The sequence below is a fragment of the Tistrella bauzanensis genome (assembly GCF_014636235.1).
GTDB classification, from domain to species: domain Bacteria; phylum Pseudomonadota; class Alphaproteobacteria; order Tistrellales; family Tistrellaceae; genus Tistrella; species Tistrella bauzanensis.
Map to the genome: position 1 here is coordinate 1 of NZ_BMDZ01000041.1, position 51,080 is coordinate 51,080.

The window sequence follows — 51,080 nt, forward strand, 5'->3', positions numbered from 1 at the left end:
CTTCTCATCGCCTCCATCCGACGCACCGCACGGTTCATCGCAAGGGCTTGAAATCAATGGGTATTAGTTTTGAGTCCGACTCTAAGGGGTCTTCTTGACGATCGGGTTGTTGATCACCGACGAGGTATAGGCCAGCACGGTATAGCCATCGGCCTTGGCGCGGGCGACATAGCTCTGCCCGACCACGGCGCCGCCACCGGGCATGTTCTCAACGATGATCTTCTGGCCACCCAGATAATCGGAGCCCACCTCGGCGATCAGCCGGCTGGTGAAATCGACCGCACCGCCGGGCGAGAACGGCACCACGATGCGCACGTTCTTCTCGGGGAATTCGGCATGAGCGGCGCCAATGCCGCCCAGGGCCAGCACGCCGCCGAACACGGCGGTCGCCAGGAGTTTCATCATCTGTCGGGGCCTTCCCTTGAGTGTCATCCGCCCGGGCCGAACACCGTCCTCGTTTCCCCCTCGGACACGGCCGGCGGTTCGAGCTGATCCTAAGGCCGGCTCTCTTTCAAAAAAAATTCAAAAAAACATCCGACTCATAAACTTAACTAATGTATTGACCGCCAGATCGGCGGGGCAGCAGTGCTGACGCAAATTCGCCATCGAAACCATGCGGCCCCGGGCTCCGGGCCATGGCCGTCGTGGCGCACGGCACCAGGGCCGGTATCGCTGTCATTGTCGTGCCACGATTATCCGTGGGCCAACGATCCGCGACCAGCATCCGACTGAGACAATGCCGGCAGACGGGCGGGTGTGCGCCGCCTGCGCACCAGCCGCGGAATTATTTCACCTGATGCACCGGGCAGGCCATGGCTGTATTTCTGCACAGCGGTAATTCGATAGAGCACCGGTCGATCGGGTCACCGCCGACGCGACACAGAATGCGACTACTTCTTAGAATTATTCCTATGTGATTGCTTGAACACAGAGTGCGTTCAGCCGGCTGACGTGACGGATAACCCTCGCATCCGGCCACGCCAGCCAGGCATCGGCATACAATAAGATGCTAATCAGCCCAATGGTATTGGAATATCTGCGGATGCTAAAAGCCCCGATCTCCGCCCTATACAGTCGTTTTATACAACCATTAGTAAATTTTCTAAGCTTTTCACCATCCCTTACTTGACGCTCCGGACAACAGGCCGCATCCTCGGTCGGGACGGCAGGGAGGGATGACGACACGCCTTGTCCGTCGACTGGGTAACCGGCTTAAACTTTGCGGGCGCCGTTCATTGGACAGCGCCCGCTTTTTTCGGCCCGGCTGCGCTGCCGCATCGCCCTCCGCCACGTCGCAAATGCCATGGCCGATGCAATTTCGCACAGCAGCATAAACTGTTCCGGATGCCGGACCAGTTGCCCGGCGGTCAGGCCGTGCTGCCACCATGGGTGGCGGCGGCGGCGCTGCTTTCGCGCCCCTCGATCACCGCCACGGTCGCACGTCCGGTGGCGACCAGCCGGGGGGCCCTGCCCTGGGCCAGAACGTGCACGCGCGCTTCAACGGTGGTCAGGCGACGGCCGGCACGCACCACACGCGCATCGGCGACAAGCTGGCCACCGGTGGCGGCGGCCAGCAGCGACACGCCGTAATCGGCCGTCATCACGCCATGCCCCAGCGGCGCCATGGTGCCCGCCGCGGCGGCACAGGCATTGTCGATCAGAAAGCCGATCACGCCGCCATGGAAGACGCCGTGGTTCTGCATCAACTCAGGGCGCGCCGTCACCAACAACTGGCAGCGCCCGGCACCTATGCCGGTGATCGTGGCACCGACCAGGGCCATGAACCCCTGCGCTCCCAGTCCGGCGCGCACCCGCTTTTCCTGAACCGGATCCAGGACGGTGTCGGGCAGCGCCCCCCATGGATCGAAATCATCATGACTGTCGGCATTCCCGGCTGGCACGGCGGGGGCCGCCGCGGCAGGGGCCGGCGCGGCAGGGATGGTGGACGGTGCATTCTGAGCCACGGCGGCGCTCTCCCCGGCAGGTTTCGCGTAAAGGGCCAAACGCCCTGGTCGAAGATTAACCCACTGGCGATCCCCAAGGCGAATCCTGGTGCCAGACTGTGCGACAGAATGACGCCGCGACAGTCTGGCAATTGCGGGGCCCACCCTGCTTCCGCAATAGTCCGGCCATGGCGCGATGCAGCAAAATAGCCCAGAACAGGGCGCACCGTCGGTTCGGTAACAGACCCATCATGGCTTCGGTCATGGTGGCTTCTGGTGTTGCCCATATGTCCGGCATCACCGAAAACATGGCTGCCGGACTGCCGGATGTCGTTCTATCTCCGGGACTTGTACCGGCGTCACGCCCGCCGCCCTGAACCCGACCACCCACCCTGCCGATCACGCAGATCCGGATGGCCGCATATCGATGCGGCCGGACAGGATTTTGTCATGCCTATTGCGCCGCAACATAACACGCCGCCGGCGCGCCCGGCGATCTGGTCCATCACAACACACACTCCTAAGCCGTGGGTCGCGGAACGACAGAAACCGGCACGCCACGACCAGAACAACGGCGGCCAGGATCATCAGTGGGGTCACGAGATGCGGTCTCCCGTCACCATGTCACGGACTATCCGTGAACGTGTCGACATATGTTTCGCCAGGATAATCGTTCGTCAAGACAAACGGGCGCCGGCATCTCCGTCGTCAGTCTCTGACTGCCTCGCATTCCATCACCAGTCCGGATGCGCTGTACGGGAGATCACGGGATGACTGCAATCACCGCAACCGGCGCCATCGGAGCCACGGCATCATCGCCGGTCAGCAGCACCGCAATTGCCGGCTACAACGAAGCGATCGTGCGCCGCTTCACCATCGCCACGGTGTTCTGGGGCGTGTTCGGGTTTGCCGCCGGCACCTGGGTCGCCACCCTGCTGGCCTTCCCTGAGCTGAACATCGGCCTGGAGGGCAGTTTCGGCCGGTTGCGGCCGGTGCACACCTCGGCCGTCATCCTGGGTTTTGCCGGCAACGCCCTGTTCGCGACCTCGTTCTACGTCGTGCAGCGCACCTGCCGTACAGGGCTGTGGGGCGGTCCGCGTCTGGCCAATGCGGTGTTCTGGGGCTATCAGGCCTTCCTGATCATAGCACTCAGCGGCTATGTCATGGGCATCACCCAGAGCCGGGAATATGCCGAGCCGGAATGGTATGCCGATATCTGGCTGACCCTGGTCTGGGTCGGCTATCTGGCGATCTTCGTGGGCACGCTGGCCACCCGCCGCGAGCCCCATATCTATGTCGCGAACTGGTTCTTCCTCGCATACATCATCACCGTCGCGGTCCTGCACATCATCAATAACCTGGCGATGCCGGTGTCGTTCGTCGGCACCAAGAGCTATTCGGCGTTCTCAGGCGTCCAGGATGCGCTGATCCAGTGGTGGTACGGCCATAACATGGTCGGCTTCCTGCTCACCGCCGGCTTTATCGGCGTGATGTATTACTTCGTGCCCAAACAGGCCGAGCGGCCGATCTATTCCTATCGGCTGTCGATCGTCCATTTCTGGGCACTGATCTTCCTCTATATCTGGGCGGGGCCCCATCACCTGCACTACACCGCCCTGCCCGACTGGGCGCAGACGCTGGGCGCCGCCTTTTCGATCATGCTGTGGATGCCGTCCTGGGGCGGCATGATCAACGGCATCATGACGCTGTCCGGCGCCTGGGGCCGCCTGCGGACCGACCCGATCCTGCGCTTCCTGGTGGTCGCCGTCGCCTTCTATGGCATGGCCACCTTCGAAGGTCCGCTGATGGCGCTGAAGCCGGTCAACGCGCTCAGCCACTATACCGACTGGACCGTCGGTCACGTCCATTCCGGCGCGCTGGGCTGGGTGGCGTTCATGACCTTCGGCGCGCTCTATTACCTGGTGCCCCGGCTGTGGAACCGGCCGCTCTGGTCGCTGCGGCTGGTGGAATGGCACTTCTGGATCGCCTCGCTCGCCATCGTGCTCTACATCACCGCGATGTGGGTGTCGGGCATCGCCCAGGGGCTGATGTGGCGCGCCTATGACGAATTCGGCTTCCTGCGCTACAGCTTCGCCGACAGCGTCGCGATGCTGCATCCCTATTACGTCACCCGCGCGCTGGGCGGCCTGTTCTATCTGATCGGCGGCCTGCTGTTCGCCTTCAACATCATCATGACCATCCGCCAGCCGGCGCCGGTTGCAGCCGCGGAGGGCGCCGCGATTGCGGGCGCTGCCCCGGCACCGCTGCGCCACCCTGCCGGTTCGTGACGCGGAGAACGCAAAGCCGATGCCCCGGTTCAATCACGCCCGCATCGAACGCAGCACCTCGCTGCTGTTCATCCTCACCTTCATGATCATCTCGATCGGCGGACTGGTCGAGATCGTGCCGCTGTTCAAGGTGGAAAGCACGGTCACGCCGGTTGAAGGCGTGCGCCCCTATACGCCGCTGGAACAGCTTGGCCGCAATATCTACACCCGCGAAGGCTGCTATGCCTGCCACAGTCAGATGATCCGGCCGTTCCGCGACGAGGTGGAGCGCTATGGCCATTACTCGATCGCGGCCGAGAGCATGTACGACCATCCCTTCCTGTGGGGATCGAAGCGCACCGGCCCCGATCTCGCCCGGGTCGGCCTGAAATACTCGAACGAGTGGCAGGTGGCGCATCTGGTCGATCCACGCAGCGTGGTGCCGGTGTCGATCATGCCCGCCTATGGCGAACTGCTCGACCGCGACATCGACCCCACCGTCGCCGACGGCCATCTGAGCGCGCTGCGCAAGGTGGGCGTGCCCTACAGCCAGGAGATGATCGCCCGGGCCGAAGCGGATCTGCGCGCCCAGGCCACCGGCCAGGATGCCGATGCCCTGCGCGCCCGCTATCCCGGCGCCAAGATCGGCGATTATGACGGCCAGCCCGACCGGATCACCGAGATGGATGCGGTGGTCGCCTATCTCCAGGTTCTGGGCACGATGGTCGATTTCTCGGATGTGCGGCTGGAAACCGGCATCGGCGCCGGCATCGCCGGGTCGAGCGTGGAGGCCGGCAGATGATCGATGCCTTGAGCGCCCTGATCTACCAGTACTGGCTGGTCGCGGCCGTGTTGCTGTTCGCCGTGATCCTGGTCCGGACCTTCCGGCCGTCGGCGCGCGACCGGATGAAAGACCACGCCCGGATTCCGTTCGCCCTGAAGGATGACGACCATGGCCAGCCCTGATCATCACGAGCGGCCGGAACGCGACGACCTGACCGGACGCTATACCACCGGCCATGAATGGGACGGCATCAAGGAATTGTCGACGCCGATCCCCGGCTGGTGGGTGGGCGTGTTCCTGGTCTCGATCGCCGTGGCCCTGCTCTACATGTATCTCTACCCGTCCTTTGCCACGACCGAACGCTATTACGAAGGCGCGCTCGGCTATAGCAGCGCCGAGGAGCTGGTCAAGGACGTCACGGCGGCACGCGCCGCCCAGGCCGGTATGCGCAATGCCCTGGTCGCGGCACCGATCGAGAGCATCGAGGCCGACGACGCGCTCAGGCGCTTTGCCACCGCCGGCGGTCAGGCGGCGTTCAACGAGAACTGCGCCGCCTGCCATGGCGTGGGCGCCGGTGGACAGGCCGGGCAGTTCCCGGCGCTGGTCGATGACGACTGGATCTGGGGTGGCCAGATCACCGACATCCGCCAGACCATTCTCTATGGCATCCGCTCCGATCATCCCGACACCCGCCAGTCGATGATGCCGGGCTTCGGCGAGATCCTGCCGCCAGACCAGATCGATCAGGCGGCGGCCTATGTGAAGACCCTGGCCGATCCGGCGCAGGCCGGCAGCCGTGCGGCCATGCCGGGTGCCGCCGTCTTCGCGCAGAACTGCGCCGCCTGCCATGGCGAGACCGGCGGCGGGGGCCGCGATTTCGGCGCGCCACGCCTGGATGACGCGATCTGGCTGTATGGCGGCAGCACCGATGCTATCCGCCGCCAGATCGCCCATCCCCGCATGGGCGTGATGCCGGCCTTCGGCGAGCGGCTGGACGAAGCGACGGTGCGGATGATCGCGGTCTATGTCCACACGCTGGGCGGGGGTGAGAAATGACCGCAACCTCGGACCACGGCGTCTCGCCTGGCATCGCCGGCACACATGCCCCCAAGGCCGCGGCAGCACGGCGCCGCAACCGCCGGCGCCACCTGCCCCAGCCGGTGCGCGGCCATTTCCGGCGGCTGAAGACCCGGCTGATTCTGGGCTTTCTGGCGATCTTCTTCCTGGTGCCCTTCCTGCGCTGGGATCGGGGGCCGGGGCTGCCGGATCAGGCGGTGCTGTTCGACCTGCCCGGTCGGCGGCTGTTCGTCTTCGGTCTGGAATTCTGGCCGCAGGATCTGCCGATCGCGGTGGGGCTGATGGTGGCGGGCGCCTTCGGGCTGTTCTATGCCACCAGCCTGTCGGGCCGGGTCTGGTGCGGCTTCGCCTGCCCGCAGACGGTGTGGACCGATATCTTCGGCGGCATCGGGCGGCTGGCGCACCGGCTGGCCCGGGGCCATCAGGCGCGGGTCCGGCCGATCACGCTCGCGCTGTCGGCGATTGTGGCGGTTGCCACCGGTATCGGCTTCACTGCGTGGTTTGTCGACGCGCCAAGCCTTGCCGGCCGACTGCTGTCGGGCGATCTGCCGGGGGCTGCTTATGGCACCATTCTGGTCATCGCCGGCTTCACCTATGTTCTGGGCGCCCACGCCCAGGAACGGGTGTGCCTGCACATGTGCCCCTGGCCGCGCTTCCAGTCGGCCCTGCTCGACCGCGACAGCCTGGTGGTGACCTATCGTGCCGCACGGGGTGAGCCGCGCGCCCGCAAGCGGGTGGCGCTGCGCCCCGATCTGCTGGCCACACCCGCGGCGGCGGCGACCGCGCCGATGGCACAGGTGACAGCCTTCGCCGTCGCCGCCGATGGCCGCGTCGGGCTGGCGCCGGATGCCGTGGCCGGCCGCGGTGACTGCGTCGATTGCGGCCGCTGCGTTCAGGTCTGCCCCACCGGCATCGATATCCGCGACGGATTGCAGATGGGCTGCATTGGTTGCGGCCTGTGCATCGATGCCTGCGACGAGGTGATGACCCGCATCGACCGGCCGACCGGGCTGATCCGCTTCGATGCCGAACAGGCCGATCCGGCACCGATGGCGCCGCCGGCACGTATCGGGCTGTTTCAGCCCAAGGCGATGGTGTTCGGCGCGGCCATGGTCGCGGCCCTGCTTGCAGTCACCATCGGCGTCACCCGCATGACGGCGGTGCAGATCGATGTCGAGCCGCAGAGCACACCCCGCTATGTGCTGCTGTCGGATGGCAGCGTGCGCAACGACTATGTCGTGCGGCTGTCACATCGCCTGCCCCGGCTGGACGCGGTGACCGCCTCGGTCGACGGCATGCCGGCGGCGGAATTGCGCTTCGCGGCCGGAGATGGCGCCGACGCCGCCCTGATGATGGTCAGCGGTCAGCGCAGTGCCGCCAACCGGCTGCTGATCACCCGGCCCCCCTTGCGCGGACAGCCGGCACATGCCGGCGAACTGCACGAACAGCCGGCACATGCCGGCGAACTGCACGAACAGCCGGCACATGCCGGCGAACTGCACGAACAGCCGGCACATGCCGGCGGGCCGCGACCGGTGACGCTGGTCTTCAACGACACGGAAACCGGCGCCGAGCTTGCCCGCGTCGACACCCGTTTCTGGGAGCCGGAGCCATGACCGCGCGGATCGGACCACCCCCGCCGGTTCGGATGCCGGGCGATCCAGCCCCGCGCCCGTCGGATCGCTGGATTCCGCGCGCGATCATCGGCTTCTTTCTGGTGCTGGGATCGGTGCAGGCGGGGTTCGTGACCATCGCCTATGACAGCTTCACAGGCCTGGTCACCGACGACGCCTATGCGACCGGCCTCAGCTATGACCGGGTGCTGAAGGAACGGGCGGCCGAGGCGGCACTGGGCTGGCAGATCGATGCCCGCTATCTGCCCGATGCGACCGATCCACGGCGGGGCCGGCTGGTGATCGGTGTCGCCGATGCCGGCGGCGTGCCGCTGGATGGCGTCGTCGTGCAGGGCGAGGCCGAACATACCGGCCGGATTCCTCAGCTCCTGCCGATCAGCTTCGCGCCGCTGGCCGGAGACGGGACCGCCATGGCCGCGCTGGCCTTCCCCAATGGCGGGCACTGGTTCATCCGGCTGAAGCTGACCCGCGGCACCGACGAGATGCGACATCTGGTCGAATTGCCGGTCATCCGCTGACACGCCATTGTCCTGGCCACGGCGCCCCCTGCCTTGCCACTGCACTCATCTGTCCGGATCTGTTCTCATGTCGATGACGACCTCTTCCGCCGGCGGTGCTGCCGCGCCCCGCCGTCAACCTTCCATCTGGCCGCTGGCGATGGCGGTAATCGCCGCCGCAACCATCGGCGCCATGGTCGCCGGCCCCGAACTGGCGGTGGCCGCGGCCGGCGGCGCGCTGGTGGTGTCGCTGCTGCCACGGCTGATCCTGGTCGCGGGCCGTGGCGGGCTTGGCGCCATCGGCCTAGCGGCACAGGCGCTGCGCACGGCCGGGCGGCTGGGCGGCATGCTGATCGCCCTGCCCGGCCTGTTCATCGCCAGCCTGATCTGGCTGGCGATCGGCCTGCCGATGGCGCTGGTGGCGCGTGCCCATGCCCGTGCCGCGACCAGCGGCGTCGCACCCGCCGCCCTGCCGCGCCTGCCCGATCTCGGGGCCGTGGCGGCGATGGCCGGCCGGATTCGCACAGGCATCCGTCACATCCTGGCCGATATGGTCTCGCCACGCGGCCTGCCGCTGCTGCTGACCAATATTCTGCTGCTGCTGGTGATCGGCTGCGTCACGCTCGGCATGGGCGTGGCGCTCTATGCGGCCCTTCTGGCGGTGCCGGCAATGATCGCCACCATGATGCTGGTCGCCCTCGATGGCAGCGCCGAGCCCGAGGTGCCGGGCGACGACACGGCCGGTCACCCCTGACGCAGATGTGACACCCATGGCGGTTTCGGAACTCAGCTTCGCCGGCGGCTTTCTGATGGGCGCCGCCAGCAGCCTGCATTGTGCCGGCATGTGCGGCAGCATCGCCGCCGGGTTGATGTTCAGCTTCGATGGCGAAGGCGGCACGCGTGGCCGGCTGAAGGCGCTGGCGGCAGCCCATGCCGGGCGTGTCGTCGCCTATGCCACCGCCGGTCTGGTGGTCGGCGCCATCGGCACCTCGGTCTATGGCGGGCTCGACCGGGCCGGTGCCTATCAGATCGCCCGCCTGCTGGGGGCCGCCACACTGGTCTGGGTGGGATTGTCGGTCGCGGGGCTGGTGCCGTCGCTCGCCCGCCTCGACCGGCTCGCCATGCCGTTGACCGCCGGCATCGCCCGGGTGCTGCGCCCCGCTGGGATCGGCGGCGTCGGCGTCGCCGCAGGTCCCGGCGGCGCCTTCGTCTCAGGGCTCGCCTGGGGCTGCGTGCCCTGCGGCATGGTCTATGGCGCGCTGTTCTATGCCATGATGACCGGCAGCCCCGAAGGTGGACTGTCGGTGATGGCGGGCTTCGGCCTCGGCACCGTGCCCGCCGTCGCCGCAACCGCGCTGGGCTTCGCGGGGCTGCGCCGATCGGCCGCCCTGCCCGGCCTGCGCAAGGCGGCCGGCCTCGCCATCGCCGGGCTGGGCCTGCTCTCGGGCCTCATCCCCTCGGTCGGTGCCGCCGTGCTCTGCCTGCCCTGATCGCAAGGCCCGTCCATCCCGGCCGGCCTGTCGTGCTGACCACCGTCATCCCGGCCAGAACCAGCATCGCGCCGACGACAAAGCCCGGCTCCATCGGCTCGTCAAGCAGCCAGACGCCGAACAGCACGCCGAATAGCGGGGTCATGAACGACAGCACCCCCAGGCGCGACGCGACATAGCGGCGCAGCAGCCAGAACCAGATCAGAAAAGCCAGAAACGACACCACCACTGACTGAAAACCCAGATTGGCCAGGACCATGGCGGTCGGCCGAAAGGTCATCTGATCGAGCAGCACAGCCGCCAGCAACAGCAGCAGGCAGGCCGCCGCCAACTGATACAGCAGCGTCTGTGTCGCCGGAACGCGCGACAGGCGCGAGCCACGCACCACCACCGTCGTCAGGCCCCATGCGGCGCCGGCAAACAATGCCAGCAGATCACCAGCCAGCATGTCGGCCACGGCGCGATCAGACCCCGTGCGCTGCCCCAGAAAAGCCGCGACCACGCCCGCGAAGGCCATCAGGATGCCGACCCATTGCCGGGGCGACATCCGCTCGGCGGGCACCATTACGTGCAGGATCAGCGCGGCGAAGACCGGTGCCGTGTACAGAAAAACCACCGCATGCGCCGCCGATGTCAGCCGCAGGGCCTCGCCGAGCAGCAGATATTCCAACGTGAACAGGAAGCCGACCAGCAGGCCGGGTTTCCAGTTGCCATCGCCGGCATCGAACCGCAGGCGCATACCCGACCGCAGGCGCAACGCCAGCATATACAGCCCGACCAGCACGGCCGCGATGCCCGAGCGCATGGCGATCAGCAGCACCGGCGATACGTCCCCCGTCGTGGCTTTCAGGGCGACCTGTTGCAGCCCCAGGGACGCGCAGACGATCAGCATCAGGCCGAACGCCTGAAGATCCAGGGGTTTGCGCATGCCATCCACCTTGTCCGAAGCGCTCTCGACGCGGTATGGCATTGTGACTTTGTCGGGTTGAATGGATATAGTGAAGAACCGACAATCGATAGCGCCCCACCGACAGGAGAGACCCCATGTTCGTCGATGGCCGCAGGCGCGGTGATGCGATGCATCTGCACCAGCCGCCCTTCGTCGACGCCCTGCCCGCACCTGTGGTCTTTCGGACCGCCGACATGCCAGCGGATGCCACCTACCCGCTGCACAGCCACCCCTGGGGCGAATTCGTCTATGCCTTCAGCGGCGTGATGGAGGTGCGGGTCGCGGGTTGCCACTATCTGGCGCCGTCGCAATACGGCCTGTGGCTGCCGCCGGGGGTTGAGCATCGGGGGCTGAACCATCAGGCCGCCTGTCATTGCTCACTCTATGTCTCGACGCCGCTCGCCGATGCCCTGCCGGTGATGACCTGCGCTCTCAGCCTGACGCCGATGGTGATGGCCATGCTCGATCATCTCCGCCACAGCAGGATCACGCCGCCCTATGACGAGGCCGGTAGCCGGTTGTTGCGGGTGCTGGTCGACCAGTTGGCGGTGGCAGGCTGCGCCGGCAGCTATCTGCCGACATCGGATGATCCGCAACTCGGCCGGGTTCTGGCGATGCTGGATGCCGATCCCGGCTGCACGCTGTCGCTGGCCGAGCTGGCGCGGGTGGTCAACATCACGGAACGCACGCTGATGCGGCGATCCCAGCGCGACCTGGACATGTCGCTGGCCGAATGGCGGCAACGGTTGCGCGTCCTGAAGGCCATGCCCCGGTTGACTGCCGGAGAGAAGGTCGAGGCCGTGGCCCTGGATCTGGGTTACGGCAGCGCCTCGGCATTCATCGCCATGTTCCGTCGCCTGACAGGCGTCACCCCGGATGACTATCGCCGCGGCGTCCGCCAGGCCGGCGACTGAGCGATGATCTGACCTGGCGGCCCCGCCTGAGACGCGAAACGCCCCGCCGGAGATCCGGCGGGGCGTTTCGTGGTCGGGAGCCTGATGAAGCCCCTTCAGCCGATCAACGCGAGTAGTACTCGATGATCTGCTTCGGGTCCATCTGCACCGGGTAGGGCACTTCGGCAAGCTGCGGCATGCGGTTGTAGCTCGCAGTCAGCTTGTCGTAGTCGACGTCGATGTAATCGGGCACTTCACGCTCACGGCGCTGGGTGGCCTCGAGAACGATCGTCAGCTGACGCGACTTCTCGCGCACGCTGACCACGTCGCCCGGCTTCAGGCGGTAGGACGGGATGGTCACGCGGCGGCCGTTGACCGCAACATGACCGTGATTGACGAACTGACGGGCAGCAAAGACGCTGGCAACGAAGTTCGAGCGATAGACAACCGCGTCGAGACGGCTTTCCAGCAGGCCGATCAGGTTCTCGGTCGACTCGCCCTTGCGGCGGGTCGCCTCGTCCACGACGCGGCGGAACTGCTTCTCGGTCAGGTTACCGTAGTAACCCTTCAGCTGCTGCTTCGCAGCAAGCTGAAGACCGTAGTCCGACGGCTTACGGCGACGCTGGCCGTGCTGGCCGGGGCCATAGGCACGTGCGTTCACCGGGCTCTTGGCCGTGCCCCAAAGATTCACGCCGAGCCGCCGGCTGATCTTGTGCTTGGCCTGGATGCGCTTGGTCATCTTGTGTTTAAACCGTTCAGTAACGGGTAGGACCGCAGTAGAGGATCGGGTCTATTTATAGGCGGGAGCCGGTGTTGTCAAAGGGAATCACCCCCTTTTCGGCCGCTCTGCCCCATCTGCCACCGCCGCCCCCGCCGGCTCCGGCGCCACCGCCACCGGCCAGGTGCCGACGGCGGCCGCCACCGGCCTGAAGCTGAGACCGAAGGCGTCGTCGGCGGCCCCGGATGCCAGCACCGCGCGCGGCGTCCCCACCGCCCGCAGCCGGCCGCCATCCAGCACCGCCACCCGGTCGGCATGGGCCAGTGCCAGCCCCAGATCATGCACCACCACCACCACGGTCATGGCGCCGCGCAGGCTGGCCAGCAGCCGCATCACCGCCAGGGCATGGGCGATGTCCAGACTGGCTGTGGGCTCGTCGGCCAGCAACAGCCGGGCCGGTGCCGCCAGCGCCCAGGCCAGCGCCGCCCGCGCCCGCTCCCCCCCTGACAGGTCGTCGAGCCGCCGGGTGAGCAGCCGGTCGAGGTCGAGCGCTGCCGGCGGTGGCACCGGCCGCCCCCGGACACTGGCACCGCCGGCGACGCCGCCCGGCAGCCACCCTGCCCCGCGCTCGCGGCCAAGACGGATCAGCTCGGCCACGGTCAGGTTCCAGTGACTGCGGAAGCCCTGCGGCAGATAGGCAACGTCCCGCGCCCGCATCCGCCGCGCGCGGTCGGCCAGAAGGGCGCCGTCGAGCAGAACCCGGCCGGCCGCCGGCTCCAGAGCGCTGGCCATGACCCGTAAGGCGGTGGTCTTGCCGGACCCGTTCGGCCCGACCAGCGCCAGCATCTCGCCCGGCACCAGATCGAGCGACAGGTCGTGCAGCACCGGTCTTCCGCCCAGATGCACCGTCACATGCTCAAGACCAAGCGCCGCCGCCTCACTCATCCCGCGCGCCCTCATCTTACACCGCCACGGGCCTGACCCAGCACCAGCAGAAAGGCCGGCGTGCCGATCAGCGCCGTCAACAGACCAAGCGGCAGATCGGCCGGCGGCAGCAGCGACCGGGCAAGCCCGTCGAGCACCGCCACCAGCGCCCCGCCGGCCAGCGCCGAGGCCGGAATCAGGACACGATGGCCGGGACCGACCAGCCGCCGCGCCATATGCGGCACCATCAGCCCCACGAAACCGACCAGCCCGCCCCACCCCACGGCCACAGCCGTGATCGCGGCACCGGCCAGCACCGCCAGTTCGGTGAAGCGCCGGACGTTCAGGCCCATGGCGCCGGCGGCCTCATCCCCCAGCCCCAGCCGGTCGAGCCCCGGCGCCAGAACCATCGCGAGCGCGATGCCGGCAAGGCTGAGCCCCCACAGCAGAGCGAGCCCGCCTGCATCCGGCGTGTGGATGCCCCCCAGCGTCCAGCTCATCACCACCTGAAGGTTCACGGTATCGTCGGACAGGGCCAGCAGCAGCAGGCCGCGCACGGCACCCAGCGCCGCCGCCACCGCCACCCCCGCCAGCAGCACGCCGGTGACATCGGCGATCCGTGCGGCCCGCGCCGCCACGATCACGATCCAGGTCGCGCCCCAGGCACCGACGATCGCCAGCACCGGCAGGGCCAGCGCCGGGGCCACCGGCAGCGGCACCAGCAGGGCCACGGCGGCACCAAGTGCCGCCCCCGGCGCCGTGCCCAGCAGCCAGGGCTCCGCCAGCGGATTGCGGAACACGCCCTGGAACACCGCCCCGGCAACGCCCAGGCAGGCGCCGACGGCAAAGGCCGCCAGCACCCGCGGCAGCCGCCAGTACAGCAGCAGCCGCGCGAACGGGCCGTCCCGAACGCCTCCGTCGCGGCCGGCGATCAATCCGGCCAGATCGGCGCGCGTCGCGGTTTCGGTGCCAAGCCACAGCCCGGCCAGAACCGCCGCCACCGCAGCAATAGTCAGCAGGGTGAACGCCAGGGTCCGGGTCATCCGCCTGCCCCTTCCACAGACTGAGGCGCATCGGCACAGGCGCCCCCGGCGGCGAAAGCCGCAGGATGCAGCAACCGGGCCAGCATCCAGGCCCCGTCCACCACCCGTGGCCCGGGGATCAGCAACAGCGCCCGCGACACCGCCGCCACATCGCCACGCGCCACGGCGTTGATGCCGTCCCAGCCGGGACGTGTGGTCAGCGCCTGCGCCTGCTCTGGCGTGCCGGCGACCAGGATCATGTCGGGGTCCGCCTGCCACACCGCCTCTCCCGACACGCGGCCCAGCCGGTCCCGACCGGCAAAGACACTGACGCCGCCGGCGGCGCGCAGGATATCGCCGGTATAGGTGGCATCGCGCAGGGTGAACGCCGCACCGCGATCGTCGCTGCCGGTCTCAAGATACACCCGCACCGGCGGCCGGCCGGCCAGGCAGCGGCGCAGATGATCGATCCGCGCCGCCATCGCCGCCGCCACGGCATCGCCATCCGCGTCATGGCCGGTGGCGCGGCCCAGCAGGCGGATATTGCCAAGGATGTCGCCCAGGCGCCGATGGGTCAGCACGATCGCCGGAATGCCGATCCGCCCCAGCGGATCGACCATGCCGGCCGCCGCCTGTCGTGCCGGGGTCATCACCACCAGATCGGCATCCATCCGGGCGATCGCTTCCACCGAAAACCCCAGCCGTCCACCCACCCGCCCGGCCCGTGCCACGATCTCAGGCGGATAGCGGGTCCAGGCCTCGATCGCCACGATCTCAGGGCCGGCGCCGATCGCGGCCAGCATCTCGACATTGCTAGAGAAGATGGCGACGATCCGCCGGGGGGCGGCCGGGATCACCACCTCGCGCCCCAGCGCGTCGGTGACCCGACGCGGCCAGCCATCCGCCGCGCGGACAATACCGGATGGCATCACCGATACCGCCAGCACGATCAGCGCCAGCAACGCGCCCCCAAGATGACGAGGCCGGCGTGAATCAGAACCGCCAGGTCGCGCCGACATAGGCACTCCGTCCGGCCTGACTGTTGCCAAGGCCACCGTTCGATGACACCGGATCGCCCCGATAGGGCACGCTGTCGGTGGCGATGAACAGCGGGTGATCGTTCACATCCCACAGATTGTCGATGCCGCCGAACAGGGTCAGGGCGTCAGTCACATACCAGTCGCCACGCAGGTTCATCAGCCAGCTCGACCCCTTGCGATGCACATACCGGCTGTCGGACTCGGCACCGGCCACCAGCGACTCCTCGGTCTCGTAATAGAGCGGGCCACGGAAGACAGCCGTCGTCGTCATCGACCAGATGCCGCGCGCGCCGAAGCTCACCCCCAGCGCCGCCTGGGTTTCATGCATCCGTTGCAGCCGCGTGCGATCGGGGCCGGTCAGCGCCGGATCGGCGCCCTCGTCGCGCATTTCGAAATTCCACACCCCTGATCCCTGAACGGCCAGCGCCCAGTCCTGCCAGCCAAGCCGGCGGGCAAGGTCATAGCGGGCCTGAAGTTCCAGCCCGCGGATGATGGCATCGCCGCCGGCATTGGCATAAGTCCGCTGATCGGTGCCGGTGGTCACCGTGGTGATGCGGTCGGTGATCGTGTTCTGGAACAGGGCCGCATCCACGAACAGCGGCCCGTCGGCATGGGCGGCGCCCAGCTCGAATTGCAGACTGCGTTCGGGATCGAGATCCGGATTGCCGAAGGTGCGGCCGCCACCGACGGCGGTGAAATCCGAGGCAAGCTCGGTGCCGGTGGGCGCGCGGAAGCCGGTCGCCACCCCGGCCCTCAGCGTCACGGTCGGCCACGCGGCCCAGGCGGCACCGACACTCCAGGTCACGTCATCCCAGCTTTCGGTGCGCTTCACCAGCAGCGGCTGGTTCGGGGTCACGCGGGTCGACACCCGGCCATAGCTCCAGCGCGCCCCGCCACGCAGGGTCAAGGCATCGTCGAACGCCCGGTGCACGGCCTCGCCATAGACGCCGAGGCTGTCGGTATCCTCGTTGATGTCATAGGGCGGCACCTGGGCGGTCGTCCCGCCGGTCACCGATTGCCGGACACGGTCACTGCGCAGTTTCGCGGTTTCGGCATCGATGCCGAAGATCAGATCGGTGTCGTCATCGACCGCCAGACGCGGCGCCAGCTTCAGGCCCATCACGTCAAGCTGCCGGCGGTTGTCGTCGGACGAGAAGCCGTCGGCGCCGCTGCGCTGACGTTCGGCCCCCCAATGAAAGCTGTCGACATCGCGCACCACATAGGCCTGCGCGGCAACACCGATCCCGGCACCGAATTCCCGGTCCCAGCCCAGATCGATCGAGGCATTGCGCCGGTCATCGGTGTTGTTGGTGTCCCATTGCGAGCCCCGGAAGCCGGCATCATAGACGCCGTCGGTGCGCAGCGTCAGGTCGATGCGCCCCAACCGCTCATTCTGGAAGCCGAAGGCGCCCAGCCCGCCGCCACGCCGCCAGCCGGTGTTGTCGAGCCGGCCTTCGGGCGTGTCGTAATCGTCCTGCACGCCGCCGCCCAGGCCGACATAATGATCGAAGCCGCCGCTGGCGCCGGCGGTGGCGGCATGGCCGCGGGCAAGGCCGAACGATCCGACGCGCGCGGTGATCTCGCTGCCGGCCTCTTCGGTCGCCCCCGACCGGGTGATCAGATTGACCACGCCGCCGATAGCCTGAGCGCCATAGATCACCGAGGCCGGGCCACGGATGATCTCGATCCGGTCCAGATCATCGGGCGACAGCTTCGACAGATTGGCGGTGCCGGCGCGGCGGCCGTTCATCAGCACGGTCACCTGACTGCGCCAGTCGCGGCCCTGGCCGTCGGTGGCACCGCCACGGATGTTGAACGAGGTCTGACCGGGGCTCCAGTCGCTGAAGAACCCGACCGCGTTCTCGGCCAGAAGATCGGTGACCGAGCGGGCAGACGAGCGCCGGATGGTGTCGGTGTCGATCACCTGCACCGTGCCCGAGGCCCGCGCCCGCGGCTCCGGCCGGCCCTGGGCGGTGATGACCATACGGTCGAGTTCCGTGGCAGCGACGTCATCGGCCAGCACCGGCGCCGGTGACACTATGGTGCAGAGGGCCACCAGCGCCGATGGCCCGCGTCGGCGCGTGAAAGAGCTGCGCATGATCATGATGTCCGGTTTCTTGGTCTTGTGGGAAGAGATGCGGGCGTGCCCCGATCAGCCGTGCCAGAGCAGGATGGCGCTCACCTTCGGCGCCTCGGCAATGACGCCGCCGTCATCGGCCGGCATCAGCGCCTGGTCGAGATGCCGGTCCAGGCGGTGCGCCAGATCATCTGAAACCGGCCCATGACGCCGTGCCAGCCGGTCGATCATGTGGTCGCGGGCCGCGGCATGATCGGCAAACCGGGCACGGAAACGCCAGTCGACCAGATGCACCAGATCTGGCGCATGGTCCGGCCCAAGCTCATCGAGACACAAGCTGTGGCCGGGCGTTGTATCGTCGCCATGCAGGTCATCGGGGAGGAAACCAGACAGGCACCAGCTCCGCGGCCCCGCCTGCGCCGGCACGACCCAGGCGAGATTGCGGCCACGACCACGGGTGCGGGCATGGAGCGCCTGCGCAGCACCGATCGGCCCCGGAATATTGGCGCAGAGCACCAGATCGGCCGGGTCGGCCATGGGGGCGGTATCGAGCGCCTGCCAGCCATCGGCGCGGACATCCAGGGTGAGATCGGTCCTGCCGGCCACCACCGCCGCCAGCCGGCCGCGCATATGGGCGTTGGGCTCCCATGCGGTCCAGTGTCCGCCCCGGGCGATCAGGCCAAGGCCAAGCACCCCCGATCCGGCGCCGACATCGATCAGCGACCGGACACGCCCACCCATGAGCGCGCGCAAGCACTCTCCCAGATTGCGGGCATAATCGGATCGGTCCAGGTGCTCGGCGAAGAATGCCGCGTCGGCATCGCCCCAGGGCGCGGGGATCGGAACAGCGGAGCCGGAAAGCGACGGCGACGGGTGGTCGCCGGCAGTGCCGGATCTTGCCGGCAGAGACGGTGCGGGCAGCATGATGCCTCACTATGCGTGGCACATCACCGCAGGCAGGACGGTCGGCGGAAACCAACCATCGCCACCGGTACTCCCCGACCGGCAGGCACGCGCGTGACCACGATAGACGGCAGGTCTCCTGGCTCACGGGTCTTCACCGGACCGTCGCCTTCCCGGCCGCATCATCCGATGCCGCGCCAGTGGCGAGTGGACGGCCGGCTCGCCGTCTACAGTTGCGGGGACAGCCGGGGCATGGCACAGGCGCTGGCTCAAGCCAGACACACACACGCACCCCATTCCCTTTTGATCCCCGAAGGGAACCGTCTGAGCCGAGACTACAGGCGCGATTCATGACCGGTCAAGCATCTCGGCATCCGGTTTATGTTATGTTATAACATAACGTCGATTGCAATGCGAAAACACCGCGACATGGCAGTTGCCGTTCAGCCGGTGACGGCAGCCGTCAGTTCGGCGCTGCCGACCAGCCGCACGCCGGCCGCCTGCATCTGCTGGCGTGCCCGATCGAGCGATCCGTCGGTGTCGATGGCCCGGCAGGCATCCTCGACCACCACCGCCTCGAAACCGGCGGTGCGGGCGTCGAGGGCGGTCCAGGCCACGCAGAAATCGGTGGCAAGCCCGCAGATGAACACGCGGGTGATGCCGCGGCTGCGCAGATAGCCGTCAAGCCCGGTCGGACTGGTGCGGTCGGCGGCAAGAAAGGCCGAATAGCTGTCGACCGCCGGGTCGTCGCCCTTGCGGATCACCAGCCGTGCCTGCGGCAGATCCAGCCCGTCATGCAGATCGGCGCCACGGCTGCCCTGCACGCAATGGTCGGGCCACAGCACCTGGGCGCCATAGTCCAGATCCACGGTCTGGAATGGTGCATGCCCCGCATGGCTGCTGGCGAAGGAGGTATGGCCCGCCGCATGCCAGTCCTGGGTCAGCACCACTTCGGCGAACAGCCGGCCCAGCCGGTTGACCAGCGGCACCACCGCGTCGCCATCGGCCACCGCCAACGCACCACCGGGCATGAAATCATATTGCAGGTCCACCACCAGCAGCGCGTCATGGGCGCCGATGGTGATCCGCCCGGCGGCGGCATCGACGGCGGCCCGGCGGCGATCGGGGCCGCGGGCGCGGCCGGGTGCCTTTGGCGGAACGATGCCGGCCGCCGCTGTGGCCCCTGCGGCATCGGCCCGGTCCAACGCCGCGCGCCGGCGCCGATAGGACGGGAAATCGGCCAGTTCGCCCTCGCGGGCGCCACGGATCATCAATCCGTGCAGGAAGCCGCGCATCGAGCGGACCTCCTGCCCGGTCAGATCGGCGCGCTGAAACATGGCCTGGACGTTGCGCAGCATCGTCGGCCGCATCTCAGGATTCCGGATCACGCCCGACCAGTCCAGGGCCTGCGCCAGATGATCGAAGAACGAGGCCACCTCCTTCTTCGACGCCCGGCCATAGCGGCCCATCTCCATCTGCACCGGCACGGTCTCGTCGCGGGTGGTGAACCATTCATACGAGAACAGCGCCACGGCCTGCGCCAGATTGAGCGAGGCGAAGGCCGGGTTCAGCGGCACGGTCAGGATCAGGTCGGCAAGGGCGATGTCTTCATTCTCAAGCCCGGTGCGCTCCGGTCCGAACAGGATACCGATCCGGCCGCCGGCCTCGGCATGGCCGCGCATCCGCGCCGCCGCCGCCGCCGGGGTCGCGACCGGCTTCACCATGTCGCGCGGGCGCGCGGTCGATGCCGCCAGGAAATCCAGATCGGCCACGGCCTCGGCCACGGTATCGAAGACCCGTGCCCGCTCAAGCACCGCGTCGGCGCCGGAGGCCAGCACGCCCGCGCGATCATTGGGCCAGGGACAGCGCGGCGCCACCAGCCGCAGATCGGTCAGGCCGAAATTCAGCATCGACCGGGCGGCCGAGCCGATATTGTCGCCGATCTGGGTGTTCACAAGGATCACAGCCGGCTGAACGCCGCCAAGCCCGTCGAGGCCACGGGTGGCAGCGGCCTTGGCCGGCCGCTGCTCGGACTGGTCGGTCATCGGTCGATCAGGCTCCCACATCCAGGGCCGCGGCGGCGTCGGCCGCCGCCGGCACCGATACGCCGGCCTGAAACAGCCGGTAGGTGATACCATCGGCCAGCGCCTCATAGGACGCATTGACCACATTGGCCGACACGCCCACCGTCGACCAGTGATGGCCAGTGGTATCGGCGCTTTCGATCACCACCCGGGTGACCGCGTCGGTGCCGGTGCCGTCGGGCGCCGACATGATCCGCACCTTGTAATCCACCAGCCGGACATCACGCACGCCCTGATAGGTCTGGGCGATCGCCCGGCGCAGGGCCGTGTCCAACGCGTTGACCGGGCCGTTGCCCTCGGCCACCGCCATGATCGGCACACCACCCACAGTGATCTTGATCGTTGCTTCCGACAGGGTCACCAGCTCGCCACGCGCGTTGTAGCGGCGTTCATCGATCACCCGGAAGGATTGCAGGCGGAAGTATTCCGGCACCTCGCCCAACGCCCGGCGGGCCAGCAGTTCCAGACTGGCATCGGCGCCGTCATAGGCATAGCCGACATGCTCATTGGCCTTCACCTGCTCCAGCAGCCCCGGCAGGCGCCGGTCATCGGCCGCGACCTCGATGCCGATCTCGGCCAGCCGCACCAGAAGATTGGCCCGGCCCGACTGGTCCGACACCAGCACATGGCGCCGGTTACCCACCTGTTCCGGCACCACATGCTCATAGGCGCGCGGATCCTTCAGCACCGCGCTGGCATGCAACCCGCCCTTATGGGCGAAGGCGGCGGCGCCGACATAGGGCGCATGGATGTTGGGCGCGCGGTTCATCCGCTCATCGAAGGCGCGGCTGACCGTTGTCAGATGGGTCAGCCCTGCCTCATCGATGCCGGTGGTATAGCCCATCTTCAGCATCAGGGTCGGCAGCAGGGTCACCAGATCGGCATTGCCGCAGCGTTCGCCCAACCCGTTCAACGTACCCTGGATCTGCCGCACCCCGGCGCGCACCGCCGCCAGACTGTTGGCCACGGCGTTGCCGGTGTCGTTATGGCAGTGGATACCCAGGCGATCGCCGGGGATCAGGGTCGTGACATGACGGACGATCTCGTCGATCTCGTGGGGCAGCGTGCCGCCATTGGTGTCGCACAGCACCACCCAGCGCGCGCCGGCGGCATAGGCAGCCCCGACCGCCGCCAACGCATAGTCGGGGTTGGCCTTATAGCCGTCGAAGAAATGCTCGGCATCGAACATGGCCTCGGACTTGACCCGCGCCGCATGGCCGATGCTGTCGCCGATCATCCGCAGATTCTCGTCCAGCTCCACGCCCAGTGCCATGGTGACCTGAAAATCCCAGCTTTTGCCCACCAGACATGCGGCCGGCACATCGGCGCCAAGCACCGCGGCAAGCCCGGGATCGTTCTCGGCCGACCGCCCGAAGCGCCGGGTCATGCCGAAAGCTGAAAACCGCGCCCGGCTCAGCCGGGGCAGATCGGCGAAGAACGCGTCATCGGTCTGGTTCGCGCCCGGCCAGCCACCCTCAATATAATCAATGCCCAGCTTATCCAGTTCGCGCGCGACACCCGCCTTGTCGGCTGCCGTGAAATCGACGCCACGGGTCTGCGCGCCGTCGCGCAGGGTGCTGTCATACAGATAGATGCGCTCACCGGACATGGGGGTTCGTCTCCGTCGGTCGGATAATTCCGGACATGTTTAACACCCGGAACCGAGCGATGCGAAACGGAAACCTCTGGGCCTTCTCTATATCTTGACGAGATCAGCCAGCGGAACAACGTCAGATGTCGCGGGAAACACGACGTTTTCAACGCTTTCCCGAGAAACCCTCAGATGATCCAACGCAACCCCTTTGAGTACGGCACGCATGTCTAGAGTGGGTTTCAGATCACGGCCATCGTACAGAGCCGACTCAGACAAGCCCGGCCAGTCAGCAACGATACGACCACCATTCACCGCGCCGCCGCACAACATCATCGCCCCTCCCGTGCCGTGATCGGTCCCATTGCTGCCATTCGGGCGGGCAGTACGGCCAAACTCACTTGCAACTAGAATAATCGTCTTAGTCCATCGTTCCTCGCCAAGTGTCTGTCTCATGGTAGACAAGCCATTTGCGAGCTTGGACAGTGCATCTTGAGATCGTCCCTTGATGGTTCCTTGTACCGTATGTGTATCCCAGCCATCGACTGACAGAACAGCGACACGCGGGCCACCATTCTCTGTCAAAAAACGCGCTGCTACGACAAAGGATGCTGCTTGCGGCGTCCCTGTCGCCCTTAGTCGCCTAATGCTGTCTACCGAGGTTCTCATGGCATCAGCGAATGATGCAAAGCGTGCATCAGCTTCATAAAGAGCCGCAAGTCGCTCAACCACATCGGGGGATGGTACACTGGTTCTCCCAGGCGACCAGTTCATCACCCGATCTGCGCCGGTCAGCACCAGAGGTACACCACCGTCAACGGCCACGGCGACCGGAGCATTGTCACGTGCCTGGAGCGCCCGCCCCAACCACCCGCTATTTGTCCGGTGTTGATCGGCGAGCCCGTTTTCAAGAACGGCCTGTCCGTCAAAATGGGAGCGGTTTCTATAAGGAGTCGCGACGGCATGAACGAACAACAGGTCGCCAGCGTCGTACCACGGACGAAGCGAGTTCAGTGCCGGGTTGAAGGCGAAGAGGCCATCGTCGATCAAACCAACCTCCGCCGTGTCGAAGGCAAGCGCCCCGCGTAGATCCGCGTAGTCCGGATCGCCGACAGGTGGCAACGTGGCCATTCCGTCCGCGGCACCCCTCAGGTTCACGAATATGAAGTATCTATCGTCAACGGACGCGGCCGCAAAGGAAGGCCGTAGCAGCGAGAACGAAACACCCCCTGTCAGGACCATGGCCGACGTGGTCAGGAAATTGCGCCGCGAGCACTTCATCACGCGTCCTCACTTCATTAGCGCAGATTGAACCTAGGCATGGCAGCGATCAACGAGAGCCCGTCCACACGTGACGGTGCACCTGCAATGATCATCCGCTCGGCCTCTCCGATCGTTTCGCCATACAGGTCCAGAATATCTCGTGGATCGGGTGGAATGTCCTCATCCTCCATCAGATGCCGGGCCCATGAAGTTCGCGCGATAATCGTCTCCGGCGTCAGCCAGGCATTCAATTCATCCGGCCAGCCTTTGGGAGACGGCGCTGAATAGCTCGACTGGCCCATTTGTGTCACGGCGCTGCGAATGCGTGCCGACACGCCCATCGCCTGCATTGAGACCAAGCGGGCAAAGGCTATCCCCCAATCTTCAGGCGGCAACACTTTTTGCGCAGGCTCGCTCCAATTGCCATACTCGACCAACGACCTCGCCAGTTCCCGCAGATCCCCATCGCTTTCCAGAAAACGACGCTGCAGCAGATCAACGAGTGCGGTCGGTGGGACATCTGCAACAAAATGCTTGGCGAATCTGTAGGCGATATGATGAGCGGTGGCCGGGGACGACGCCAGATAGTCAAGGAGTTCATCAAGCTCCCCCGGCCCACTTTCCCTAATCACATTCCCCATGATCGTCTTATCGCCGGGTTCGTGATAAGAGGCATCGAACGCGACACGCATGGCACCTTCTCCTGGTCGCGTCGTAACGCGCCAGCCAGAAAGAACCTTGGCAACTTCCCTGATGTCTTGCAGAGTATATCCTCCGCTGACACCAAGTGTATGCAATTCGAGAAGTTCCCGCGCATAATTTTCGTTCAACCCCTGCTTGCCTCGCCTTCCCACCGGTGAATTGGGGCCAACTGACGCCACGTTATCGAGATACCATATCATCGCAGGATGTCGGGTAGTTGCGGCAAGCATGTCGCGGAACCGCCCCAGAATATACGGTCTAATAGCTTCCGCTTCATACCAATCAACCAGAACGAGCATAATGAGCTTGGATGTTGATACAGTAAAATGCCCAAACCAGAAGCGCGTCAGTCTTTCAACATAGGGAGAGGGGGTTGAAAGAGCGCGCCCAATGCGAGCCTCTCGCGCACTATTTATAAACGCCTCCCGTCTGCGCGAAATTGTCTTGGCATCGCCTGCCCCTGCCTTTGGAAAGATAACTGACAATCTCTCGTCGAGCATGGGCACGTCATATTCCTGCGCGGTAACGGCACCCTCGACCTGAGCCACCACCCAGCCGCGAGGATCGTCTCTCATGTCGTCCATCATCCCCGGCGTCACGCCCAGTCCGAACCGGGTCGCAGCGACGATGTGCTTCTCCGAGAGCATACCTGCCCCTCTCATTGGAGCTTGATATTCATATACGAAGTCTAACAACCATCGAGAATAAGCCAGGATGAGAAAATAATGACATTGGGCAATGTGCCGATCAGCCACGCTTCCAGCGGGTGCCGTCCGGCCCATCCTCCAGCACAACACCGCGCGCCTTCAGATCGTCTCGGATCTGGTCGGCCGCCTTGAAGTCGCGGTTGCGGCGGGCGTTGATGCGGTCGGCAATCAGCCGCTCGATCTCGGCCGCGTCGATCTCGCTCGCGCCGTCGCCGGTATTGCCGCCGTGGAACCAGTCTTCGGGCTCGTGGCGCAGCAGGCCCAGCGCGTGGCCGGCGCCCAGGATGCGGGCCTTCAGCATCGCGCGTTCCGACCGGTCGGTGCTGCGATTGGCCTGCCCCACCCACTCATGCAGATGCATCAGCGCCAGCGGCGTGTTCAGGTCGTCGTTCAGCGCGTCGAACACCTCGTCGGGGATGCTGCGGCAATCGCCATCCGGCTCGATATCCGCCACCATCCGCAGAGTGGTGTAGAACCGGTCCAGGGTCAGCTTGGCGTGTTCCATGCCGTATTGCGACCAGTCCAGCGGCCGGCGGTAATGGGTCTGCAGCATCAGCAGGCGCACCGCCTCGCCCGGCACATGGCCCAGCAGGTCGCGGACGGTGAAGAAGTTGCCGAGCGATTTCGACATCTTCTCGCCATCAACATTGATGAAGCCGTTATGCATCCAGTAGCGCACGAACAGGGCGCCGTCATGAGCGCACTGGCTCTGGGCGATCTCGTTCTCGTGATGCGGGAAGATCAGATCCTGACCACCGCCATGAATGTCGAAGGTCTCGCCCAGATGCGCCTCGGCCATCGCCGAGCATTCGATATGCCAGCCCGGACGGCCACGGCCCCATGGGCTCATCCAGCCGGGCTGATCATCGCTACTCGGCTTCCACAGTACGAAATCGGCGGCATCACGCTTGTAGGGGGCCACCTCGACCCGGGCACCCGCCACCATGTCGTCGCGGTCGCGCCGCGACAATCCGCCGTAATCGGGCATGGAGGGCACGCTGAACAGCACATGGCCCTCAGCCTCATAGGCATGATCCCTGGCCATCAGCCGGCGGATCATGTCGATCATCTGCGGGATATGCTCGGTCGCGCGCGGCTCGATGGTGGGCGGCAGCGCGTTCAGGGCCGCCATGTCATCGTGAAACATCTTCGCCGTCCGCGCGGTCAGCGTCTCGATCGCCTCGCCGCTGTCATGGGCGCGCTGGATGATCTTGTCGTCGACATCGGTGATGTTGCGGACATAGGTGACGCGCGGGAAGCTCGCCTTCAGCAGCCGGTACAGGGTGTCGAACACCACCACCGGGCGGGCGTTGCCGATATGCGCCCGGTCATAGACCGTGGGGCCGCAGACATAGATCCGCACATGGGCGGGGTCCAGCGGCTCGAAATCTTCCTTGGCACGGGTGCGGGTGTTGTAGACGGCAAGCGCCATGGTGGCTCGTCCTCGGGGCAGGCGATCAAAGACCGGCGAACGGCGGAGGCGCCGGACGAATGAATGGGGTGGCAGGCGTTGGCGCCGGGTGCGGATCGCCTGGGGACATCCGCAGCCCTCGGGCTGTTCCGGAAAGTCAGGTCGTCCCGGGCACTCAGGCAGCCTCGCCGCACAGCCGCGCCAGCACACGGGCGCGGCCGATCATCGGTAGCAGCTTTTTCAGTTCCGGTCCATGCTCCGAGGCGGTCAGAGCAAGTCTGAGCGGGCGGAAAAGCGCCTTGCCCTTCACACCGGCGCGGATCTGCACCGCCTTGGTCCACAGGCCCCAGCTGGCCTCGTCCCAAGGCTCGTCGGGCAGGGTGTCGCGGGCGGCGGCCAGCACCGCGCGGCTGGTGTCGTCGTCCAGGATCACCGGATCCACCGGTCCCGCGACCACCCGCCACCAGATGGCGGCATCGCCGAACCGTTCCAGATTGCCCGAAACCGCATCCCAGAACGCCGGTGCCATGGCGTCCGGCACGCCGATCGCGGCAAGGCGGGGGGCTGCGGCAGCGGCATCGGCCAACCGTAGCTGGCGTGCGTTCAGCAGCAGCAGTTCCGCCGGGTCGAACCGCGCCGCGGCCCGGCCGAAGCGGGTGATGTCGAAGCTTGCCACCAGCGCCGCCAGATCCGGGGCCGGCTCCACCGCATCCGAGGTGCCGAGCCGGGTCAGAAACGCCGCAACCGCCATCGGCTCGATGCCGTCATCGCGCAGATCGCCGACCGCCATCGACCCGATCCGCTTCGACAGCCCCGCCCCCGCCGGATCGAGCAGCCACGCCAGATGCCCGAAGCGCGGTTCATCGGCGCCAAACGCATGGAAAAGCTGGATCTGCGCGGCCGTATTGGTGATGTGGTCCTCGCCCCGGATGACATGCGTGACACCGGTCTCGGCATCATCGACCACGGTGGCCAGCGTATAGGTGGGGGCGCCATCGGCGCGGATCAGCACCGGATCGGACAGCGAACCCGCATGAACCTCGATCCGGCCCCGGATCATGTCGTCCCAGGCGGTTTCGCGATCATCCAGCCGGAAGCGCCAATGCGGGCGCCGGCCGTCCGCTTCCAGCGTCTGCCGATCCGCATCGGTCAGCCGCAGGGCCGCGCGGTCATAGACCGGCGGCCTGCCGGCGGCGAGCTGGGCCTTGCGGCGGATGCCCAACTCCTCGGGCGTCTCGTAACAGGGATAGAGCCGGCCGCTCGCGACCAGACCATCAAAGGCCGCCGCATGGCGATCGGCCCGGTCGGTCTGACGGAAGCACTCATCCGCCGCAAGCCCCAGCCAGTCCAGATCGGCCAGAATACCCTCGACATGGACATCCAGGCTGCGATCGCGATCGGTATCATCGATCCTGAGTTGCATCAGGCCGCCGGACTGGCGCGCATACAGCCAGTTGACCAATGCCGTGCGCGCATTTCCGACATGGAGCCGGCCGGTGGGTGACGGCGCGAAGCGGGTCTTGACGGTCATCAGGTCGGGTACTCGATCATGCAGCCCGGGCATGCAGCCGGGGCAAGATGGGCAAGGGCAGTCAGGCGCGGTCGCGGAATTGATTGGTGATCGGATAGCGCCGGTCGCGTCCGAAGGCACGCGGCGTGATCTTCACGCCCGGAGGTGCCTGACGCCGCTTATATTCCGCCACATACAGCAACCGCGCGATCCGGTCGACCTCGTCGCGGTCGAAGCCCTGCTCGACCAGCACCCGGTGCGGCAGTTCCTTTTCGACCAGCCCTTCAAGGATCGCGTCCAGGCGCTCATAGGGCGGCAGGCTGTCCTCGTCCTTCTGGTCCTCGCGAAGTTCGGCCGATGGCGGCTTGCTGATCACGCGCTCCGGCATCACCGGCCCGTCGGGGCCGAGCGCGCCCTCGGGCCGGTTGCCGTTGCGCCAGCGCGACAGCTCGAACACCGTCAGCTTGTACACATCCTTCAGCACCGAATAGCCGCCGCACATATCGCCATACAGCGTCGCATAGCCGACCGACATCTCGGATTTGTTGCCGGTGGTCAGCACCATGTCGCCGAATTTGTTGCTCAGCGCCATCAAGGTCACGCCGCGGATGCGCGACTGGATGTTCTCTTCCGTCACATCGGGGCCACGGTCGCCGAACACCGGCGCCAGCATGGTCGAAAACGCCTGCACCGCCGGCTCGATCGGAATTTCATCCAGGCGGACGCCGGTCAGGCGCGCGCATTCGGCCGCATCGTCCAGGCTGTCACGGCTGGTATAGCGCGACGGCATCATCACCGTCCGCACCCGGTCCGGCCCCAGCGCGTCGACCGCCACCGCCAGCGACAAGGCGCTGTCGATCCCGCCCGACAGGCCCAGAACCACGCCCGGAAAGCCGTTCTTGTTGACGTAATCGGCCAGCCCCAGGGTCATGGCGGCATAGATCGCCTCCAGCACCTCGGGCTCGGGCGAAATCTCGCCGGCCTCGGCACAGACCTCGCCGGCTTCCGACCGCCGGATACGGGCCAGAATCGACCCGCTCACCCAGGCCGGCGCCTGTACCTTCAGCGACCCGTCGCGATCGAGCATGAAGGACGCGCCGTCGAACACCAGTTCGTCCTGACCGCCGACCAGATTGACATAGGCCAGCGGCAGGCCGGTCTCGTGAATGCGGGCCACCGCGTGCGCCAGGCGCTGGTCGCGCTTGTCCACCTCATACGGGCTGCCATTGATCACCAGCAGGAATTCGGCGCCGCTTTCCGCCAGGCATTCGGCGCTGTCGGCGCGCCACATATCCTCGCAGACCATCAGCCCGACCCGCCAGCCGCGGATCATCACCGGGCCGGCCGGCGGCGCCAGATCGAACACCCGGACTTCATCGAACACGCCGTAATTGGGCAGCGCATGCTTGCGCACCACCCCGGTGATCCGACCATCGTCCAGCACGAAGGCCGCGTTGTACAGTCGGCCGTCGTCATCGGCCAGCGGCGCACCCACCACCATCGCCGGCCCGCCATCGGTGGTGACGGCCGCCAGCCGGTCCAGGTTCTGGCGCACGGCCCGCATGAAGGCGGGCTTGCGCACCAGGTCTTCCGGCGGATAGCCGACCAGGGCCAGTTCCCCGGCCACACAGATATCGGCGCCCTGTTCCGCAGCAACGCGGCGTGCCTCCAGCAAGCGCTCGGCATTGCCGTCGACATCGCCGACCACGGGGTTGATCTGGGCCAGGGCCAGGGTCAGAAGCTGGGTCATGATCGGATACCGATATCAGATGTGTGTGCCGGTGGACCAGGCGATATCCGGGGGTGTCACCGGCGCGGGCGACGCGAGGGCAGCAGGAATTCGCGGCCGACCTTCACGCTCTCGCGCCCGTCATAGGACACGATATCGGCAGTGGCATAGGTTTCGCTCCACTTCTCAGGCAGGAACGACCCGGTGCCGACCACGTCGATCGGAGCCTCGACGCTGCCCATCACCCGGCATTTCTCGGGACCGAAGCCGCTTGAGGCCACGATCCGCACCTTGTCGAACCCGGCGTCGTCCAAAGCGTTCCGCATCTGGAAGATCGCCGCCGCCGAAACCCCCGGCCCCAGCAACCATTTCAACTCGGTCTCGCTGCGATAGCGGCGGATCGCATCCGGGCGGTTACGCTCCAGCGCTTCATAAGACAGCGCCGGATCGAGGCCTTCAAGGAAGCGGCCGCCATGCGTGTCCAGGCGCACCGACAGCTTGCCCGCTGCCGCCATCTCGGGGAAACGCCGGCAGACGGTCAGCGCATCGGTGATTTCCGCGCCGTAATAATCGACCAGCACGGTCAGCGCATCGCCGGGGAAGGTGTCGACGAACATCTCGGCCGCCCGCAGCGTCGATCCGGCATAGCCGATCAGGGCATGGGGCATGGTGCCGAAGCCATGGGCATTGCCGAAATGCACCGCGGTTGCGTCGGTCGCGTTGCCGACGAAGCCCACGGCCCCCTCGGCCTGGGCGGCGATCGACCCGACACTGGCCGCATAGGCCATCATTTCGGCCATCTCGGCACCGGCGCAATGGCGGGCATCCATGGCCAGGAACGCGGCCTTGGGCAGTGCCACCGCCATGCTCCAGGCGTAATAGGCGGCAACGCAAGGTGCGCCGATCCGCTGAAGATACACCGTCTCCAGTTCCACCAGCGCCGACATCGGCCCGGTCAGATACATCAGCGGCTCGCCCGCGCCGACCCACGAGCCTTCTTCGTGGCATGGCTCGATATTGATCTCCACCCCGCGCAGCCGCGCCATCGCCTCGATCCAGTCGATGGCAAGCTTCAGCGTCGCCAGCACCGGGCGGCGCATGAACACGGCATAGGTCACGCTGCGGTCGCCGAAGCGTTCGACGATCCGACGCGTCCGCTTGAAATAGACATCGGTATAGGCGGCGACGAAGTCGTTGCTCGCGGGCATGCGAAGCCTCGGCGGTTCAGTGCCTTCTGCGGCAGGATCCTGAAAGGACGGGGCGGCCGCAGCGGTGTCGCTGGCGGCCGCTTCCGGCACAGGGCCGGGCCCGACCCGGTTGGTCACCGGACGCCACCGGCAGCGGCGACGGCCGCCTGCGGCAGCCCCAGACGTTCGCGACGCAAGGCATCGGCGATCTGGAAAGCCAGCTCCAGGCTTTGCTCGGCATTCAGGCGAGGATCACAATGGGTGTGATAGCGATCGGCCAGACCATACTGGTCCAGCGCGCGCAGGCCACCGACGCATTCCGTGACGTCCTGACCGGTCATCTCGAAATGCACGCCGCCGGCATGGCTGCCCTCGGCCTGATGAACGGCGAAGAAGCTGCGGACTTCCGACAGCACCCGGTCGACCGACCGGGTCTTGTAACCGGTTTCGGTCTTCATGGTGTTGCCATGCATCGGATCGCAGGACCACACAACCTTGCGGCCCTCCCCCTCCACCTTGCGCACCAGCGCCGGCAGCTTGTCGCCAACCTTGTCGGCGCCCATGCGCACGATCACGGTCAGGCGCCCGGGCTCGTTTTCCGGGTTCAGCACGTCGATCAGCCGCAGCAATTCGTCCGGGTCCATCGACGGCCCGGCCTTCACGCCGATCGGATTGCTGATCCCGGCCAGGAACTGGACATGCGCCCCGTCGAGCTGCCGGGTGCGGTCGCCGATCCACAGCATATGGGCGGCACAGCCATACCAGTCGCCAGACGTGCTGTCGACGCGGGTCAGCGCCTGTTCATAACCCAGCAGCAGGGCTTCGTGGCTGGTGAAGAAATCGGTCTGGCGCAGTTGCGGCGCGGTCTCGGAATTGACCCCGCATGCCGCCATGAAATCGAGCGCATCGGAAATCCGCTCGGCGGTCGCCCGATAGCGTTCGGCCTGTTCCGATCCGCCGACAAAGGCCAGGTTCCACTTGTGCACCAGGTGCAGATCGGCGAAACCGCCCTGGGCAAAGGCCCTGAGCAGGTTCAATGTCGCCGCCGACTGGTTATAGACCTTCACCAGCCGGTCCGGGTCCGGCCGGCGGGCGGCCTCGTCGAACTCGATGCCATTGACCATGTCGCCGCGATAGGACGGCAGCGACACGCCATCGCGCACTTCCATGTCGTCGGAGCGCGGCTTGGCGAACTGCCCCGCCATCCGGCCCACCTTCACCACCGGCATGCCGGCGCCATAGGTCAGCACCACCGCCATCTGCAACAGCACCCGGAAGGTGTCGCGGATATTGTTGGGGCTGAATTCGGCGAAGCTTTCGGCGCAGTCGCCGCCCTGCAGCAGAAAGGCGCGGCCCTCGGCAACACCGGCCAGCTGCGCCTTCAGCCGCCGGGCTTCCCCGGCGAAGACCAGCGGCGGATAGCCTGCAAGCTCGGCCTCGACGCGGGCAAGATGCGCCGGATCGTCATAGGTGGGCTGCTGCCTGATCGGCAGCGCGCGCCAGCTTTGCGGGGTCCAGTTGGCAGGCATCGGGTGCAGGTCCTCGCGGGCGTCGGGATCGGCGGACCGATCGGAAGAGACGACTTGTGGTGTAGGCAGGATGGGACGCACAGGTACTGGCGGATGACACGACCGTGCATGACGCGATCTGCCCGGCACGGGTACCGCCATGCCGGGTCAGGAACCTATACCGCCGCACCCCCTGCTTTTCAAACAAAAGGCGGGTGCGGCAGCCAAAACCGGCGGCAGATGATGTTGCAACAATCGGCGCCGCAAGCCATCACCGCACGAAATATCCACACCGCCATATTGTGCGGTGCGGAAAGATCAGTCCGTCACCGGCGTGCGCATGGTGACGAATTCCTCCGCGGCACTGGGATGCAGCGCGATCGTCTCGTCGAACTGTTTTTTGGTGGCACCGCAGGTGATCGCCACTGCCAGCGACTGGATGATCTCGGCGGCGTCGTCGCCCACCATATGGGCACCCAGAACCCGGTCGCTGGCCGCATCCACCACCAGCTTCATCAGAATCCGGGTCTCGCGGCCTGTCAGGGTGTGTTTCATCGGCCGGAACCGCGCCCGGAAGATCCGGATCGAGGCATACATCCGCCGGGCCGCCTCTTCGGTCAGCCCCACAGTCCCGATCTGCGGCGTGCAGAACACGGCCGTCGGCAGGGTGTCGTAGCGCAGCTTATAGCCATTGTCGTTGTACAACCGCTCGGCCAGCGACCGCGCCTCGGCAATGGCGACCGGCGTCAGCTGGAACCGGTCGGTGACGTCGCCGACCGCATGGATCGACCGGATATGGGTCTCGAACCTGTCATTGACCACGATGGCGCCATTGTCGCGGGTGTGGATGCCGATCGCATCCAGCCCCAGCGCGGCGGTGTTCGGCACCCGGCCGGTCGCGAACATGACAAGATCTGTCTCCAGCACCTCGCCCGAGGTCAAGGTGACCGCAAACCCCTCGGCCAGCCGGTCGATGCGCACCGGCTCGACATGGCGACGGAAATCGATGCCGCGCGCGGCCATCTCGCCGGCCACCGCCTCGCGGACATCGCCGTCGAAGCCGCGCAGGATCTGCTCCGAGCGCAGCACCAGCGTGGTCGCGGCCCCCAATGTCGACAGGATGGAGGCGAATTCCGTGGCGATATACCCACCGCCGATGATCACGATCCGCCCCGGCAGTGCCGGCAGGTCCAACGCCTCGTCCGAGGTGATGACATGCTCGATCCCGGGGATCTTCGGCAGATAGGGATGGCTGCCGGTCGCGATCAGAATGTTCTCCGCCGTGACGGTACGGCCGTCCACCTCGACCTCATGGGGGCCGGTCACGCGGCCGCGGCCGCGCAGCACGGTCACGCCGGAATTGGCCAGCATCTGTTCATAGATGCCTTCCAGCCGCACCAGTTCGCGATTCTTGGTCTCGATCAGACGCCCCCAGTCGTGGCGCGCGCCGTCGATCGTCCAGCCGAAGCCCCTGGCGTCCTCGATCTCGTCCCGGAATCGCGCGCCATAGACCAGCAGCTTTTTCGGCACACACCCTCTCAGCACGCAGGTGCCGCCCACCCGGCCCGCCTCGACGATGGCGACGCGCGCGCCATATTCCGCCGCGCGGCGGGAACCCGCGACGCCCCCCGAACCGGCGCCGATGGTGAGCAGGTCATAATCGTACATGCGTTTGCGTCTCCTGGTGCGTCCGGTCGCGGTGTGTGTGTGGCGTCGTCCGGGCATCGTGGGCTTGCGCGTCGCTCCGCCCCCGATGCCCGGCCGTCACATCCCGCCTCAGGCGCCGATGCCACCGATCAGGGCGTACTTCACTTCGAGATAGTCTTCGATGCCATATTTCGAGCCCTCGCGGCCCATGCCGCTTTCCTTGACACCGCCAAAGGGCGCGACCTCGGTGGAGATGATCCCCTCATTGATGCCGACGATGCCATATTCCAGGGCTTCCATCACCCGGAACACCCGGCCGACATCGCGGGTATAGAAATACGAGGCCAGACCGAATTCGGTGTCGTTGGCATAGCCGACGGCTTCCTTCTCGTCGTCGAAGACGAAAATCGGCGCCACGGGGCCGAAGATCTCCTCGCGCGACAGCCGCATGTCCTGCGTGGCGCCAAGCAGGATGGTCGGCTTGTAGAACCGGCCGCCCAGTTCATGCCGGCCACCACCGATCACGACCTCGGCGCCCTTCGACGTGGCGTCCGCCATCAGCTCGTCGACCTTATCGGCCGCGGCATCATCGATCAGCGGCCCCAGAACCACGCCGGCTTCCAGGCCGTCGCCCACCTTCATCTGCGCCACGCGCGCCGCCAGCTTGTCGGCGAAGGCCTTGGCCACGCCGCGCTGGACATAGAACCGGTTGGCACAGACGCAGGTCTGGCCGTTGTTGCGGTATTTCGACGCGATCGCGCCTTCAACCGCCGCATCCAGATCGGCATCGTCGAACACCAGGAACGGCGCGTTGCCGCCCAGTTCCATCGACACCTTCTTCACCGTGGCGGCGCACTGCTCGATCAGCACCTTGCCCACCTCGGTGGACCCGGTGAAGGTCAGTTTGCGCACGATCGGGCTGGCGGTGATGGCGCCGCCGATCTCGCGGGCCGAACCGGTGACGATGTTGATCACGCCCTTGGGGATGCCGGCCTCTTCGGCCAGCACCACCAGGGCAAGCGCCGTGAACGGGGTCTGGGATGCCGGCTTGCAGACCAGGGTGCAACCGGCGGCCAGCGCCGGTCCGGCCTTGCGGGTCAGCATCGCGGCCGGGAAGTTCCACGGCGTGATGGCGGCGACCACGCCCACCGGTTCCTTGGTGACGATGATGCGGCGGCCGGCGGCGAAGGTCGGGATCACGTCGCCATAGACGCGCTTGCCCTCTTCGGCGAACCACTCGATGAACGATGCGGCATAGGCCACCTCGCCTTTGGCCTCGGCCAGCGGCTTGCCCTGTTCGGTGGTCATGATCCGGGCGATGTCGTCCTGGTGCGCCATGATCAGGTCGAACCATTTGCGCAGCAGGCCGGCACGTTCCTTGCCGGTCTTGGCGCGCCAGGCCGGCAGGGCCGCGTTCGCGGCATCGATCGCGCGCAGGGTTTCGGCCTCGCCCATCTTCGGCACCCGGCCGATGGTGGCCCCCGTCGCCGGATTGTCGACCGAAAGCGTGGCACCGCTATTGGCCCCCACCCAGGCGCCGTCGATATAGCACGCCTCGCGCATCAGGTTTTTGTGCGAGAGCTGGATCACCTGTCGTCCTCCCTGGAGTACCATACATGCACGATTGACCGCCGGGCGCATGTCCCCCCGGCGCTCATGCACGAAACTTCGCCGATATCCAGACCAGCGGCGCTTGAAGCGGCCCGGATGCGGCATCAGACTATATGGCGACCAGGGCTGCGGCAAGGAAGCCCCACATGGCGTGGACCCTGCCATGCAGAGACCGCACCCATCATCAGGACAGGATCACACATCACATGCCCAGGCACGACGACCGCCTGCCGGCCGCCCGCCTCCGGCGCATGGGCCCCATGTTCCGGCGGCTGGCGGCAGGCGTGATGCTGGCGGCATCAGCAGCCCTGCCCCTCTCCCCCGGCGTTCGGGCAGCCGATACCCCGGCCGCCCCCGACGAACCGGACCGGCTGTCCAAAGAAGCTGAACGCCTCGGTCGCGCCGCCGACGATGCGGCAGAGGCCGCACGCGCCGCCGCCGAGGCCGCGGCCGACCGCATGCAGCGGCTGTGGAACAGCCTGCCCCGCTATTCAGCCCCTGAGATCGACGAGGATGGCAGCGTCATCATCCGCCGCCTGCCCGATCGCGATGCGCCCCTCGAAGGCGACACGCCACCGGATGAGCGCGAGGGTGAACGGCCCGATCGCGTGCCCCCGGCAGACGGGCCGTTGCTGTCAGTCTGACCGCACCAGCGGACAGCAGGCCCAAAGATCAGTCCCGCTGCGACAGCGTGAGAGCCGGCGTGATCGTGCCGCTGCACGTGCCGAAGCCGATGCGATAGTCATCGAACTGCGCGTGGCCCGAAAGGTTGATCGTGTCGCCGTCCTCAAGGAAGGTCCGCAGGGTGCCATCCACCAGAGGCAACGGCGTCGCGCCGTTCCAGGTGAGTTCCAGCAGGCAGCCGCGATTCTCCGGCTCGGGGCCTGAAACCGTGCCCGATCCCAGAAGGTCGCCGACCCGCATGGCGCAGCCATTGATCGCATGGTGGCAAAGCTGCTGGGCCAGCGAGAAATACATGCGGCGATAATTGGTCCGGGTGATCTGTGTCACGCCGCCATCCGGCGTGATCAGGTCCGCCAACAGTTCGATATCGAAATGGGTTGGCGCACGATCGGCGAGATAGGGCAGCAGTGGCGCGTGACGGTCGGGCGCCGCACAGCGGGCCTCCGCCAGTGCCTCGCGCATCACGATCCACGGCCCGATCGTGGTCGCGAAGCCCTTGGCCTGAAACGGCCCCAGCGGCCGGGCCTCCCAGGCCTGAATGTCCCGCGCCGACCAGTCGTTGAGCAGGACATAACCGAAGATCATCTGATCGGCCTGCGCCAGATCGACCGGCGTTCCGTGCCGGTTGGCAACGCCGACCACGGCGCCAAGCTCCAGTTCGAAATCCATCCGGCCCGACGCGGCGAAAACCGGTGCCTCCGCGCCGGCCGGCAGGATCTGGCCCCATGGCCGACGGATATCCGTGCCCGAGACCACCACCGTCGAGGCACGGCCATTATAGCCGACCGGCACATGCACCCAGTTCGGGGCCAGATCATCGGCGCCGCGCAGCGCCTTTCCGGCATTGCGGGCATGATCTTCGCTGGCGAAGAAATCGGTATATTCCGCCACCACCAGCGGCAAATGCAGACGCAACCCGGCCATGGGAACCAGAGCCGGGCTCACCTGCGCCTCGACCGGAGCGCCGTCGAGAAGCAGCCCGGTCACGATCCGGCGAAACCGCGCCCAGACATCCGGCCCCTCGGCCATGAACGCATTCCACGATGGCTGGTGAAAGACCGTCGGCAGGCCATCGAGCATACCCAGATCCTCCAGCATCGCCAGATCCAGCACCATGTCGCCGATCGCGACACAGCAGCGCGGTGCCTCGGTGCCCCGGCTGAACACGCCGCAGGGCAGATTGTTCAGCGGGAACGGCGTTTCAGGATCATTGGCTGACCCAACCCAGCTGACCAGGCGTTTCGGCATCTTTCTCAGTGTCCTTCCGGCGGTCCGAAGACCGGCTGTTCAGCAGCGTGCGCCCGCGATCCCGCGGGTGATGAAATCGACCAGATGTGCCCGCATGTCGGCCCGCGCGGATATCGAGCAGGCGCCATCCGAAAGGCGCTCGATCCGGCGTTGCTCGTCGCGCTGGCTGACCGAGATCAGCACCGTGCCGACCATGAAATTATAGAACCAGCAAACCTCGGCATGGCTCAAGGCCGGCACCGATGCCTGGATGGCCGCGATATAGCGCCGGGCCATGCCATCCAGCTCGGCCGCGATCAGGTTCGATGTCCATTCCGTGGGCATCAGGCGGTTCTTCAGGATAAGATTGGCGAGCAGCCCGCCTTCCGCCGGCGTATCCTCGCGGAAATAGCCGCTGACGAAGCTGTCGACGATCTTGCCGATCGCCACGGGCTCGCCCCGCGCCTGCGCCTCGGTCTCCAGCGCGGTCAACTGATCCAGACGATACTGGGCGCTGCGCCGCGCCACCTGCTGGAAGACGTCGACCGCCAGCTTGTCCTTGCTGCCAAAGTGATAATTGACCGCCGCGACGTTCAGGCCGGCGCCGCGCGCGATGTCACGGGTCGTCACGCTGTCGACGCCACGCTCGCTGATCAGCATGCGGGCCACCAGGCGGATCTTCTCCTTCGGCCCGTCGGCAGCTTTCAGGGCATCGCTGTCCTTCAGCACATCCACGTCCGGCAGGTCTTCGGGTCGATGCTGCATGTCGGTCATGATGCGGTTCCGGTCGCTCGTTTCATGACCTTGGAATATGCACTCGACGACCCGGCCATGTCGTCGCGGGTTTTCTCCACCCGCTCGGCAATCTCGCGGAACGCATCGTTCGACCGCTGCCGCAGGCCGTCATAATCCACCCCGACCAGCCTGCCATCGCGTTTCACCACCGCGCCATCGACCAGAACCGTGTCGGCATCGCCGGGCCGGGATTGCAGCAGCAGCATCGCGACCGGATCGCCCATCGGCATCATGTTCAGCCCCCGGGTCGAAAACAGCGCGATGTCGGCGCGCGCGCCCTTGCGCAAACGGCCGACCTCGCCGCCCAGCCGCATGGCCTTGGCGCCACCCTCGGTGCCGAAGCGCAGAGCATCGCGCACCGTCAGCCGGATCCGGTCGGGCACCACGCCCCGGTCAAGCACCGTCTGGTTGTCGATCGCGCGGGCGGTCTGAAGCGCCAGCCGCATCTGCGTCAGCATATCGCCACCATTGTTCGAGGCGATATCGACACCGAAGCTGGGCATGCCGCCCACACTCAACAGCCGGTTCGTGACCGGAAATCCCATCCCCATCTGCATCTCGGTTTCCGGCGTGATCGACACGCCCCCGCCCGATGCCACCACCTGCGCCAGTTCGCCGTCGTCGCACATATTGCCGTGGACATGCAGCATGTCCGGCCCCAGCCGGCCGCGCCGCGCCAGATCGGCGATGCCATGGGGCGACCCGAAGGTGCCGACATGCAGGGTGATCAGCGCGTCATGGCGCCGGGCGACATCGATCTCGGCATCGGTCAGATCGGCGGCGACCAGCCCGAATTCGGTCAATGCGATACCGAAATCCAGCAATGGCCCCGCTGTCGACCGGAAGCTGCGCGCGACCTCATCGGCATGGCGCAGCCGCTCGTCATGGCTGTCGAACCCGCGATCACGGGTCGGCACATCATAGAAGCCATAGCAGAACACGCCCCGGATGCCGGCATCGGTCAGCCCCTGGATGGCCGCCTCGGCATGGGCCGGGCTGTTCATCAGATGCGAGAAGTCGCACACCGTGGTCACGCCGGTATCGAGCGCCTCCAGCGCGCCGACCAGATTGGCCAGATAGATATGGTCGGGCGTATAGGACGTGGCATAGCCCACCCGGATCTCGCGCACATAGTCGACCAGCGACCAGTCGGCCGCGACACCGCGGATCGCCGTCTGCCAGACATGGCGATGGGTATCGACCATGCCGGCGACCGCGATCGCGCCCTCGCCGTCGATCACCTCGGCGCCTGGCGCCTGGATGGCGCCCTCGACCGCGGCGATCCGGCCGTCACGCACCAGAATGTCGCAGGTCTCGGGCCGGGTCTGCGACGCCAGATCCGGATCGGCCACATAGATGGTCTTGATCAGAATTTCGTTCGGCACCGGACGTTCCCTCCTCGGAATGCCGGCTCAGGATATCGGCGCGCAAGCTATCAAGCAAGAGCTTCAATCATATGATTCAAACAAGCGCTTTACATCGGCCCGCAGGTCACTTACCAATTCCGTCATGCATAACCGCCAAAGGCCGGGATGCGCGTATCCGGCTGAAAAAGGCGCGAAACAGGGGGACATGACCCATGAAGCTTCCACGCATCGCAGCCACCTTTGCCGGGGTGCTCATGGCCGGGCAGGCCATGGCGCAGGACGTCATCGACCTGAAATTCGCGGTCTTTACGCCCGAGCAGGAGATCACCTATCAGGAAGCCATTAAGCCCTGGGTCAAGGCCGTGGAAGAGGCATCGGGGGGCGCGGTCAAAATCCAGCTCTATCCCGGCGGCATTCTGGGACGGGACGGGTCGAAGCAGATCAAGCTGCTGAACGACGGGGTCGCCGACATCGCCTTCATCATCCCGGCCTACAATCCCGGCCTGTTCCCCGACAACTGGGTGGTCGAACTGCCCGATACCTCGCAGACCGCGACTGAAGGGTCGGTCGCATTCTGGCGCATGGTCGACAGCGGAAAACTGCGCGGCTATCAGGATTTCGAGGTTCTGAGCATGGTCGCGACCTCGCCCTATTTCCTGCACGGCAACGAGCCGATGAACCAGATCGGGGATCTGAAGGACCAGAAGATCCGGATCGCCGGCAAGCTTGAGCAGCAATGCGTCGAGGCGCTTGGCGGCGTGCCGGTCGGCATGCCGATCACCAAGATTCCGGAAAGCCTGAGCCGCGGCATCATCGACGCGACGCCGCTGCATTATGCCGCGCTCTATGCCTTCGGCATCGCGAGTGCCACGAAATATCACTATCAGAACGCGCTGGGCTCGATGCCCTTCGGCTTCGTCATGCCCCGGCAGCGCTTCGACGCCTTGCCAGAGGTGGTCCGCAACGCGATGCGCGATGCCGGTGGCGAAAAGCTGGCCCGGATCTTCGGTGCGGCCATGGACGCCGAAAATCAGCGTCGGCTCGACGAAACCCGCGCCGCTGCCGGCCAGACCGTCGTGGTCCCGTCCGATGGCGACAAGGCCGCATGGTCCGCGGTGATGGCTGACTGTTCAGGCAACTTCGTGGCTGGCCAGGAAGATGGTGCCGCGCTGGCCGACAGCTTCAAGGCGGAACTCGCTCGGATCCGCGCCGAGTGACCCCAGGGATCGGAGCCTCAGAGATGACCGTTCTCCGTCTGGGCGAGATCAACGTCACCTGCACCCGGATCATCGCATTGCTCGGCCTCGCCGCCCTGCTGGTCGTCGCGATCGCGACCCTGGCCGATGTGCTGTCGCGCTGGCTGGCGGCGGCGCCGATCGCTGGTGTCTACGACCTGTCCACCCTGTTCATCGCGGTTGCGATGGCGGCCTGTTTTCCGGCCGCCATCGCCCAGCGGCAGAACATCACGGTCACCTTTCTGGCCGACCGGATGCCGCGCCGCATACAGCGCCTGCTCGACGTCTTCGCCGAAGTGATGACGCTGACCTTCTTCGCACTGCTGGCGTGGCAGCTCGTGGTCTACACGCAGGAACTGATCGACAGCGGCGAGACCTCGTTCATCCTGACGGTGCCGATCGCACCCTGGTGGATAGCGGCAACGGCGCTCTTTGCCCTGTGCGTGCCGGTCCAGGCGGTCGTCGTCGCGGTCGCTCTGCACGATCTTGCAACCGGTGCGGCGAAGCCTGCCAGCTTCGATCAGGGGGGCGCCTGATGGATCCGTTGACCACGGGTGCGCTGGGGCTGGCGCTGATGTTCGCGCTGATCCTGGTGCGGGTGCCGATCGGCATCGCCATGGGCATGGCCGGATTCATCGGTTATGCGGTGCTGGGGGGCGTGAAGCCGGCGTTGAGCATTCTGGTCTCGGAACCGGCCGGGATCATCGCCAATTACGAATTCGCGGTGATCCCGCTGTTCCTGCTGATGGGCAGTTTCGCCACCGCGGGCGGCCTGTCGGCCGAAATCTACCGGCTGGCCCATGCCTTTGTCGGTCACCGGCGCGGCGGCCTCGCCATCGCCACCATGGGCGGATGCGCCCTGTTCGGCGCAGTCTGCGGATCGTCGCCCGCAACCGCCGCCACCTTCGGCCGGGTGGCACTGCCGCAGATGCTCGACCGCGGCTATGCGCCCTCTTTCGCCACCGGCTGCATCGCCGCCGGCGGCACGCTCGGCGCGCTGGTGCCACCATCGATCATCATGATCATCTATGCGGTGCTGGCGCAGGTGTCGATTCTCGACGTCTTCGTCGCGGCGGTCATCCCGGCCATCATCGCGGTCGTGTTTCATGCCATCGCCATCACGATCTACACCCGGCTGGTGCCCGGCGCCGGCCCGGCCGGCCCGCGCACCGGCTGGCCTGAGCGGTTGCGGATTCTGCGCGACAGTTGGGCGGTCGTCGTGCTTCTGGTCAGCGTGATCGGCGGCATCTATGGCGGCATCGTCACTGTGAACGAGGCGGCGGCGGTTGGCGCCTGCTTCACGCTCTTTCTCGCCGTGTTGCGCCGGCGCCTGACTTGGCGGAGCTTTCTTCACGCGTTGGGGGAGACCGCCGCCAACACCGCCGTGATCTATCTGATCATCTTCGGCGCCTCGATCTTCGCCTATTTCTTCACCATCAGTGGCGCACCGCAGGTTCTGGTGGCCACGATCGGTGGCCTCGACGTCCCGCCGCTGGTGATCATCTTCGCCCTGCTGGTGATGTATCTGGTGCTGGGATCGGTGTTCGAGACCGTGTCGGCGATGTTGATCACCCTGCCCTTCGTTCTGCCGCTGGTGGTGTCGCTCGGCTACGACCCGGTCTGGTGGGCGATCGTGAATATCGTGGTGATCGAACTCGGCATGATCACGCCGCCGATTGGCCTGAACGTCTTCGTCCTCAAGGGCGTGGCCGGAAACATCCCGCTGTCGACGATCTTCCGCGGCGTCTCGATCTTCGTGGCGTCCGACATCCTGCGGCTGATCCTGCTCGCCGTCTTTCCGGTGCTGTCGCTCTATCTGCTCGGACTCTGATCCGCCGGCACCACCGCGACCCGACCTCCTCTTCAGATATGGATACACGGACATGCTCAAGACCATTCGCCGGATCGTGACGGCCAACACCGCTGACGGACGCTCGCGGATCCTGTCCGACGGCCCGTCGCCGCATATGCTTGAAAGCGCGCCGGCGCGCGGCCTGATCGACATGTGGGCGATGACGGCAGGCGGCCCCGACACCAAGGCCCCCGACGGGGCCGATCGCCCGATCGTTCTGGCGCCGGCGGTCGGCGGCAACACCTTCCGCATCTTTCAGCTTCCACCGGCCGGCAGTGGCGATGGCGACCGGGTGCTGTCGGCCAGTGTCTTCGAGCGCATGGGTGCCGCCGATGCCCATGATGCCGATGGCCGGCACCCGAACATGCATTGCACGCGGTCGATCGACTATATCGTCCTGCTGTCGGGCCGGGTGAAGCTGATCCTCGACGAGGACGAAACGATCCTGGAGCCGTTCGACGTCGTCATCCAGCGTGAGACCAATCATGCGTGGGAAAATCTGTCAGACCATCCGGCACAGCTCATCGCCGTCCTGATCGACACGACGCACACCGCATGAGCAACGGATGGCGGGGCGGCCTGATCCGGCCGCCCCGCCATCATTCCGCTGTCACCGTTTCACTCGACCGTCACGGATTTCGCGAGGTTGCGCGGCTGGTCGACATCCGTGCCCTTCAGCACCGCCGTGTGATAGGCCAGCAGTTGCACCGGCAGCGCATAGAGCAGCGGCGCCACCACCGGGTCCACGGTCGGCAGCACCACCACTTCGGCGACCAGATCGCTCAGCCTTGCGGCCCCCGCCTCGTCGGTGATCAGGATCACCCGGCCGCGACGGGCGACGATTTCCTCGATATTCGATGCGGTCTTGTCGAACAGCGGGCCTGAAGGCGCCAGCGCCACGACCGGCAGGCCGTCATCGATCAGCGCGATCGGACCGTGCTTCAACTCGCCGGCGGCATAAGCTTCGGCGTGGATATAGCTGATTTCCTTGAACTTCAGCGCGCCTTCCAGCGCGATCGGAAACGCGGTGCCACGCCCGACATACAGCACCCCGGTCACATGGACCAGGCTTTCGGCGATGCTGCGCATCCGGCCATCATTGTTCAGCACATCGGCCACCCGCGACGGCACCTCGGCGATCGCCTGGGTCAGTTTCTGGTCGCGGGCGGTATCGATGGTGCCGCGGGCGCGGCCCAGGCTGATGGCCAGGCAGACGAGTGTCACCAGCTGACAGGTGAAGGCCTTGGTCGAGGCAACGCCGATCTCAGGCCCGGCCTTGGTGCGCAGCACCAGATCGGCTTCGCGCGCCATGCTGCTTTCCGGCACGTTGACCACGGCGATGGTCACCACTCCCCCGGCCCTGGCATGGCGCATCGCCGCCAGGGTGTCCGCGGTCTCACCCGACTGCGAGATGAACACCGCCACCTCCCCCGCCGTCAACGGCGTGTCGCGGTAACGGAATTCCGATGCCACATCCACATCCACCGGCAGCCGTGCCAGTTGCTCGATCCAGTATTTGGCGACCATGCCGGCATAGGCCGATGTGCCGCAGGCAACGATCAGCATGCGGGTCAGCCGGCCCGGATCGAACGGCATCTCCTTCATCTCGATGGTGCCGCGGGCGGGGTCGAGGAAGGTACGCAGGCTGTCGCCGATCACCGCCGGCTGTTCATAGATTTCCTTCAGCATGAAATGGCGGTGACCGCCCTTGCCGACGGCGCCGCTCGACAATTCGGTCTGGCGGCGCGGCCGCACCACCTCGGCGCCGGTGGCGTCATAGATGGTCATGGCGGCGCGGGTCAGCACCACCATGTCGCCTTCGTCCAGATAGGTGATCTCACGTGTGAACGGCACCAGCGCCATGGCGTCCGATCCCAGATACATGCAGCCATCGCCATGGCCGACCGCCAGCGGGCTGCCCCGGCGGGCGCCGATCAGCAGATCCTGTTCACCGGCGAACACCAGCCCCAGCGCGAAGGCGCCTTCAAACCGCACCAGGGCCGCCTTCACCGCATCGACCGGCGACAGGCCCTGCTCGATCAGCGCGGTGATCAGCTGCGGGATGACTTCGGTGTCGGTCTGGCTGGCGAACACCCGGCCGGCGGCCTGAAGCTCGGCGCGCAACTCGCGATAATTCTCGATGATGCCGTTATGCACGGCGGCAACGCGTGCGGTCGCATGGGGATGGGCATTGGCCTCGGTCGGCGCGCCATGGGTGGCCCACCGGGTATGGCCGATGCCGATATGACCGGTCATGGGCTGTTCGGACAGCAGCGCGTCCAGCCGGGCGATCCGGCCCTCGGCCCGGCGCCGGCCGATGCCGCCGGCCTCATCCAGAACGGCGATGCCAGCGCTGTCATAGCCGCGATATTCCAGCCGGCGCAATCCCTCGACCAGAATGGCCGGCGCGTCCGCCGCCCCGACGACGCCCACAATACCGCACATGCCCTGTCACTCCATCGAACTGAACGCCGCAGCGCCCGGCGCCCGGCATATTCCCGAACATCCGTTATCGCCACCGTTCTGGCGTAACAGACCGCAGGCCCCGGCGCCAATCACTTCCCGTTACCGAGTGTTGCAGGCCGATGCCCGATCATCAAACCGCAACATCCCTGCGATCACCCGCTTGACAGCCCCCGATCGCGGCCATATAAAGCGCCCACCTCAGGCGGACGGAGCGGCGGACACGGCCGGACCGGACGAACAGACCCTGCGGGCGCGTAGCTCAGCGGTAGAGCACACCCTTCACACGGGTGGGGTCACAGGTTCAATCCCTGTCGCGCCCACCAATTCATCAAAACCCCCGATGCTCCGGCATCGGGGGTTTTGTGTGTCGGCCTGCCGCCGGCCAGTTCATGGCCCACCCGCGCGTCACCGACGCCGGGCGCCCACCACCAGCCAGACGCCGGCCGCGGTCAGCGCCATGCCGCACAGGCCCAGAGCGCCCGGCGCCTCGTCGAACAGGATCCAGGCGATCACCGCCGCCGACAGCGGCACCAGATAGAACAGGCTGGCGGTTTCCGAGGCGGCCCCCCGGCGCAGCAGCACATAAAGCAGGCTGACGGCACCCAACGACAGCACCACGGTCAGCCAGACCAGCGCGCCGATGAATTCAGGCGCCCAGTCGACCACGCGGGTCTCGAACAGCAATGCCACCGGCAGCAGCACCAGAAACGATGCCACATACTGAATGATCGTGCCGGTGCGCAGATCCTGCCCCGAGCAATGGCGCTTCTGAAACAGCGTGCCAACCGTGATCGCCACCAGCGATCCGACCGAAAACAAGGGTGCCCAGGCAGGAAAGCCCTGAAACAGCAGGCCGCTGCCGGCGGGCGCGATCTTGTCGGCCAGCACCAGCAGCACACCGCCCAGCCCCAGAAGCAGCCCCGCCCATTGCCGCGGTCGCGGCCGCTCGCCCAGCATCGGGATCGCCAGCAAGGCGGTCAGCAGCGGTTGCAGCCCAACGATCACCGCCGCCATCGCCGCCGGCACGCCCTGATGGATCGAGATGAACACCCCGCCCAGATAGATCGCATGCATCAACACGCCGGCGATCGCGGCATTCAGCCAGGCACGTGGCCCATGGGGCCAGGGCGCGCGTGTCGCCAGCGCGAACGGCACCATCAAGGCCACCGCCGCGACCATCCGGATCGCCAGGAACGTCGCCGGCTCGGCATGGGGCAGGCCATAGCGGGCGCCGATAAACCCGGTGCTCCACAACAGAACGAACACCACCGGCACCAGCGCGCGCGCAGGGCTGCTGATGACACTGGTCGATGATGGCGCGGCCGCCCCGGAACTGGCCCCGGAACCCGCCTTGGTCGGGCTTTGTCTGGTCATGGCCGGACACTCCGCCCGCCCGGCTGCGCCGTCAAGCCGGATCAGCCGACACGCACCGCAAGTTCGCCGGTGCCATCATCCAGAAGCCGCCAGATCCGCCCCAGAATCCGGGCGTCATGGGCATCATCCAGCCGCTCGCCCGCCGCCATACAACGAGCACGGATCGATCCTGCGGCATCGGCTTCGGCAATCGCGATCCGGCCAGGGATCACCGCGCCCGCCAGCGTCAGCGGCACCCGGCCGGCAAAAGCAACACGGTCGACCATCGGGCGTGCCTCGTCATCGCCACCCCAGGCATCCCCGCCAACCAGCGCGGGGGCCGTCGATTTGACCGCGAAGGCGATGGCATCGGCAAAACGGTCGGTGATCCGGCCCTGATCGTCGATGCCGACCACCGCCCCCTTGGCGACCGGGCCGCAGCCGGGTGCCTTGGTGACGTATTCGGCGAAGTCGGCGCCGCTGGCATTGATGGTGCCGGACGCATTCAACGACCGGCCGGTGATGCTGTTGGCGCGCAGCGACATGGCACAGCCGGCCGCACTGCCGCCCGTGCCGGCGACATTGAAGAAGCTTGCGCTGATACCGCCATGACCGCCGATCATCGCAACCTCGGCCCCTTCCGCATCGGTCACGCTGCGCAACCGCAGCATCGCCACCCCCACCCCCACATCCATCATCTCCAGATGGCCGTCGGCGGTCTGGCCGATATCCCAGCTGCGGGCGCTGCCGCCGGTCAGTTGCAGGCGCAGTTTGGGCAGGCTGCTGGTCGACACATGCAGGGCCTGAGCCGGGGCGTTGGTGCCGATGCCGATCGCCGGCCGGTCGGCCGGCACCGCCACCCTGTCGCTGCCTTGCGTCGCCAGCACCAGCGGCGCCGCGCCATCGGTCTGCAGTTTCAGCGTGCCCGCCTGCCAGCGCAGCGCCGCCCGCCTGGTGCCGGCTTCGCGCAGGCCCAGCAGGGCTTCGCCGCCGCTGTTCACATGCGCCGACATGGCGGCGGCCGTTGCGTGACGCGCCACCACCCCCTCGCCATCCGTGGCGGCGGTATCGCCCACGATCAGCTTCTGGGCCACATCCAGCCGGCCGGTGATGCTGTCGCCCGCTTTGGCCACCTTGCCGGCAAGGGCCGTATCCAGCCCGGTCACCTCGGCCGGAACATGGCTGTGCGCGACCACCGTGGCGGTGACCCAGGCACTGCCACGGCGGGCGATGAAGATCTGCTCGGCCTCGATGAACACGATCCAGCCGTCCCGCGGCGCGATGAACCGCCAGCCGCCATTGGTCCAGATCGCCAGTTGGCCATCACGCCAGGCCCACAGGCCATTGGCGCCGGCCGCGATCAGATGGGCATCGCCCTCGGCGGGGCTGGATGGCGGCGTGGTCAGGGTCCGGTTCTTCACGGTCATCTGGGCCGCCACATCCAGCAGCGCCAGGGCCTCGTTGTGCTGAACATGCTTCTGCGCCGCCGCGGCGCTCAGGAATGGCAGGGTCAGGCGTGGGGTGGTATCGGCCATCGGTTGCGGCCCTCCGTGCAAGGGGAGACAAAGACGTCAGGGATTGACGATCGCCGCCAGCGTCGGGCCGGGGCCGGTGGCGGCGCCGATCTGCGCCACCCTCAAGCCCAGCGTCGACGGCTGGGTGAAGAAATCGGCGTATTGCTGCGCGGCCGAATAGCTCCAGGCCGTGGCCGCTTCCACGATCACCACCCGCCGCGCGGTCGCGGTGACCGAGGCGGTCGTCAGGATCTCAAGCTGATAGCGTTCGCTCGCCTCGCTCATCGGCTCGTCGGCGCCGTCGGTCCAATTGGCATGACGGTCGGCGCGCAACCATTCGATCCGCACCGAGCCATCGCCCTGACGTTTCCCGGTGATCCGCGCCGGCGCGAAGGGCCGCAGCCCCAGCCCCTGGATGGTGACGGCGCGCGCAGGGCCGGTGCCGCCATCGCCGCTCACCGCCCGAAACCACAGCACCCGCCCGATATCGCCCGGCGCATAGGCCAGCACCGCCAGCCGCGCCGGATCGAGCAGAGTGACCGTCTCGCCGGCGCCATGGCCCGTGACGGCAGCCTCGGTGCCGCGCAGACCCCGCCACAACCGGCTGATCCGCCATATCCCGGCACTCACCCGGGTGATGGCGCCATAGGCCATGATCTCGGCACCGACCAGCGCCAGACTGCGACCACTTTCGGCATCGGCGTCGGAGATGTCGGCCGCGATCCGCCCGTCATCGCCGAAATCGACGGTCAGCGTGTTGATGTCGTCGCGAAGCCATGTGCTGCCGCCGGCCAGGATCTGTTGCGCGGCCCCCAGCGCCGCCGGTGCCAGTGCGGCCACCGTCGTCCACGGACCATCCGTGGTCGCCGATACCTCGACCCGTGCGGCGCGCAGGCCCGCGCCACCTCCGGTCGCCAGCACCACCAGCCCCGGGTCCGGTGCCGGTTCCACAACCGGCGGCAGGTCCAGCACCGTCACATCGGCCAATCCCTGCACCGGTGCCGGCGCCGCCGTCAGGCTGGCGATCGGCGCTGTCCCCGGTCGCGCTGCCTCATACAAGGCGCCATGATCGGCCACCGCCTCGATCTCGATCAGGCCGGGGGTGCCAAAGGCCATCCGCTCGATCCGCAGCCGGCCGGGCGCCGCTGATGCCGCATCGGGCGCAAGTGCGATCACATCGCCCGGCTCCAGGGCGATGTCGCCCCAGCCCAGGCGCAGCCGCCAGCGGTCACGCTCGATCAGGGCGGTATCCGCCAGGGTGCGGGCAATGCCTGTGGCCTCGGCCGCCGTCAGCACCAGCGGCAGTTCCACCGAACGGCGATCCTCGGCCCCGCCCACGGTGCGCCGCGCGCGCGCCAGCCCCGGCCGGCCATCGGCCGCGCCATCGATGAACCCCACCGCAACCTCACGCGGCATCTCGGCCTGCTGGCTGCGGTTGCGTTCAACCAGCGGCGGCCGTGTCGCACCGTCCTCATGTGCCGCCAGCCGGTCGGCCGCCACCGTCGCCGCGATCTCACCACCACGCGGCACCAGTGCCAGGCGTCCGCCACGTTCCACCGCATCCACGAAACAGGCCATCAGTAAGGGCTCGATCGCACTGCGCGCCGATCCGTTGCGTGCCACGACATAGCCCCGCAACGCCATGCCGCTCACCGCGGCAAGGTCCAGATCGTCGGCATCAACGCCCGCCGCCGCCGCCAGATCGGCCACGGTCGCCGCCAGTTCCGCGGTCTCATCGGGTCGGGTCAGCGCCACCCAGCGGTCGACATAGGCAAAACTGCTCACCGCCTCGATCCACGGCACCGCGATCAGCGACCCGGCGCCGGTGGCAAAGCCTGCCGCCGATGCCGGCTCACCCTCAAGCGGTGCGGTCAGAACCCGGCCGTCACGGGCGATCAGCGCCAACTGGTTGGCAAAGACCACCGCCACACTGCCATCATCGGTCTGATGCAGCCCCAGCGGTCGCAGATCCGGCCAGGGGGTCAGGGTCAGATCACGATCGGTCACGGCGGTCACCCCGGTCAGATGACGCAACCGGTTGGCGGTCAGCAGCAGCAAGCCGGTGGCATCGCCGCGCATCAGCATGCGCTGCGGCGGCAGACCGTCCAGGATCAGCGTGGCATCGGTGCCGCCGCTCGCCTCATCCAGCGCCCAGATGCCGTTCAGCCCGCCCGGACGGCCAGCCATCACCCAGATCCGGCCGCCATGGGCGGTCACGCCCCGACAGTCGCCATTCAGGCTGCCGGGCAGGCCGATCAGCCGGTGCCGGCCGGTCTCGATCTCGACGAAGACGCCGGCGGGTTCGGTATCGCGGGCATATAGCTGCACCGGCCTGTCGGCCGCGGCCCACAGGCAGCCACGGGCGGCGGCGCTCTGGGTGATGGTTTGGGTCCAGCGCTCCTCGGGCAGCCAGCGACCGGCCACCTTGCGCTGGCGCACCACCCGCCGCACCCGGGTGACCGGGTTGCTGGCGCTGACATAACGCGACACGCTGCCGTCGGCCGTGCCGCCATCGGTCCAGAAATAGCCGGTATCGCCGACCGCTCCGGCGGCCGGCCCACGCATCAGATCAGCCGGCATCCCGTCGATCAGCGATGGCAGGCTGCGCCGGTCATCACGCAGCACCGGCGTGACATGGGCCAGCGCCAGCGGATCTTCGCCCGCAGCCACCGGGCTGCCGCGCACGATCTCCACCTCGATCAGCGGCACCCGATTGCCATAATCGGCCAGCGGCAGATCCTGGAACACGATATAGGCCAGATCGCGGAAGGCCGGTGTCCGGTCCGGCCCTTCGACATTCAGGATCAGCGGGTCGGGCGCTTGGCTCGCCGTGCCGCGATGCAGGCGGAAATAACGGCCCGGTGCGGCGGATGCGGCGATGCCGTCCAGCCCCGCCGCCGGATCGGCCGACCAGATCAGGGTCTCATCCGCCCAGATCCGCCGCACGCCCAGGATCGGCCCCTGTGCCAGACCGATGGCAAAGCTGGCGGTATAGTCGTATTCGACCCGCCCCGCCGACAGCAGCCGCCCTGCCCCCAGCAGACCCAGCAACCCGCCGCCGCTCGCGGTTTCCGACGCCACCACCCGCCGGGTTTCGGTGATCGGGCGTGCCCAGATGATGTTGCCGGCCAGGCGTACCGTGCCATAAACCCTCGGGATGGCGCGGCCATGGCCGGCGGTCTGCACCGCCAGATCCGACAGCCGTGGACCCTCGCGCGGCTCGAAACCGCCGGTCGCGGCACGCCGGATCAGCGTCGCCGCGGCATCGCCAAGGCCGCCCGCGGGCAGAAGCCCGCGGATCAGCGAGGTCAGGAAGAAGCCGGTCATGATCAGGCGCCCTAGCAGCCTGTCGGACTTTCCCCAGCGTGCGAGCGGTGCGATGATTCCGTTGGTTTCAACGGGATTGCGCGCTGATGGCC

General features: G+C 66.9%; 41 protein-coding genes, 1 tRNA gene, 1 pseudogene and 1 riboswitch. Of the genes and pseudogenes, 15 read left to right on the forward strand and 28 right to left on the reverse strand.

Features of this window, described 5'->3' with window-relative positions:
• Nucleotides 1-81 precede the first annotated feature (81 nt).
• A complete protein-coding gene (locus tag IEW15_RS16150) occupies nt 82-405 on the reverse strand; it encodes a Bug family tripartite tricarboxylate transporter substrate binding protein (RefSeq protein WP_188579757.1) in 324 nt (107 codons plus the stop codon).
• Nucleotides 406-1,367: 962 nt separating this feature from the next.
• The gene (locus tag IEW15_RS16155) at nt 1,368-1,964 is read right to left on the reverse strand and encodes a PaaI family thioesterase (protein WP_188579758.1); all 597 of its coding nucleotides are present in this window, start codon (nt 1,962-1,964) and stop codon (nt 1,368-1,370) included.
• Nucleotides 1,965-2,713: 749 nt separating this feature from the next.
• Here IEW15_RS16155 and ccoN point away from each other — a divergent pair.
• From ccoN to IEW15_RS16195, 8 genes are all read left to right on the forward strand, one after another.
• A complete protein-coding gene (gene ccoN / locus IEW15_RS16160) occupies nt 2,714-4,231 on the forward strand; it encodes a cytochrome-c oxidase, cbb3-type subunit I (RefSeq protein WP_188579760.1) in 1,518 nt (505 codons plus the stop codon).
• Between the two features lie 19 nt (nt 4,232-4,250).
• Nucleotides 4,251-5,012: a cytochrome-c oxidase, cbb3-type subunit II gene (gene ccoO / locus IEW15_RS16165; RefSeq protein ID WP_188579762.1), complete on the forward strand. Its 762-nt coding sequence runs from the start codon at nt 4,251-4,253 to the stop codon at nt 5,010-5,012.
• Complete coding sequence (locus IEW15_RS16170; RefSeq protein ID WP_188579764.1) at nt 5,009-5,176, forward strand: cbb3-type cytochrome c oxidase subunit 3; 168 nt, start codon at nt 5,009-5,011, stop codon at nt 5,174-5,176. The genes ccoO and IEW15_RS16170 overlap by 4 nt, the downstream gene beginning before the upstream one ends.
• Nucleotides 5,163-6,050, forward strand: coding sequence for a cytochrome-c oxidase, cbb3-type subunit III (gene ccoP / locus IEW15_RS16175; RefSeq protein ID WP_188579765.1), 888 nt, complete (start codon nt 5,163-5,165; stop codon nt 6,048-6,050). Before IEW15_RS16170 ends, ccoP begins: the two co-directional genes overlap by 14 nt.
• The gene (locus IEW15_RS16180) at nt 6,047-7,687 is read left to right on the forward strand and encodes a 4Fe-4S dicluster domain-containing protein (RefSeq protein WP_188579767.1); all 1,641 of its coding nucleotides are present in this window, start codon (nt 6,047-6,049) and stop codon (nt 7,685-7,687) included. The genes ccoP and IEW15_RS16180 overlap by 4 nt, the downstream gene beginning before the upstream one ends.
• Nucleotides 7,684-8,223 carry a FixH family protein gene (locus tag IEW15_RS16185; protein WP_188579769.1) on the forward strand — a complete coding sequence of 180 codons (540 nt, stop codon included), beginning with the start codon at nt 7,684-7,686 and terminating at the stop codon, nt 8,221-8,223. The genes IEW15_RS16180 and IEW15_RS16185 overlap by 4 nt, the downstream gene beginning before the upstream one ends.
• A 67-nt stretch (nt 8,224-8,290) precedes the next feature.
• Nucleotides 8,291-8,956: a hypothetical protein gene (locus IEW15_RS16190; protein WP_188579771.1), complete on the forward strand. Its 666-nt coding sequence runs from the start codon at nt 8,291-8,293 to the stop codon at nt 8,954-8,956.
• Nucleotides 8,957-8,972: 16 nt separating this feature from the next.
• Entirely contained in the window at nt 8,973-9,692 is a 720-nt protein-coding gene (locus tag IEW15_RS16195; RefSeq protein WP_188579773.1) for a sulfite exporter TauE/SafE family protein, read from the forward strand.
• Here the strand turns inward: IEW15_RS16195 and IEW15_RS16200 are convergent.
• A complete protein-coding gene (locus tag IEW15_RS16200; protein WP_188579775.1) occupies nt 9,652-10,620 on the reverse strand; it encodes a DMT family transporter in 969 nt (322 codons plus the stop codon). The two genes, IEW15_RS16195 and IEW15_RS16200, sit on opposite strands and share 41 nt — an antisense overlap.
• A gap of 116 nt (nt 10,621-10,736) precedes the next feature.
• Here IEW15_RS16200 and IEW15_RS16205 point away from each other — a divergent pair, with 116 nt between their 5' ends.
• A complete protein-coding gene (locus IEW15_RS16205; RefSeq protein ID WP_188579777.1) occupies nt 10,737-11,555 on the forward strand; it encodes an AraC family transcriptional regulator in 819 nt (272 codons plus the stop codon).
• A 103-nt stretch (nt 11,556-11,658) separates the two neighbouring features.
• Here the strand turns inward: IEW15_RS16205 and rpsD are convergent, their stop codons facing one another.
• The 18 genes and pseudogenes from rpsD to IEW15_RS16295 all read right to left on the reverse strand — a co-directional run bounded on the left by rpsD (nt 11,659) and on the right by IEW15_RS16295 (nt 35,144).
• Nucleotides 11,659-12,273: a 30S ribosomal protein S4 gene (gene rpsD, locus IEW15_RS16210; protein WP_188579779.1), complete on the reverse strand. Its 615-nt coding sequence runs from the start codon at nt 12,271-12,273 to the stop codon at nt 11,659-11,661.
• Between the two features lie 87 nt (nt 12,274-12,360).
• Complete coding sequence (locus IEW15_RS16215) at nt 12,361-13,197, reverse strand: ABC transporter ATP-binding protein (RefSeq protein WP_188579782.1); 837 nt, start codon at nt 13,195-13,197, stop codon at nt 12,361-12,363.
• Between the two features lie 11 nt (nt 13,198-13,208).
• Nucleotides 13,209-14,219 carry a FecCD family ABC transporter permease gene (locus IEW15_RS16220; protein ID WP_188579784.1) on the reverse strand — a complete coding sequence of 337 codons (1,011 nt, stop codon included), beginning with the start codon at nt 14,217-14,219 and terminating at the stop codon, nt 13,209-13,211.
• The gene (locus IEW15_RS16225) at nt 14,216-15,160 is read right to left on the reverse strand and encodes an ABC transporter substrate-binding protein (protein WP_229708168.1); all 945 of its coding nucleotides are present in this window, start codon (nt 15,158-15,160) and stop codon (nt 14,216-14,218) included. Before IEW15_RS16225 ends, IEW15_RS16220 begins: the two co-directional genes overlap by 4 nt.
• Before the next feature lie 31 nt (nt 15,161-15,191).
• On the reverse strand, nt 15,192-17,336 hold the full coding sequence (locus IEW15_RS16230) for a TonB-dependent receptor (RefSeq protein WP_229708169.1): 2,145 nt from the start codon (nt 17,334-17,336) through the stop codon (nt 15,192-15,194).
• A gap of 54 nt (nt 17,337-17,390) precedes the next feature.
• On the reverse strand, nt 17,391-18,239 hold the full coding sequence (locus IEW15_RS16235) for a methyltransferase domain-containing protein (protein ID WP_188579788.1): 849 nt from the start codon (nt 18,237-18,239) through the stop codon (nt 17,391-17,393).
• A gap of 91 nt (nt 18,240-18,330) precedes the next feature.
• Nucleotides 18,331-18,558: riboswitch (cobalamin riboswitch) on the reverse strand.
• 103 nt (nt 18,559-18,661) lie between these two features.
• Nucleotides 18,662-19,249: a bifunctional nicotinamidase/pyrazinamidase gene (gene pncA, locus IEW15_RS26600; protein ID WP_372402854.1), complete on the reverse strand. Its 588-nt coding sequence runs from the start codon at nt 19,247-19,249 to the stop codon at nt 18,662-18,664.
• Between the two features lie 258 nt (nt 19,250-19,507).
• Nucleotides 19,508-20,389: pseudogene (locus IEW15_RS26605) on the reverse strand (RNA methyltransferase); the annotation flags it as partial.
• Nucleotides 20,271-21,911: a citramalate synthase gene (cimA, locus tag IEW15_RS16250; protein WP_188579790.1), complete on the reverse strand. Its 1,641-nt coding sequence runs from the start codon at nt 21,909-21,911 to the stop codon at nt 20,271-20,273. The gene cimA and the pseudogene IEW15_RS26605, both read right to left, overlap by 119 nt.
• Before the next feature lie 87 nt (nt 21,912-21,998).
• Nucleotides 21,999-23,174, reverse strand: a complete 1,176-nt coding sequence (locus IEW15_RS16255) for a DUF1501 domain-containing protein (protein WP_188579792.1) — start codon at nt 23,172-23,174, stop codon at nt 21,999-22,001.
• Between the two features lie 17 nt (nt 23,175-23,191).
• Nucleotides 23,192-24,505, reverse strand: a complete 1,314-nt coding sequence (locus IEW15_RS16260; RefSeq protein ID WP_188579794.1) for a DUF1800 domain-containing protein — start codon at nt 24,503-24,505, stop codon at nt 23,192-23,194.
• Between the two features lie 100 nt (nt 24,506-24,605).
• A complete protein-coding gene (cysS, locus tag IEW15_RS16265; RefSeq protein WP_188579796.1) occupies nt 24,606-25,997 on the reverse strand; it encodes a cysteine--tRNA ligase in 1,392 nt (463 codons plus the stop codon).
• A 154-nt stretch (nt 25,998-26,151) separates the two neighbouring features.
• A complete protein-coding gene (gene gltX, locus IEW15_RS16270; RefSeq protein ID WP_188579797.1) occupies nt 26,152-27,507 on the reverse strand; it encodes a glutamate--tRNA ligase in 1,356 nt (451 codons plus the stop codon).
• Between the two features lie 61 nt (nt 27,508-27,568).
• Entirely contained in the window at nt 27,569-29,236 is a 1,668-nt protein-coding gene (locus IEW15_RS16275) for an NAD+ synthase (RefSeq protein ID WP_188579798.1), read from the reverse strand.
• Between the two features lie 56 nt (nt 29,237-29,292).
• Nucleotides 29,293-30,423: a nicotinate phosphoribosyltransferase gene (locus tag IEW15_RS16280; RefSeq protein WP_188579799.1), complete on the reverse strand. Its 1,131-nt coding sequence runs from the start codon at nt 30,421-30,423 to the stop codon at nt 29,293-29,295.
• Between the two features lie 113 nt (nt 30,424-30,536).
• On the reverse strand, nt 30,537-31,931 hold the full coding sequence (locus IEW15_RS16285; RefSeq protein WP_188579800.1) for a class II 3-deoxy-7-phosphoheptulonate synthase: 1,395 nt from the start codon (nt 31,929-31,931) through the stop codon (nt 30,537-30,539).
• A 297-nt stretch (nt 31,932-32,228) separates the two neighbouring features.
• Nucleotides 32,229-33,578: a glutathione-disulfide reductase gene (gor, locus tag IEW15_RS16290; RefSeq protein WP_188579801.1), complete on the reverse strand. Its 1,350-nt coding sequence runs from the start codon at nt 33,576-33,578 to the stop codon at nt 32,229-32,231.
• Nucleotides 33,579-33,686: 108 nt separating this feature from the next.
• Nucleotides 33,687-35,144 (reverse strand): NAD-dependent succinate-semialdehyde dehydrogenase, encoded by a 1,458-nt coding sequence (locus tag IEW15_RS16295; RefSeq protein ID WP_229708171.1) that lies wholly within the window; start codon nt 35,142-35,144, stop codon nt 33,687-33,689.
• 230 nt (nt 35,145-35,374) lie between these two features.
• On the opposite strand from IEW15_RS16295, the gene IEW15_RS16300 reads away from it, so the two are divergent.
• Nucleotides 35,375-35,812, forward strand: a complete 438-nt coding sequence (locus IEW15_RS16300; RefSeq protein WP_188579804.1) for a hypothetical protein — start codon at nt 35,375-35,377, stop codon at nt 35,810-35,812.
• Between the two features lie 28 nt (nt 35,813-35,840).
• Here IEW15_RS16300 and fahA read toward each other — a convergent pair whose 3' ends face one another.
• From fahA to IEW15_RS16315, 3 genes are read right to left on the reverse strand one after another with little or no spacing between them, the layout of a single operon-like run.
• Nucleotides 35,841-37,100 (reverse strand): fumarylacetoacetase, encoded by a 1,260-nt coding sequence (fahA, locus tag IEW15_RS16305; RefSeq protein WP_188579806.1) that lies wholly within the window; start codon nt 37,098-37,100, stop codon nt 35,841-35,843.
• A gap of 39 nt (nt 37,101-37,139) precedes the next feature.
• Nucleotides 37,140-37,853 carry a TetR/AcrR family transcriptional regulator gene (locus IEW15_RS16310; RefSeq protein WP_188579807.1) on the reverse strand — a complete coding sequence of 238 codons (714 nt, stop codon included), beginning with the start codon at nt 37,851-37,853 and terminating at the stop codon, nt 37,140-37,142.
• Nucleotides 37,850-39,259, reverse strand: coding sequence for an amidohydrolase family protein (locus IEW15_RS16315; protein ID WP_188579809.1), 1,410 nt, complete (start codon nt 39,257-39,259; stop codon nt 37,850-37,852). The genes IEW15_RS16310 and IEW15_RS16315 overlap by 4 nt, the downstream gene beginning before the upstream one ends.
• A gap of 194 nt (nt 39,260-39,453) precedes the next feature.
• Between IEW15_RS16315 and IEW15_RS16320 the strand changes: the two genes are divergently transcribed.
• From IEW15_RS16320 to IEW15_RS16335, 4 genes are read left to right on the forward strand one after another with little or no spacing between them, the layout of a single operon-like run.
• A complete protein-coding gene (locus tag IEW15_RS16320; protein WP_188579811.1) occupies nt 39,454-40,458 on the forward strand; it encodes a TRAP transporter substrate-binding protein in 1,005 nt (334 codons plus the stop codon).
• Nucleotides 40,459-40,481: 23 nt separating this feature from the next.
• A complete protein-coding gene (locus IEW15_RS16325) occupies nt 40,482-41,012 on the forward strand; it encodes a TRAP transporter small permease (protein WP_188579813.1) in 531 nt (176 codons plus the stop codon).
• Entirely contained in the window at nt 41,012-42,307 is a 1,296-nt protein-coding gene (locus IEW15_RS16330; RefSeq protein WP_188579815.1) for a TRAP transporter large permease, read from the forward strand. Before IEW15_RS16325 ends, IEW15_RS16330 begins: the two co-directional genes overlap by 1 nt.
• 52 nt (nt 42,308-42,359) lie before the next feature.
• On the forward strand, nt 42,360-42,887 hold the full coding sequence (locus tag IEW15_RS16335; RefSeq protein WP_188579817.1) for a cupin domain-containing protein: 528 nt from the start codon (nt 42,360-42,362) through the stop codon (nt 42,885-42,887).
• A 59-nt stretch (nt 42,888-42,946) separates the two neighbouring features.
• Here the strand turns inward: IEW15_RS16335 and glmS are convergent, their stop codons facing one another.
• The gene (glmS, locus tag IEW15_RS16340) at nt 42,947-44,773 is read right to left on the reverse strand and encodes a glutamine--fructose-6-phosphate transaminase (isomerizing) (protein ID WP_188579819.1); all 1,827 of its coding nucleotides are present in this window, start codon (nt 44,771-44,773) and stop codon (nt 42,947-42,949) included.
• Nucleotides 44,774-45,042: 269 nt separating this feature from the next.
• On the opposite strand from glmS, the gene IEW15_RS16345 reads away from it, so the two are divergent.
• Nucleotides 45,043-45,117: transfer RNA gene (locus IEW15_RS16345), tRNA-Val, on the forward strand.
• Between the two features lie 82 nt (nt 45,118-45,199).
• Here the strand turns inward: IEW15_RS16345 and IEW15_RS16350 are convergent.
• From IEW15_RS16350 to IEW15_RS26390, 3 genes are read right to left on the reverse strand one after another with little or no spacing between them, the layout of a single operon-like run.
• Nucleotides 45,200-46,168 (reverse strand): DMT family transporter, encoded by a 969-nt coding sequence (locus IEW15_RS16350; RefSeq protein ID WP_188579822.1) that lies wholly within the window; start codon nt 46,166-46,168, stop codon nt 45,200-45,202.
• Nucleotides 46,169-46,209: 41 nt separating this feature from the next.
• The gene (locus tag IEW15_RS16355; protein WP_188579824.1) at nt 46,210-47,682 is read right to left on the reverse strand and encodes a DUF2793 domain-containing protein; all 1,473 of its coding nucleotides are present in this window, start codon (nt 47,680-47,682) and stop codon (nt 46,210-46,212) included.
• A 36-nt stretch (nt 47,683-47,718) separates the two neighbouring features.
• Nucleotides 47,719-50,988 (reverse strand): phage tail protein, encoded by a 3,270-nt coding sequence (locus IEW15_RS26390; protein ID WP_188579826.1) that lies wholly within the window; start codon nt 50,986-50,988, stop codon nt 47,719-47,721.
• Nucleotides 50,989-51,080: the final 92 nt, after the last annotated feature.

What these genes read in the sequence shown, in the direction of transcription:
- gor (WP_188579801.1), bottom strand. Translation starts at nt 33,578, where the DNA reads ATGTACGATTATGACCTGCTCACCATCGGCGCCGGTTCGGGGGGCGTC.
- pncA (WP_372402854.1), bottom strand. Translation starts at nt 19,249, where the DNA reads ATGCCCGGTGGTGCGTTGGCGGTGGCCGATGGCGACGCGGTGGTGCCG.
- IEW15_RS16150 (WP_188579757.1), bottom strand. Translation starts at nt 405, where the DNA reads ATGATGAAACTCCTGGCGACCGCCGTGTTCGGCGGCGTGCTGGCCCTG.
- IEW15_RS16220 (WP_188579784.1), bottom strand. Translation starts at nt 14,219, where the DNA reads ATGACCCGGACCCTGGCGTTCACCCTGCTGACTATTGCTGCGGTGGCG.
- IEW15_RS16285 (WP_188579800.1), bottom strand. Translation starts at nt 31,931, where the DNA reads ATGCCTGCCAACTGGACCCCGCAAAGCTGGCGCGCGCTGCCGATCAGG.
- rpsD (WP_188579779.1), bottom strand. Translation starts at nt 12,273, where the DNA reads ATGACCAAGCGCATCCAGGCCAAGCACAAGATCAGCCGGCGGCTCGGC.
- gltX (WP_188579797.1), bottom strand. Translation starts at nt 27,507, where the DNA reads ATGACCGTCAAGACCCGCTTCGCGCCGTCACCCACCGGCCGGCTCCAT.
- IEW15_RS16205 (WP_188579777.1), top strand. Translation starts at nt 10,737, where the DNA reads ATGTTCGTCGATGGCCGCAGGCGCGGTGATGCGATGCATCTGCACCAG.
- cimA (WP_188579790.1), bottom strand. Translation starts at nt 21,911, where the DNA reads ATGTCCGGTGAGCGCATCTATCTGTATGACAGCACCCTGCGCGACGGC.
- IEW15_RS16195 (WP_188579773.1), top strand. Translation starts at nt 8,973, where the DNA reads ATGGCGGTTTCGGAACTCAGCTTCGCCGGCGGCTTTCTGATGGGCGCC.
- IEW15_RS16260 (WP_188579794.1), bottom strand. Translation starts at nt 24,505, where the DNA reads ATGCTCTCGGAGAAGCACATCGTCGCTGCGACCCGGTTCGGACTGGGC.
- glmS (WP_188579819.1), bottom strand. Translation starts at nt 44,773, where the DNA reads ATGTGCGGTATTGTGGGCGTCGTCGGGGCGGCGGACGCGCCGGCCATT.
- IEW15_RS16335 (WP_188579817.1), top strand. Translation starts at nt 42,360, where the DNA reads ATGCTCAAGACCATTCGCCGGATCGTGACGGCCAACACCGCTGACGGA.
- fahA (WP_188579806.1), bottom strand. Translation starts at nt 37,100, where the DNA reads ATGCCGAAACGCCTGGTCAGCTGGGTTGGGTCAGCCAATGATCCTGAA.
- cysS (WP_188579796.1), bottom strand. Translation starts at nt 25,997, where the DNA reads ATGGCGCTTGCCGTCTACAACACCCGCACCCGTGCCAAGGAAGATTTC.
- IEW15_RS26390 (WP_188579826.1), bottom strand. Translation starts at nt 50,988, where the DNA reads ATGACCGGCTTCTTCCTGACCTCGCTGATCCGCGGGCTTCTGCCCGCG.
- ccoP (WP_188579765.1), top strand. Translation starts at nt 5,163, where the DNA reads ATGGCCAGCCCTGATCATCACGAGCGGCCGGAACGCGACGACCTGACC.
- IEW15_RS16355 (WP_188579824.1), bottom strand. Translation starts at nt 47,682, where the DNA reads ATGGCCGATACCACCCCACGCCTGACCCTGCCATTCCTGAGCGCCGCG.
- IEW15_RS16200 (WP_188579775.1), bottom strand. Translation starts at nt 10,620, where the DNA reads ATGCGCAAACCCCTGGATCTTCAGGCGTTCGGCCTGATGCTGATCGTC.
- IEW15_RS16350 (WP_188579822.1), bottom strand. Translation starts at nt 46,168, where the DNA reads ATGACCAGACAAAGCCCGACCAAGGCGGGTTCCGGGGCCAGTTCCGGG.
- IEW15_RS16330 (WP_188579815.1), top strand. Translation starts at nt 41,012, where the DNA reads ATGGATCCGTTGACCACGGGTGCGCTGGGGCTGGCGCTGATGTTCGCG.
- IEW15_RS16280 (WP_188579799.1), bottom strand. Translation starts at nt 30,423, where the DNA reads ATGCCCGCGAGCAACGACTTCGTCGCCGCCTATACCGATGTCTATTTC.
- ccoO (WP_188579762.1), top strand. Translation starts at nt 4,251, where the DNA reads ATGCCCCGGTTCAATCACGCCCGCATCGAACGCAGCACCTCGCTGCTG.
- IEW15_RS16275 (WP_188579798.1), bottom strand. Translation starts at nt 29,236, where the DNA reads ATGACCCAGCTTCTGACCCTGGCCCTGGCCCAGATCAACCCCGTGGTC.
- IEW15_RS16325 (WP_188579813.1), top strand. Translation starts at nt 40,482, where the DNA reads ATGACCGTTCTCCGTCTGGGCGAGATCAACGTCACCTGCACCCGGATC.
- IEW15_RS16170 (WP_188579764.1), top strand. Translation starts at nt 5,009, where the DNA reads ATGATCGATGCCTTGAGCGCCCTGATCTACCAGTACTGGCTGGTCGCG.
- IEW15_RS16320 (WP_188579811.1), top strand. Translation starts at nt 39,454, where the DNA reads ATGAAGCTTCCACGCATCGCAGCCACCTTTGCCGGGGTGCTCATGGCC.
- ccoN (WP_188579760.1), top strand. Translation starts at nt 2,714, where the DNA reads ATGACTGCAATCACCGCAACCGGCGCCATCGGAGCCACGGCATCATCG.
- IEW15_RS16310 (WP_188579807.1), bottom strand. Translation starts at nt 37,853, where the DNA reads ATGACCGACATGCAGCATCGACCCGAAGACCTGCCGGACGTGGATGTG.
- IEW15_RS16300 (WP_188579804.1), top strand. Translation starts at nt 35,375, where the DNA reads ATGCCCAGGCACGACGACCGCCTGCCGGCCGCCCGCCTCCGGCGCATG.
- IEW15_RS16185 (WP_188579769.1), top strand. Translation starts at nt 7,684, where the DNA reads ATGACCGCGCGGATCGGACCACCCCCGCCGGTTCGGATGCCGGGCGAT.
- IEW15_RS16180 (WP_188579767.1), top strand. Translation starts at nt 6,047, where the DNA reads ATGACCGCAACCTCGGACCACGGCGTCTCGCCTGGCATCGCCGGCACA.
- IEW15_RS16190 (WP_188579771.1), top strand. Translation starts at nt 8,291, where the DNA reads ATGTCGATGACGACCTCTTCCGCCGGCGGTGCTGCCGCGCCCCGCCGT.
- IEW15_RS16255 (WP_188579792.1), bottom strand. Translation starts at nt 23,174, where the DNA reads ATGAAGTGCTCGCGGCGCAATTTCCTGACCACGTCGGCCATGGTCCTG.
- IEW15_RS16235 (WP_188579788.1), bottom strand. Translation starts at nt 18,239, where the DNA reads ATGCTGCCCGCACCGTCTCTGCCGGCAAGATCCGGCACTGCCGGCGAC.
- IEW15_RS16215 (WP_188579782.1), bottom strand. Translation starts at nt 13,197, where the DNA reads ATGAGTGAGGCGGCGGCGCTTGGTCTTGAGCATGTGACGGTGCATCTG.
- IEW15_RS16230 (WP_229708169.1), bottom strand. Translation starts at nt 17,336, where the DNA reads ATGCGCAGCTCTTTCACGCGCCGACGCGGGCCATCGGCGCTGGTGGCC.